General features: G+C 68.3%; 58 protein-coding genes. 18 read left to right on the top strand and 40 right to left on the bottom strand.

Going from position 1 to position 56,392, the window contains the following annotated elements; genetic code table 11:
- Positions 1–178: 178 nt before the first annotated feature.
- From G9373_RS01150 to G9373_RS01130, 5 genes are all read right to left on the bottom strand, one after another.
- A complete protein-coding gene (locus G9373_RS01150; RefSeq protein ID WP_005261399.1) occupies positions 179–637 on the bottom strand; it encodes an Hsp20/alpha crystallin family protein in 459 nt (152 codons plus the stop codon).
- 266 nt (positions 638–903) lie between these two features.
- Positions 904–1,200, bottom strand: a complete 297-nt coding sequence (locus G9373_RS01145; RefSeq protein WP_005261398.1) for a hypothetical protein — start codon at positions 1,198–1,200, stop codon at positions 904–906.
- A gap of 122 nt (positions 1,201–1,322) precedes the next feature.
- Positions 1,323–1,724 (bottom strand): hypothetical protein, encoded by a 402-nt coding sequence (locus tag G9373_RS01140; protein WP_005565344.1) that lies wholly within the window; start codon positions 1,722–1,724, stop codon positions 1,323–1,325.
- A gap of 136 nt (positions 1,725–1,860) precedes the next feature.
- Positions 1,861–3,591: an acyl-CoA dehydrogenase family protein gene (locus G9373_RS01135; protein WP_167113581.1), complete on the bottom strand. Its 1,731-nt coding sequence runs from the start codon at positions 3,589–3,591 to the stop codon at positions 1,861–1,863.
- A gap of 68 nt (positions 3,592–3,659) precedes the next feature.
- A complete protein-coding gene (locus G9373_RS01130) occupies positions 3,660–5,405 on the bottom strand; it encodes a proline--tRNA ligase (RefSeq protein WP_133986556.1) in 1,746 nt (581 codons plus the stop codon).
- A gap of 56 nt (positions 5,406–5,461) precedes the next feature.
- Here G9373_RS01130 and yaaA point away from each other — a divergent pair, with 56 nt between their 5' ends.
- Positions 5,462–6,205 carry a peroxide stress protein YaaA gene (gene yaaA / locus G9373_RS01125; RefSeq protein WP_005565339.1) on the top strand — a complete coding sequence of 248 codons (744 nt, stop codon included), beginning with the start codon at positions 5,462–5,464 and terminating at the stop codon, positions 6,203–6,205.
- Between the two features lie 50 nt (positions 6,206–6,255).
- Here the strand turns inward: yaaA and G9373_RS01120 are convergent, their stop codons facing one another.
- Genes G9373_RS01120 through G9373_RS01105 form a run of 4 tightly spaced genes read right to left on the bottom strand, consistent with a single transcriptional unit; the run spans position 6,256 to position 9,725 of the window.
- Positions 6,256–6,642: a universal stress protein gene (locus G9373_RS01120; protein WP_005259244.1), complete on the bottom strand. Its 387-nt coding sequence runs from the start codon at positions 6,640–6,642 to the stop codon at positions 6,256–6,258.
- Positions 6,639–8,198, bottom strand: coding sequence for a tripartite tricarboxylate transporter permease (locus tag G9373_RS01115; RefSeq protein ID WP_133986555.1), 1,560 nt, complete (start codon positions 8,196–8,198; stop codon positions 6,639–6,641). Before G9373_RS01115 ends, G9373_RS01120 begins: the two co-directional genes overlap by 4 nt.
- 1 nt (position 8,199) lies before the next feature.
- Positions 8,200–8,739, bottom strand: a complete 540-nt coding sequence (locus G9373_RS01110) for a tripartite tricarboxylate transporter TctB family protein (RefSeq protein WP_054248025.1) — start codon at positions 8,737–8,739, stop codon at positions 8,200–8,202.
- Complete coding sequence (locus G9373_RS01105) at positions 8,736–9,725, bottom strand: tripartite tricarboxylate transporter substrate binding protein (RefSeq protein WP_005259246.1); 990 nt, start codon at positions 9,723–9,725, stop codon at positions 8,736–8,738. The genes G9373_RS01110 and G9373_RS01105 overlap by 4 nt, the downstream gene beginning before the upstream one ends.
- 67 nt (positions 9,726–9,792) lie before the next feature.
- Between G9373_RS01105 and G9373_RS01100 the strand changes: the two genes are divergently transcribed.
- Together G9373_RS01100 and G9373_RS01095 are read left to right on the top strand one after the other, a co-directional pair.
- Positions 9,793–11,409, top strand: coding sequence for an ATP-binding protein (locus tag G9373_RS01100; RefSeq protein WP_052023961.1), 1,617 nt, complete (start codon positions 9,793–9,795; stop codon positions 11,407–11,409).
- A gap of 30 nt (positions 11,410–11,439) precedes the next feature.
- Positions 11,440–12,114, top strand: coding sequence for a response regulator (locus tag G9373_RS01095; RefSeq protein WP_005565335.1), 675 nt, complete (start codon positions 11,440–11,442; stop codon positions 12,112–12,114).
- Positions 12,115–12,123: 9 nt separating this feature from the next.
- Here the strand turns inward: G9373_RS01095 and G9373_RS01090 are convergent, their stop codons facing one another.
- From G9373_RS01090 to mqo, 10 genes are all read right to left on the bottom strand, one after another.
- A complete protein-coding gene (locus G9373_RS01090; RefSeq protein WP_054248022.1) occupies positions 12,124–12,891 on the bottom strand; it encodes a trypsin-like serine protease in 768 nt (255 codons plus the stop codon).
- A 60-nt stretch (positions 12,892–12,951) separates the two neighbouring features.
- The gene (locus tag G9373_RS01085) at positions 12,952–13,323 is read right to left on the bottom strand and encodes a glyoxalase superfamily protein (protein WP_054248021.1); all 372 of its coding nucleotides are present in this window, start codon (positions 13,321–13,323) and stop codon (positions 12,952–12,954) included.
- 56 nt (positions 13,324–13,379) lie between these two features.
- Positions 13,380–14,813 carry an MFS transporter gene (locus G9373_RS01080; RefSeq protein WP_133986852.1) on the bottom strand — a complete coding sequence of 478 codons (1,434 nt, stop codon included), beginning with the start codon at positions 14,811–14,813 and terminating at the stop codon, positions 13,380–13,382.
- 101 nt (positions 14,814–14,914) lie between these two features.
- On the bottom strand, positions 14,915–16,141 hold the full coding sequence (gene cobA / locus G9373_RS01075) for a uroporphyrinogen-III C-methyltransferase (RefSeq protein WP_133986554.1): 1,227 nt from the start codon (positions 16,139–16,141) through the stop codon (positions 14,915–14,917).
- Between the two features lie 47 nt (positions 16,142–16,188).
- Entirely contained in the window at positions 16,189–16,569 is a 381-nt protein-coding gene (locus G9373_RS01070; protein WP_054248019.1) for a cobalamin biosynthesis protein, read from the bottom strand.
- Entirely contained in the window at positions 16,562–17,962 is a 1,401-nt protein-coding gene (locus G9373_RS01065; protein WP_120659254.1) for a cobyrinate a,c-diamide synthase, read from the bottom strand. Before G9373_RS01065 ends, G9373_RS01070 begins: the two co-directional genes overlap by 8 nt.
- Positions 17,956–18,570 (bottom strand): cob(I)yrinic acid a,c-diamide adenosyltransferase, encoded by a 615-nt coding sequence (gene cobO, locus G9373_RS01060; protein ID WP_120659255.1) that lies wholly within the window; start codon positions 18,568–18,570, stop codon positions 17,956–17,958. The genes G9373_RS01065 and cobO overlap by 7 nt, the downstream gene beginning before the upstream one ends.
- Before the next feature lie 36 nt (positions 18,571–18,606).
- The gene (locus tag G9373_RS01055; RefSeq protein ID WP_120659256.1) at positions 18,607–20,520 is read right to left on the bottom strand and encodes a VWA domain-containing protein; all 1,914 of its coding nucleotides are present in this window, start codon (positions 20,518–20,520) and stop codon (positions 18,607–18,609) included.
- A 211-nt stretch (positions 20,521–20,731) separates the two neighbouring features.
- Complete coding sequence (locus G9373_RS01050; protein ID WP_005565587.1) at positions 20,732–21,280, bottom strand: GNAT family N-acetyltransferase; 549 nt, start codon at positions 21,278–21,280, stop codon at positions 20,732–20,734.
- 64 nt (positions 21,281–21,344) lie between these two features.
- Complete coding sequence (mqo, locus tag G9373_RS01045; RefSeq protein WP_037204597.1) at positions 21,345–22,889, bottom strand: malate dehydrogenase (quinone); 1,545 nt, start codon at positions 22,887–22,889, stop codon at positions 21,345–21,347.
- Positions 22,890–23,010: 121 nt separating this feature from the next.
- Here mqo and G9373_RS01040 point away from each other — a divergent pair, with 121 nt between their 5' ends.
- The 3 genes from G9373_RS01040 to G9373_RS01030 are packed head-to-tail and all read left to right on the top strand — an operon-like array spanning position 23,011 to position 25,729.
- Entirely contained in the window at positions 23,011–24,021 is a 1,011-nt protein-coding gene (locus G9373_RS01040) for an alpha/beta hydrolase (protein ID WP_054247404.1), read from the top strand.
- Positions 24,018–25,403, top strand: a complete 1,386-nt coding sequence (gene mtr, locus G9373_RS01035; RefSeq protein WP_005565589.1) for a mycothione reductase — start codon at positions 24,018–24,020, stop codon at positions 25,401–25,403. Before G9373_RS01040 ends, mtr begins: the two co-directional genes overlap by 4 nt.
- Positions 25,400–25,729, top strand: coding sequence for a YnfA family protein (locus tag G9373_RS01030; RefSeq protein ID WP_005565591.1), 330 nt, complete (start codon positions 25,400–25,402; stop codon positions 25,727–25,729). Before mtr ends, G9373_RS01030 begins: the two co-directional genes overlap by 4 nt.
- 30 nt (positions 25,730–25,759) lie before the next feature.
- Here G9373_RS01030 and G9373_RS01025 read toward each other — a convergent pair whose 3' ends face one another.
- Positions 25,760–26,326 (bottom strand): alpha/beta hydrolase, encoded by a 567-nt coding sequence (locus G9373_RS01025; RefSeq protein WP_005259286.1) that lies wholly within the window; start codon positions 26,324–26,326, stop codon positions 25,760–25,762.
- Between the two features lie 103 nt (positions 26,327–26,429).
- Between G9373_RS01025 and G9373_RS01020 the strand changes: the two genes are divergently transcribed.
- From G9373_RS01020 to G9373_RS01010, 3 genes are read left to right on the top strand one after another with little or no spacing between them, the layout of a single operon-like run.
- On the top strand, positions 26,430–26,792 hold the full coding sequence (locus G9373_RS01020; RefSeq protein WP_005259287.1) for a GntR family transcriptional regulator: 363 nt from the start codon (positions 26,430–26,432) through the stop codon (positions 26,790–26,792).
- On the top strand, positions 26,789–27,694 hold the full coding sequence (locus G9373_RS01015) for an ABC transporter ATP-binding protein (protein WP_005565593.1): 906 nt from the start codon (positions 26,789–26,791) through the stop codon (positions 27,692–27,694). The genes G9373_RS01020 and G9373_RS01015 overlap by 4 nt, the downstream gene beginning before the upstream one ends.
- The gene (locus tag G9373_RS01010) at positions 27,691–28,389 is read left to right on the top strand and encodes a hypothetical protein (RefSeq protein WP_005565594.1); all 699 of its coding nucleotides are present in this window, start codon (positions 27,691–27,693) and stop codon (positions 28,387–28,389) included. Before G9373_RS01015 ends, G9373_RS01010 begins: the two co-directional genes overlap by 4 nt.
- Here the strand turns inward: G9373_RS01010 and G9373_RS01005 are convergent.
- The 4 genes from G9373_RS01005 to G9373_RS00990 all read right to left on the bottom strand — a co-directional run bounded on the left by G9373_RS01005 (position 28,386) and on the right by G9373_RS00990 (position 32,101).
- Complete coding sequence (locus G9373_RS01005; protein ID WP_054247403.1) at positions 28,386–29,924, bottom strand: cobyric acid synthase; 1,539 nt, start codon at positions 29,922–29,924, stop codon at positions 28,386–28,388. The two genes, G9373_RS01010 and G9373_RS01005, sit on opposite strands and share 4 nt — an antisense overlap.
- Entirely contained in the window at positions 29,921–30,778 is an 858-nt protein-coding gene (map, locus tag G9373_RS01000; RefSeq protein WP_005259297.1) for a type I methionyl aminopeptidase, read from the bottom strand. Before map ends, G9373_RS01005 begins: the two co-directional genes overlap by 4 nt.
- Before the next feature lie 61 nt (positions 30,779–30,839).
- Entirely contained in the window at positions 30,840–31,547 is a 708-nt protein-coding gene (locus G9373_RS00995) for a GntR family transcriptional regulator (RefSeq protein ID WP_005571388.1), read from the bottom strand.
- The gene (locus G9373_RS00990; RefSeq protein WP_005571386.1) at positions 31,544–32,101 is read right to left on the bottom strand and encodes a hypothetical protein; all 558 of its coding nucleotides are present in this window, start codon (positions 32,099–32,101) and stop codon (positions 31,544–31,546) included. The genes G9373_RS00995 and G9373_RS00990 overlap by 4 nt, the downstream gene beginning before the upstream one ends.
- Positions 32,102–32,228: 127 nt before the next feature.
- Here G9373_RS00990 and G9373_RS00985 point away from each other — a divergent pair, with 127 nt between their 5' ends.
- From G9373_RS00985 to G9373_RS00970, 4 genes are read left to right on the top strand one after another with little or no spacing between them, the layout of a single operon-like run.
- Positions 32,229–33,266 (top strand): 2-aminoethylphosphonate ABC transporter substrate-binding protein, encoded by a 1,038-nt coding sequence (locus G9373_RS00985; protein ID WP_133986552.1) that lies wholly within the window; start codon positions 32,229–32,231, stop codon positions 33,264–33,266.
- 2 nt (positions 33,267–33,268) lie between these two features.
- Complete coding sequence (locus G9373_RS00980; protein WP_054247401.1) at positions 33,269–34,438, top strand: ABC transporter ATP-binding protein; 1,170 nt, start codon at positions 33,269–33,271, stop codon at positions 34,436–34,438.
- The gene (locus G9373_RS00975) at positions 34,435–35,337 is read left to right on the top strand and encodes a 2-aminoethylphosphonate ABC transporter permease subunit (RefSeq protein WP_133986551.1); all 903 of its coding nucleotides are present in this window, start codon (positions 34,435–34,437) and stop codon (positions 35,335–35,337) included. Before G9373_RS00980 ends, G9373_RS00975 begins: the two co-directional genes overlap by 4 nt.
- Positions 35,312–36,094 (top strand): ABC transporter permease subunit, encoded by a 783-nt coding sequence (locus G9373_RS00970; protein WP_167113578.1) that lies wholly within the window; start codon positions 35,312–35,314, stop codon positions 36,092–36,094. The genes G9373_RS00975 and G9373_RS00970 overlap by 26 nt, the downstream gene beginning before the upstream one ends.
- 60 nt (positions 36,095–36,154) lie before the next feature.
- Here G9373_RS00970 and G9373_RS00965 read toward each other — a convergent pair whose 3' ends face one another.
- Complete coding sequence (locus G9373_RS00965) at positions 36,155–37,777, bottom strand: AMP-binding protein (protein ID WP_054247399.1); 1,623 nt, start codon at positions 37,775–37,777, stop codon at positions 36,155–36,157.
- Positions 37,778–37,886: 109 nt separating this feature from the next.
- Here G9373_RS00965 and G9373_RS00960 point away from each other — a divergent pair, with 109 nt between their 5' ends.
- Together G9373_RS00960 and G9373_RS00955 are read left to right on the top strand one after the other, a co-directional pair.
- Positions 37,887–38,762, top strand: a complete 876-nt coding sequence (locus G9373_RS00960; protein WP_005259316.1) for a LuxR C-terminal-related transcriptional regulator — start codon at positions 37,887–37,889, stop codon at positions 38,760–38,762.
- Between the two features lie 54 nt (positions 38,763–38,816).
- A complete protein-coding gene (locus G9373_RS00955; protein WP_054247398.1) occupies positions 38,817–40,238 on the top strand; it encodes an APC family permease in 1,422 nt (473 codons plus the stop codon).
- A 16-nt stretch (positions 40,239–40,254) separates the two neighbouring features.
- Here the strand turns inward: G9373_RS00955 and G9373_RS00950 are convergent, their stop codons facing one another.
- From G9373_RS00950 to dxr, 8 genes are all read right to left on the bottom strand, one after another.
- Positions 40,255–40,683, bottom strand: coding sequence for a GyrI-like domain-containing protein (locus G9373_RS00950; RefSeq protein ID WP_133986550.1), 429 nt, complete (start codon positions 40,681–40,683; stop codon positions 40,255–40,257).
- Entirely contained in the window at positions 40,680–41,162 is a 483-nt protein-coding gene (locus G9373_RS00945) for a GyrI-like domain-containing protein (protein ID WP_005573725.1), read from the bottom strand. The genes G9373_RS00950 and G9373_RS00945 overlap by 4 nt, the downstream gene beginning before the upstream one ends.
- Before the next feature lies 1 nt (position 41,163).
- Positions 41,164–41,469: a hypothetical protein gene (locus G9373_RS00940; RefSeq protein WP_133986549.1), complete on the bottom strand. Its 306-nt coding sequence runs from the start codon at positions 41,467–41,469 to the stop codon at positions 41,164–41,166.
- A 158-nt stretch (positions 41,470–41,627) separates the two neighbouring features.
- Positions 41,628–43,442, bottom strand: a complete 1,815-nt coding sequence (locus G9373_RS00935; protein WP_206031414.1) for a penicillin-binding transpeptidase domain-containing protein — start codon at positions 43,440–43,442, stop codon at positions 41,628–41,630.
- 53 nt (positions 43,443–43,495) lie between these two features.
- Complete coding sequence (locus G9373_RS00930; protein ID WP_005573719.1) at positions 43,496–44,332, bottom strand: GNAT family N-acetyltransferase; 837 nt, start codon at positions 44,330–44,332, stop codon at positions 43,496–43,498.
- Positions 44,333–44,426: 94 nt separating this feature from the next.
- On the bottom strand, positions 44,427–45,584 hold the full coding sequence (ispG, locus tag G9373_RS00925; protein WP_005259330.1) for a flavodoxin-dependent (E)-4-hydroxy-3-methylbut-2-enyl-diphosphate synthase: 1,158 nt from the start codon (positions 45,582–45,584) through the stop codon (positions 44,427–44,429).
- Positions 45,585–45,625: 41 nt separating this feature from the next.
- Entirely contained in the window at positions 45,626–46,846 is a 1,221-nt protein-coding gene (locus G9373_RS00920; RefSeq protein ID WP_005259331.1) for a site-2 protease family protein, read from the bottom strand.
- A gap of 6 nt (positions 46,847–46,852) precedes the next feature.
- Positions 46,853–48,010: a 1-deoxy-D-xylulose-5-phosphate reductoisomerase gene (gene dxr / locus G9373_RS00915; protein WP_064080775.1), complete on the bottom strand. Its 1,158-nt coding sequence runs from the start codon at positions 48,008–48,010 to the stop codon at positions 46,853–46,855.
- A gap of 120 nt (positions 48,011–48,130) precedes the next feature.
- Between dxr and G9373_RS00910 the strand changes: the two genes are divergently transcribed.
- Positions 48,131–48,400, top strand: coding sequence for a DUF2631 domain-containing protein (locus G9373_RS00910; RefSeq protein ID WP_005259333.1), 270 nt, complete (start codon positions 48,131–48,133; stop codon positions 48,398–48,400).
- 75 nt (positions 48,401–48,475) lie between these two features.
- Here the strand turns inward: G9373_RS00910 and rlmN are convergent, their stop codons facing one another.
- On the bottom strand, positions 48,476–49,585 hold the full coding sequence (gene rlmN, locus G9373_RS00905; RefSeq protein WP_005240549.1) for a 23S rRNA (adenine(2503)-C(2))-methyltransferase RlmN: 1,110 nt from the start codon (positions 49,583–49,585) through the stop codon (positions 48,476–48,478).
- Positions 49,586–49,699: 114 nt separating this feature from the next.
- Here rlmN and G9373_RS00900 point away from each other — a divergent pair, with 114 nt between their 5' ends.
- Entirely contained in the window at positions 49,700–50,113 is a 414-nt protein-coding gene (locus G9373_RS00900) for a lipopolysaccharide assembly protein LapA domain-containing protein (RefSeq protein WP_167113575.1), read from the top strand.
- An 83-nt stretch (positions 50,114–50,196) separates the two neighbouring features.
- Positions 50,197–51,048 carry a CoA ester lyase gene (locus G9373_RS00895; RefSeq protein ID WP_005259336.1) on the top strand — a complete coding sequence of 284 codons (852 nt, stop codon included), beginning with the start codon at positions 50,197–50,199 and terminating at the stop codon, positions 51,046–51,048.
- Positions 51,049–51,057: 9 nt separating this feature from the next.
- Here the strand turns inward: G9373_RS00895 and G9373_RS00890 are convergent, their stop codons facing one another.
- The 6 genes from G9373_RS00890 to rpsB form a co-directional block, all read right to left on the bottom strand.
- On the bottom strand, positions 51,058–51,759 hold the full coding sequence (locus G9373_RS00890) for a class I SAM-dependent methyltransferase (RefSeq protein WP_120659259.1): 702 nt from the start codon (positions 51,757–51,759) through the stop codon (positions 51,058–51,060).
- A gap of 10 nt (positions 51,760–51,769) precedes the next feature.
- Positions 51,770–52,696: a phosphatidate cytidylyltransferase gene (locus G9373_RS00885; RefSeq protein WP_082359794.1), complete on the bottom strand. Its 927-nt coding sequence runs from the start codon at positions 52,694–52,696 to the stop codon at positions 51,770–51,772.
- Between the two features lie 28 nt (positions 52,697–52,724).
- Positions 52,725–53,282 carry a ribosome recycling factor gene (frr, locus tag G9373_RS00880; RefSeq protein ID WP_005240537.1) on the bottom strand — a complete coding sequence of 186 codons (558 nt, stop codon included), beginning with the start codon at positions 53,280–53,282 and terminating at the stop codon, positions 52,725–52,727.
- Positions 53,283–53,363: 81 nt separating this feature from the next.
- A complete protein-coding gene (gene pyrH, locus G9373_RS00875) occupies positions 53,364–54,092 on the bottom strand; it encodes a UMP kinase (protein WP_005240535.1) in 729 nt (242 codons plus the stop codon).
- Positions 54,093–54,266: 174 nt separating this feature from the next.
- A complete protein-coding gene (gene tsf, locus G9373_RS00870; RefSeq protein WP_133986548.1) occupies positions 54,267–55,094 on the bottom strand; it encodes a translation elongation factor Ts in 828 nt (275 codons plus the stop codon).
- Between the two features lie 112 nt (positions 55,095–55,206).
- Positions 55,207–56,091 (bottom strand): 30S ribosomal protein S2, encoded by an 885-nt coding sequence (rpsB, locus tag G9373_RS00865; protein ID WP_005259344.1) that lies wholly within the window; start codon positions 56,089–56,091, stop codon positions 55,207–55,209.
- Positions 56,092–56,392: the final 301 nt, after the last annotated feature.

Here is a 56,392-nt window from a genome sequence, read left to right as displayed (position 1 = left end):
GTTACGTTCTTGCTTGTCCTCTACTGTGCCGCGCACGGTCCGACCCGACCAGGACCCCCAGTGGTGGCCGGTGCACCCGGAGGTGTTGTGCTTTCCACCCCTGGGGTGGGTGGACGCGGGCACGCCGAAGCCCCCTCGGCGAGGGGGCTTCCGCACAGCAGATGTTCCCGCCGCAGCGTCAGGTCGTCTCGCTCGCGGGACCCGCCTCGATCGTGCGATGCTCACCGGTTCCGAGGCTGGAGACCTCGATCCGCCGCGGCTTCGCCCGTTCGGCGAGCGGGATTGTCACGCTCAGGACACCGTTCTCGTAGGACGCCGAAATGCGGTCGGGGTCGACGCCGTCGCCGAGCGACAGCTGGCGCCGGAACGTTCCGCTGAACCGCTCGGAGGCGATCCATTGCACGTTCTCCTCGGACGGCGCGCTGCGATGAGCCGTCAAGGTGAGCGTGCCGTTGTCGACACTGACGTCGACGGAACCGGGATCGACGCCCGGCAGGTCGGCGTGCAGGACGTAGTGGTCGTCGACCTTGTACAGATCCATCGGCATGAATCGTGGTACCCGCGCGGTTCCGGATTCCGTGCCGAGGAGACTCTTGGTCATGGATTCGAGGTCATTGAAAGGATCGAAGCGAAGCACAGCAACACACCTCCTGCATCACTCGAGGCGCCCGCCACCCCGACGGGAGCCAGATTCACTGTGCATCGCTAATTTAGCACTCGACACCCGAGAGTGCCAGTTCGGGAGGACCCTGGAATCTTCGCCTTGTGAGGTCCGGTTCCGGGGTCCTCGCCGCGACGTACCGACCGGTCCGGGCCGCTCGCGACTGGAGGGTATTCTCTACTGCCACTTCAGAATGCGGTGCACGGACCGGCGCGACCAGGCACCCTGGGGTGCGAATCCCGTCACCCCCAGGGTTGCCCCTGGCCGCCGCCGAAGTCGTAGCCGCCGACGCTCGCTCCGTCCGGACCGGCGTTGATGCCGTCGATCGCGATCACGGTGCCGACAGCCGCTCCGCCGATCGTCACGGTGCCGCCCTGAGGGTTCTGTCCGGGCGCGAGGTTGCTCACGGACGGGTCGTCGGCGGGGGCGTCGGGTGCCGCCGACGCGATGCCGGCGCCTGCGGCGAGGACGAAGAATGCGGCGGCGACGGTGGCACCCGTGCGCGTCAGAGCAGTGGTGAAGTCGAAGGACATCGACATGAAAGAACCTTTCACAGTGTGTGGTGCCGGGGAGGCGGCGTGGGCAGTACTGACGCCGAGGGGCCGGCACCCGCGGGTGGCGGCCCCTCGAACTTCAGGAAGATCGCGCAGTCACGACGCGGTCAGATGCAGAAGATGAACGAGCAGTTTTCGGTGCTGTCCCCGGCGCCCGCGCCGCCGGCGCCACCCGCACCACCGGTGGCAGGACCACCGTTTCCACCGTTGCCGCCGTTGGCGTTGCCGCCGTTGGCGTTGCCGCCGTTGCCGACGTTCGTGTTGACCGTTGCACCGTCTCCGACCGCTGCGCCACCGATGATGACGCCGCCGGAGTTGTCGACGTTGCCATTTGCGGAGCCGCCGTTGGCGCTACCGCCTGCGCCGCCGGCGCCGCCCTCCGAACTACCCGGAGCCCCGGCACCGCCGGCTCCACCAGCGGGGTCGGCCGAGGCGATTCCTGCTCCGGCAGTGAGGGCGAAGCCCGCGATGGCGAGAGCGGAAAGGGTGCGCTTGAGGGTGTGTGTCATGTGTGGATCTTTCTGTGGGGGTGGGGTTTTGCTTGCCACATAAGAATGCGCCGATCGGACCCACCCGACCAGGTACCCCAGGGGGCGCAACCGGCACCCCGAGGGATGACGCCACCCCACCCCCGTAGAGCCGTGTCTACGGCCGCATTTCGTAGGCGCCGTCGTAGTTCTCCACCTGCGCCCACACCCGCGAGAACCGCTCCGCGTCGACCACCGGGCGGCGTATCGCGCCGAGCGCCCACTTCTGCTGCGCCTCGGTGGCAGACGATTTGCCGTGCAGCGCAACGGCATAACCGGAGAAATCGCGGATCTGGAAATCGAAGATCTGGTCGATCAGATCGCGGTCGACGCCGGTGATCGCGGCCTGCTCGAGAATCAGGTGCCCGTAGACCACGAGCGAGAACAAGTGCCCGAGGTCGAGCAGGAAGTCGAGATCCTTCTGCTGGGCCGCGTCGGGCGGGGCGGTGGTGAGCAGTTCCCTCAGCGCGGTCGCCTGCTCGTGGAAGCGAGCCACGTTGGGGACGTCCGAGTGCGCCTCGTAGGTCTTCGTCCAGTCGTGGAACTGAATCTTGCCGGCACCGCGGGTCGGGCCCTGGGCCCAGAAGAACGCATCGTCGGCGGCGTCGAGCCGGGTGCCGATCTCCGGGTACTCCGCCGGGTTGAGCAGGTAGTTCGGCATGAACTTGAGGATCAGGCCGACGTTGACGTGCACGGTGCCCTCGAGCTTCGGCAGAGTGCCGATCAGCTGGGCGGCCTCGCGGAAGTAGGTGTTCTTCTCGTAGCCCTTCGCCGCGATCACGTCGTGCAGCAGCGCGATCACCTTCTCCCCTTCGGAGGTGACCTTCGCCTTCGTCATCGGGTTGAACAGCAGGTACCGGCGATCGTCGAGACTCGCGCTGCGGAAGTAGTCGACCGAGCGTGCGCTGAACAGCTTCATCGCGATCAGCCGGCTGTAGGCGTCGACGAAGTTTCCGCGCACGTGCGCGAAGTCGGTGACGGGGCTTCCGTACAGAATCCTGTTGTGCGCGTGGGTGATCGACTCGTAGAACGCGTGCTCGGAGATCCCGATGGATCCTGTGCACAGGTTGAACTTGCCGACGTTGACCGTGTTGAGCGCGGCCTCGAACGCGGCCACCCCCGTGTGGAGAATGTCCTCTTCCCGCACCGGGTAGTCCTCGAGCCGGAACGTGCTGACGTACATCTGGCCGTGCACCACATTGCCCTGCAGGTGGTAGGCCGGGTGGCGGCTGTCCGCGACGAAGAAGACGTACCCGTCGCTGCCCTCCACATCGGTGCGCCTGCCGAACACCGACACCATGCCCGCGACGTTGCCGTTGCCGATGTAGTACTTGTCGCCGCTCGCGGTGAACGCCAGATCCGGGTCGTTGTCGGCGGGGGTCAGCAGCATGTCCGTCGAGTAGACGTCCGCGCCGTGCTCTTTCTCCGACAGACCGAACGCCAGCACCCCGCCGTCGTCGAGGAGCGTCGCTGCCCGTTCCTTCGCGGCGCGGTTCCCGCTCATCCAGATGGGGCCGAGACCCAGGATGGTCACCTGCCACGCGTACCAGTACGCGAGACCGTAGAAACCGAAGATCTCACTGAGGGCGGCGTTGCGTGCGGCATCCCAGCGCTTGTCCGGATCGCCGCCCGCCAGGTCGGCGGGGGTGAGGAACTTCGCGAACAGCTTCTCCCGTTTCACGAACTCCAGGAAGTCGTCGGGCCACACGGCCTCGAGATCGTCCTCGAGCAGCCGCTTCTTGCCCCGCGACTCGAACCACTCGATCAGCGCTCGCAGCAGTCTGCGCGTCTCCGGATCGAAATGCTCGGGATCGTAGGAGGTCGGATCGAACAGCAGGGAATTCGTCACAGCAGGCCTTTCGTCCGGACGTGTCAGGCCAAGCTAACAGTCCGGACGAAAGGCGTGGGGCGGTTTGATCAGCCCCTGACGGTCTCGACGATCTCGCTCAGCGCGGACTCGGCGGCCACCTCGCGGCTCTCGCCGGTGAAGCGGTCGCGGACCTCCACCTTGCCCTCGCCCCAGCCGCGGCCGACGACCACGACGAGCGGGACACCGAGCAGTTCGGAGTCCTTGAACTTCACGCCGGGCGACGCCTTGCGATCGTCGAGGATCACCTCGAGACCGGCCTTGTCGAGTTCGGCGGCGAGTCCCTCGGCGCCTTCCCGGGCGGTCTCGTCCTTGTTGGCGATCACCACGTGCACGTCGGCGGGCGACACCTCGGCCGGCCAGCGGAGGCCCTTCTCGTCGTGGTGCTGTTCCGCGATCACGGCGACGAGGCGGGAGACGCCCACGCCGTAGGACCCCATGGTCGGGCGGACGGGCTTGCCGTTCTCGCCGAGCACGTCCACGGAGAACACGTCGGTGTACTTGCGGCCGAGCTGGAAGACGTGACCGATCTCGATGCCCCGCGCCGCGACGAGCGCACCGGCGCCGTCGGGGGACGGGTCGCCGTCGCGGACCTCGGCGGCCTCGATGGTGCCGTCCGGGGTGAAGTCGCGGCCCGCGACGAGCCCCACCACGTGCTTGCCCTTCTCGTCGGCTCCGGTGATCCAGCTGGTGCCGTCCACGATTCGGGGGTCGACGAGGTAGCGAACTCCGTTGGCCTGCAGCGCCTTCGGTCCGACGTATCCCTTGATCAGGAAGGGGTTGGCCGCGAAGTCGGCCTCGGTGAGCAGTTCGAACTCCGCGGGCTCGAGAGAGGCGCCGAGACGCTTGTCGTCCACCTCACGGTCGCCGGGAACGCCGATGCCGAGCAGTTCCCACTTGCCACCGGGCTGCCGGGTCTTGACGAGGATGTTCTTCAGCGTGTCCGCGGCGGTGACGGTCCTGCCCAGGTCGGCGCCGTTGGCCCAGTCGACGAGCGTCGCGATCGTGGGGGTGTCCGGGGTGTCGTACACCGTCGCGGCGGGCAGTCCGTCGAACGGCACCGGCTCGGGAGCCAGCGTCTTCACGGCCTCGACGTTGGCGGCGTAACCCGACTCGAGGCAGCGGACGTAGGTGTCCTCACCGATCTCGCTCTCCGCGAGGAACTCCTCCGATGCGCTGCCGCCCATCGCACCGGACGTCGCCGACACGATCACGTACTTGACGCCGAGCCGGCTGAAGATCCGCTCGTAGGCGTCGCGATGCGCCCGGTACGACTCGGTGAGTCCCTCGTCGGTGAGGTCGAAGGAGTACGAGTCCTTCATGACGAACTCGCGGCCGCGGAGAATGCCTGCCCGCGGGCGCTCCTCGTCGCGGTACTTGGTCTGCACCTGGTACAGGGTGACCGGGAAATCCTTGTACGAGTTGTACTCCCCCTTGACGGTGAGCGCGAACAGTTCCTCGTGGGTGGGGCCGAGCAGGTAGTCGCCGCCCTTGCGGTCCTTCAGCCGGAACAGTCCGTCGCCGTACTCGGTCCAGCGGTTGGACGCCTCGTACGGTTCGCGCGGCAGGAGCGCGGGCAGGGAGATCTCCTGGGCACCGATGCCGTTCATCTCTTCCCGCACCACCCGCTCGACCTCACGCAGCACGCGCAGACCCAGCGGCAACCACGAGTAGACGCCGGGCGCGATGCGACGCACATAACCGGCGCGGACCAGCAGCTTGTGGCTGGGGACCTCGGCGTCGGCGGGGTCGTCGCGCAGAGTGCGGAGGAACAGGTGGGACAGGCGGGTAATCACGGGATACCAGAATAGTCGGCTGGGACGGGGCCGGGCGCGTCGGTAGGGTTTCGTGCGTGCTGGTGCTACTTCCTCCCTCCGAAACCAAGTCCGACGGCGGCGCCGACGCGCCCCTCGACCTGGCCGAGCTGTCGATGCCGCAGCTCACCGAAACCCGCGAAGTGCTGGTCCAGGCGCTGGTCGCGCTGGCGGCGGACGGGGAGGCGTCGCAGCTCGCGCTCGGCCTCGGCCCCACCCAGGCCGACGAGATCGAGCGCAACGCCAAACTATGGGTCTCCCCCACCCGGCCCGCACTCGAGCGCTACACCGGTGTGCTGTTCGACGCGCTCGACGCGAAGTCGTTCACCAAGGCGCAGAAGTCCAAGGCGCTGTCGCGGCTGGCAATGGGGTCGGCGCTGTTCGGTGCGGTGCGGGCGGGTGACCTGATCCCCGCCTACCGATTGTCGGGCGGATCGAAGCTCCCGGGGCTGGGCACTCTCCGGGCGTTGTGGAAGCCGGAACTGAGCCGGGCGATCGCCGCGGAAGCGGACGGCCTCGTCGTCGACCTGCGGTCGGGGACGTACCAGCAACTCGGACCGATCCCCGAGGCCGTGATCGCCACCGTCCTCACCGAGAAGCCGGACGGCACCCGCACCGTCGTCAGTCATTTCAACAAACACCACAAGGGTCTGCTGGCGCGCGCGCTCACCGTCTCCCGCGCCGAACCTCAGGACGTGCGCGGGGTGGCGCGGGTGGCGTCGAAGGCGGGCCTGCGCGTCGAGGTGGCGTCGGACCGCGAGCTGATCATCCTCACCGACTGACCTGTGAGTACTTATTAACCGCCGGCGGTTAATAAGTACTCACAGGGGCTTTATTCGGGCTTGACTGCCAGGACCGGTTTGCGGCAGGACAGCAGCAGGCGCTGGGCGGTGCTGCCCATCAGGAGCTTCCCGACCGGGGTGCGGTCGCGGATGCCGATCACGAGCAGTTCCGCGCTTGGCGCCGTCATGGCCTCGAGAATCACGTCGACGGTCTCGTCTCCCACGATCTGCCGGACCTCGTGGTCGACCCCGCTCGCGGCCAGCTTGCCTTCGAGTTCCTCCAGGTGGGCGTTGTCGGCGAACGACTGGTCGGCGAGGGAGTCGCCCTTCGACGTGTTGATCACGAGCAGCGACGTACCGCGCAGCTGCGCCTCCGCGACGCCGTGTTCGAGGGCCGCCGCTCCGAACTGGTCGGGGGTGTATCCGACGACGATCATGCGTGTGCCTTCTCTCTGGTGTCGGTGGAGTCGCCACCGGCCGGTCCGTCGGGGAAATCGGGCGCCGCGACGGGGTAGTGCGCGCGGACGACCTTGGCGACGAGGGGTGCGATGAGGAGCACTGCGATCACGATATAGACGATGATCGCGACGGGCTCGGTGAACAGGCTGCCCCAGTCACCGCCACCGAGCTGCAGGCTCTGCCGCAGTTGGCGTTCGATGCGCGGTCCGAGGATGACGCCGATGATGAGCGGCAGCACCGGCAGCCCGAACCTCCGCATCATCAGACCCATCAGTCCGAACGTCAGCAGCAGCGCGAGGTCGAGCCACTGGAGGTTGACGGCGAACGCGCCCAGCGCGGCGAAGAACAGGATGCCCGCGTAGAGGTAGGGGCGCGGCGTGCGGAGCAGCTTCGCCCACAGCGGTGCGAGCGGAAGGTTGAGCACCAGGAGCAGGAAGTTGCCGATGAACAGGCTCGCGATCAGCGTCCAGATCAGCAGCGGTTCCTTCTCGAACAGTGTCGGTCCCGGCTGGATTCCGTACGACACGAATGCCGTCAGCATGACCGCGGCCGTGGCGTTGGTCGGCAGGCCCAGCGACAGCATCGGCACGAGTGTGCCCGCCGCGGACGCGTTGTTGGCGGCCTCGGGACCGGCGACACCTTCGATGGCGCCCTTGCCGAATTCGTGCTTGTGCTTCGACAGCTTCTTCTCGGTGATGTAGGAGAGGAAGGTGGGCAGTTCGGCACCGCCTGCGGGAAGTGCGCCGAACGGGAACCCGTAGGCGGTGCCCCGCAACCACGGCTTCCACGAACGCTTCCAGTCGCTCTTGCCCATCCACGGCCTGCCGACGGGAATGACCTCGGCCGGCTTGCGGCGGAGGTGAGCGGCCACCCAGAGGGCCTCACCGAGTGCGAACACGGCGACCGCGACGACGACGATGTCGATCCCGTCGGACAGCTGCGGGATGCCGAACGTGGCACGCGGCTGGCCGGTGAGGAAGTCGATGCCGACCAACCCGATCGCGAGACCGAGCAGCAGGGAGATGCATCCGCGGAGCTTCGAGGTTCCGAGGACGGCCGTGACGGCCACGAGGGCGAGCAGCATGATCGCGAGGTAGGACGGGGCTCCGAGGGTGACCGCGAAACTCGACACCATGGGCGCGAACAGCACCAGGAGCATCGTGCCGATCGACCCGGCGACGAACGACCCGATCGCGGCGGTCGCCAGGGCCTGCGCGGCCCTGCCGGCTTTCGCCATCTTGTTGCCCTCGATCGCCGTGATCACCGACGACGACTCCCCCGGCGTGTTCAGCAGGATCGACGTCGTCGACCCGCCGTACATGCCGCCGTAGTAGATGCCGGCGAACATGATGAACGCTGCGCTCGGGCTGACGTTGTAGGTGACGGGAAGCAGGAGTGCCACGGTCATGGCCGGTCCGATGCCCGGGAGGACGCCGACCGCCGTGCCGAGAAGGACGCCGATGCACGCGTAGAGCAGATTCATGGGGGTGGCTGCTTGCTCGAACCCCTGCAGCAGCCAGTTCAGATTGTCCATGTCAGAGAATTCCGTCCAGAATGCCTGCGGGCAGCGGTATTCCGAGCCCGACGTAGAACGCGTAGAAGCTGCCGAATCCGAGCACGGCCCCGATGGCGATGTTCCGCACCCAGTGCCGGCTGCCCAGAATGGTTGCGGCCCCGGCGAACAGGATGGTGCCGATGATCGCCCAGCCCAGGAAGTCGACGAGCGCGATGGTCACCACGAACAACCCGACGAGCAGGCCCACCGTCTTCCAGTCGCCCGGGGATTCCGGATCGACGTCTTCGCCGCTGTCGGCTTCCCCGGTGGAGCCCCTCATGATCGCGACGGCGAGCAGCACGGCGAAGACCAGCAGTCCCCCACCGATGACGAGCGGGAACAGTCGCGGACCCACCGGGTCGACCTTCGCGAAGCCGTCGCTGAGCGACAGTGCGTCGACGATGAGGAACACCCCGATCACGGCCATCACCGCGCAGACGATGAACTGTGCGTAGTCCCTCCGCTTCGGCGCCGGCGCCGTGTCCGCGGAAACGGCGGACGGTTCTGCGGGCGCGGTCATGTCAGCCCCAATTCGGCCAGGGTGGACGAGACCCGCTCGTCCTGGTCCCGGAGGAACTGCTCGAACTCCGGTCCCGTCGTGAAGGCGTCACTCCAACCGTTCTTCACCAGGGCCTCCTTCCATTCCGGTGTGTCGTGCAACTTTTCGAGCGCCTCGACCATGTCGGCCTTGGCACCGTCGGACAGTCCGGGCGGCGCCAGGATTCCCCGCCAGTTGGTGAAGGTGAGGTCCACCCCGGCCTCCGTAAGTGTCGGCGCGTCGATACCCTCGACCCGCTCGTTCCCCGACACCGCGAGGACCCGGACCTGGCCTGCCTCGATCTGGTCGACGTACTCGCCGAGTCCCGACGTGCCCGCGGTGATCTTCTGGCCGAGAAGGGCCGTCAGCAGGTCGCCACCGCCGTCGTAGGACACGTAGTTCACCGCGTTCGGGTCCACTCCGACCGCGCGCGCCGTCTCCATCGGGAACAGGTGGTCCGGCCCGCCGGGCGAGGACCCGCCGCCGATGGTGATCGACGCCGGGTCGGCGCGCCATGCGGCCACGAAGTCGTCGATGGTCTGCAACGGTGAATCCGCGGGCACGAGGATGCCCTCCTGCTCCTCGACCACCTTGGCCAGCGCGGTCGCCTCGGACACGCGCGCGGTGGATCCGTTGGTGTAGCCGGCACCGACGACACCCAGGCCCATCATCATCATGAGGTCGTCGTTGCCGGCCTCGTTCATCAGCCTGGCCATCGCGACCGTTCCACCTGCGCCGATCACGTTGAAGACCTCGACGCGGCCGGTGATGCCCTCGTCTTCCATGATCTTCACCGCGGTGCGCGCCGTGAGGTCGTAGCCGCCGCCCGGACTGTTCGGAACCATCATCCGCACCCTGTGCAGGCCCTCGTCCTCGCCGCGGGTGACCCCGCAGCCGGCCACGAGGAGGCCTACGAGCGCGAGCAGGAGCAGCGCGCGTACCCTGCTCCCGCTACCTGTTCTCGACATCGTTCCTCATTTCGCCATGAATGTGATCTTCCGCAATACTGAACCTCAGGGGTGATGCACGTCACCTATGCGAACGAAACGGAACTTAAGTTCATTGTGGTCACCACTTCATCCCCGCGTGCGTAGCCTCGCGGGCCAGGTCCTGCTCCTCCAGCTCGTCGTCGTCGGCGTCGTGCTGCTCGCGGTAGCCGCCGTGTCGGTGCACCAGTCGACCGTGGAGTTCCGTGACCTCCAGGGGCAGCGCATGATCGCGGTCGCCGAGAACGTGGCGTCGACGCCGGTGGTGCGCGACCAGCTGTCGGACCGCTCGGTCGAGCGCGTGCTGGCGCCCGAGGTCGATCGCGCCGTCAACCTGTCGGGCGCCACACTCGCCGAGATCGTCGCGCCGAACGGGGCGGTGACCGTGTCGTCCGATCCGACGCGGCTCGGGGTGCCCGCGGAACTCGGCGCCAGCGATGTGATGACCGGGCGGGCCTGGTCGGGCGACGTCGACGTCGACGGACGCCGCGCCATCGTCGGACACGTCCCGATCCTGTCCGCCACCGGGGACGTCCTCGCGGTCGTCTCGGTCAGCGACGACTACCCGTCGGTCTGGGATCTGCTCAGCAGCGCCGGGGCGCGCCTGCTCCTGTATCTCGGAATCGGTGCCGGTCTCGGGCTTCTCGGCTCGTGGCTGCTGTCCCGCCGGATCAAGACCCACACCCGTGGACTCGAAATCGCCGAGATCGCAAGCCTTGCCGACCATCGCGAGGCCCTGTTGCACAGCATTCGCGAGGGTGTGGTCGCGGTGAACCCCGACGGGGTGATCACCGTGCTCAACGACAGCGCCCAGGAACTTCTCGACCTCCCCGACGACGCCGTCGGCCGACACGTCGACGACGTCGCGCTCGACCCCGCCGTCCGGCAGTACCTCCTCAACGGGGAGGACGGCCGCGACGTGGTGCTGTCGACGTCGTCGCGCATGCTCGCGCTGAGCCGGCGAGCAGCCACCAGCCAGGGGCACAAGATCGGCACCGTCACCACGATGCGCGACAGCACCGAACTGGCGTCCATGCAGAGCCAGCTGTCGTCGCACAAGAGTGTCACCGACACCCTGCGCGCGCAGACGCACGAGTTCGCCAACCAGCTGCACACGATCTCGGGTCTGACGCAGCTCGGCGACTACGACGCCGTCACCGAATTCGTCGGCACCCTCACCCGCCGTCGAGCGGAGATCAGTGACGCTGTCACACAACGCATCTCGGATCCGGCCGTCGCCGCGCTGCTGATCGCGAAGACGTCGCTCGCCGCCGAGACCGGGGTGTCGCTGACATTGGAACCCGACTCGCACCTGCACGCCCTCGACCCCGAGCTCGCCACCGACGTGATCACCGTCCTCGGCAACCTCATCGACAACGCCGTCGACGTGTCCGAGGGCGGCCGGGACGCGCGGATCTCGATCCGGATCACCGACGACGACGGCATTCTCATCGAGGTCGCCGATTCCGGCCCCGGCGTTCCCGAGACGATGCGGGAGGAGATCTTCTCGCGCGGTGTCACGTCGAAGCCGGGCACACCCGGTGGCCGCGGAATCGGGCTCGCCCTGGTCCGTCTCGTCAGCTCCCAGCACGGCGGCTCCGCGGCCGTCTCGGACGCACCCGGCACCGGTGGTGCCTTGTTCACCGTCCACGTTCCGCGTAGCTAGACTCTCCGATCATGACGGGACGGCGTGGCGATGTATGAGGTCCTGGTCGTCGACGACGACTTCATGGTCGCGGAGATCCACCGCCGATTCGTCGACAAGACACCGGGGTTCACCACCGTCGGGGTGGCGCGTACCGCCGCCGAGGCCCTCGAATCGGTGCGCACCGCACACCCCGACCTCGTGCTCCTCGACGTGTACCTGCCGGACATGTCCGGCCTCGACGTCCTGCAACAACTGCGCGCGGAGGGCAACGCGGTCGGCGTCATCATGATCACCGCCGCCCGGGAGATCGACACCGTCAGCCGCGCGCTACACGGCGGCGCCTCCGATTATCTGGTCAAACCGTTCGACTACACGCAGCTGCAGGAAAAACTCGAGAACTTCCGCCGCCGCGCCCGCGCCCTCGAATCACAGTCCGGCGCAGACCAATCCCTGATCGACTCCCTGTTCGGGGGCAAGGGCAAGAATCCGGAACCGAGCCGGCTCCCCAAGGGGCTCAGCGCCGAAACCGGTCGCCTGGTGCTCGACATCCTGCGGTCGAAGGGCGAGCTGTCGTCGACCGAATGCGCCGAACTCGCCGGACTGTCCCGGGTCAGCGTGCGCCGTTACCTCGAGCACTACCTGTCCGAGGGTCTACTGGAGGTCCGGCTCGAATACGGGGGCGCGGGCAGGCCTGTCCGCCGGTACCGGCCTGCCCCACGCTGACACGGTCGGTCAGGATCGGGTGCAGGCGCCGGCGAGGGCGAACGGTGTCGAGTCGCCGGCACCGCGACGCTCCGCGCGGTCCAGCAGGGCGATCGTTCCGGAACCGAACGTCGGCGAGTAGGACACCGAGTCGGTGCACCCGCCGTGGTCGAGGCCGCCGACGAGGGCGACGACCCGCGAACCCGTGATCCACGGGCCGCCGCTCGTTCCCTCGCCCAGCCCGTCGCAGACCACCGTGGGGTAGCTGTCCGTCGACGTGGTCGCGGCGGTGCACGACACCGGACCGTCACCGAGGGTCGGATAGCCGGTCACGGCCACGGTTGTCGCGGGTTCGGGCGCGGACGCCAACTCGAATCCCCCACCGACCACCGATTCGACGGACGCCGGCACAGTGGTTCCGCTCGGGGCCACCCGGAGAACGGCGTAGTCGTGCTGCGGGTCCTGCGACTCCAGCCAAGCGGGGTCGACGTAGATCTGGGACACCGTCCACAGTCCGAACGGGGACACGCCACGATCGAATCCGGGTGCGAACGACAGCGCACCCCCGGACCCTGCGATGCAGTGAGCGGCAGTGAGCACGAGGTCGCCGTCCGCGCTGTCCAGAACCGATCCGGTGCAGACGTGGAGCGGTGTGCCGGCCAGGAACAGCGGGCCGACGCGAGGATCCGGTGCGTCGGGCGCAGGCGCGGCGGCGGCCGAACCCCCGGCTACGCAGGAAGCCAGGAGCAGGACCACCGCGGCTGCCCCCGTGACGGACGAGCGGGAGGGCGTGACCACAGGATCATCATGCTCCGCTCGTCGCGCTCGGGTAGGCCGATTTCTGCTACCGGCCGCCGGTCAGCTGCGTGGCGGAAGCTGCTGCAGCGCCCACTCGTTGCCGTCGGGATCGGCGAAGTACACGAAGCGCCCCCACGCCAGGTCCTGCACCTCGCTGACGGGAACGCCGCGGGCCGACAGCTCGGCGTGGGCGGCATCGGCGTCGTCGATGACGATCTGCAACCCGTGCACCGAGCCGGGCGGGGTGTCGACCAGGCCCTCACCGACGGCGATCGAGCACGCCGACCCGGGCGGTGTGAGCTGGACGAAACGCATGTTCTCGTTCACGCGGTGGTCGTGATCGACGACGAAGCCGACCTGGTCGGCGTAAAACGTCTTGGCCCGGTCCACGTCGGACACCGGCAGGATGATCAGCTCGATTTTGTAATCCATGACCGGATGCTATAGACGGCGTCCGGCAACCGGGCCGAAACCGGGCCGGACCGCGTTCACGCCTGTTGCGCGGCCTTCTCGGCGGCCTGCGCCTGCGCGACCTGTCGCGGGGTGAAGCGGATGAACATCGCGGCCAGTCCCGCGATGAGGGCGCAGCCTGCGCTGCCGACGAGGGCGAAGGTGTACCCGTTGCCGAGCGCCTCGAGTTGCGTCGGATTCATGTCGGCGACCTTGCCGGAGATGCCGCCGAGGGACAGCGTGCGTGAGGTGGCCATCGCCCCGATGACGGCCAGGGCGAGGGGTCCGCCGAGGGTTTGCGCCACCTGGGCGATGGCGGCGAGCGGACCGATCTCCGTCTCCGACACTCCGGCGATGGCGCACAGCGGGAGCGGGACGACGGCAAGTCCGACACCGAATCCGATCCCGATGACCGGCACGAACAGGTTGCCGAGGTAGGTGGCGGAACTGTCGAGGGTCGAGCCGTAGAGCAGCCCGACCACCATGATCGCCGCGCCGGCGACCACGAGCCACCGGGGCTGGATCCGCACGGCGAGCTTGGACGCCACCGCGGCCGCGCCGCCGAGGCCGAACGCGAACGGGATGAACGCGAGGCCCGCCTCGAGGGGGCTGTAACCGAGAATGTCCTGGACGAACAACGCGACGAAGGCGGCGACGGTGAACATGACGGCACCGGCGAAGAAGATCGCGACGAGCGTCGCCACCCGATTCTTGTCGCGGAACAGGGAGAACGGCAGCAGCGGGTTGTCGGCGGTCCGTTCGACGTACAGGAACGCGCAGAACAGCAGCAGTCCGGCGACGAGCGCCCCGATCACGTAGGGACTCCCCCAGCCGAGTTCCGGACCCTCGGTCAGCGCGAATACGACGCCCGTCGCCGCGACCGTGGCGAGAACCGCCCCGGGAACGTCGAGGGCCAGGCGCTCGCCCGCGGTCTCCTTCAATGCCACGAACGCGCACCCCACGATGACGACACCGATGGGCACGTTGATGAGGAAGATCAGTCGCCACGACACCTCGGTGAGCGCGCCGCCGATGATCAAGCCCGCGATCGATCCGATGCCCGTCATGGCCGCGAAGATCGCGATGGCCTGATTACGCGCAGGTCCGGCCGCGAACGTGGTCGCGACCAGGGCCAGCGCCGTCGGGGACGCCACCGCGGCGCCGACACCCTGCAGGAACCGGGCGGCGATCAGCATGAACTCGCCCACCGCGAGACCGCACAGCAGCGAGGCGACGGTGAACAGGGCGACACCGCCGACGAACATCTTCTTCCGGCCGAACGCGTCGCCGAGCCGTCCGCCGAGGAGCATGAGGCCACCGAACGCCAGCGCGTAGGACGTCAGCACCCAGTTGCGGCCGCTGTCGCTGAGACCGAGATCGGCTTGCAGCGGCGCGAGCGCCAGGTTGGCGACGGTGCCGTCGAGGACCACCATCATCTGCAGCCCGCTCAGCACGATGATCGCAAGCCCCATCACACGGGTGGCGGCGGGCGGATTCACCGTGGCTCTCGCCGCAGACTTGTTCGACGCGGATGCGCCTTCGGGCACTCGGGATTCAGACACGAGGGTTCACGTTACCCAGCGTCCACAGAAAACCCGGCCACGGGCCCGATGACCACGATGGCGGGCGGCCGGATCTGTTCTTCCTTCACCCGGGCGGCGACGGTCTGGAGATCGGCGCGCACGGTGCGTTGCGTGCGCAGCGTGCCCTCCTGGATGACCGTGACCGGGGTGTCCACCGGACGTCCGCCCTCCATCAGGACCGTCGCGAACGCCTCGATGCGCTCGACGGCCATCAGCAGCACGATCGTGCCCTTCAACCGGGCCAGCGCCGACCAGTCGACGAGGGAATCCGGGTGGTCGGGGGCGACGTGACCGCTGACGACGACGAACTCGTGGGTGACGCCCCGGTGAGTGACCGGGATGCCGGCGGCCGACGGCACCGAGATGGCACTGGTGATTCCGGGGACGACCGTGACGGGCACGCCCGCCGCGGTGCACGCCTCGAGTTCCTCGTAGCCGCGCCCGAACACGTACGGGTCTCCGCCCTTGAGCCGCACCACGAACTTGCCGGCCCTCGCGCCCTCGATGAGGGCGGCGTTGATCGCCTCCTGCGCCATCGCACGGCCGTAGGGAATCTTCGCGGCGTCGATGACCTCGACGTCGGAGCCCAGTTCGGCGAGCAGTTCCGGCGGGGCGAGGCGGTCGGCGACCACCACGTCGGCCCGGGCCAGCAGTCGGCGGCCGCGCACGGTGATGAGATCGGGGTCGCCCGGACCGCCGCCCACCAGTGCGACACCGGCCGCCGGTGACTCGGCGGTGTCTGCGACCACACCGGATTGCAGGCCCTCGACGAGGGCGGTGCGCACTGCGGCGGACCGCCGGTGGTCGCCGCCGGCCAGCACGCCGATGCTCATCCCGTCGTAGCTCGCGCTCGCTGGAGTGACGGCGGTGCCGAAGCGGGCGTTGTCGGCGCGGACGCAGAACACACGATTCCGCTCCGCCTCGGCGACGATCGCCGCGTTGGTGTCCGGTTCGTCCGTGCACGCAATGGCGTACCAGGCGTCGGCGAGGTCGCCGTCCCGGTATCCGCGAAGTTCCACTGTGATCTGTCCCGCCGTGGCCATCCCCTCGACCGCCGGCGTGACCGCGCGGCTGATCAGGTGCACCCGCGCCCCCGATGCGATCAGGAGCCCGAGCCTGCGCTGTGCCACTGTTCCGCCACCGACCACGACCACACGACGATCGGCCAAATTGAGTCCGACCAGGTAGTTGGTCTCGTCTCCGGTGGCAGCAGTCACGCGCTCTCCCCGTTTCTCCAGAAAATCCTGCACGTCTCGTCTCGAACCTACGAAACTTTACGGGCTGCCGCGACGACGACGCCATTCGCGGACCACTTGGTCATGATCAGGGGCCCTCCGCCCGCGCCGAGCACCGCCGCCGCTTCCGCGACGCTCGGCGATCCCGTCGCCGAGTGCACCCGGTCCGACGGGTTCGCCACATCGACGGCGGCCAGTTCCCCCACGGCGAATCCGCGGACGGGGACACCCAAGGCCGCTGCCGCATCGCGGACAGCCGGATCCGCGGCCTTGCGGTCGAGGGTGCACAGGCAGTCCAGTGTCGCGTCCGGACCCAGGTTCGTGGACGTCAGCACGTGCCGGACGGCGGCCAGGACGTCCGCGCTGCCCGCTGCCGCACGGAACCCGACGCCGACGCTGACGTCACCCATGCGCGGCGAAGGTCCGGGCCGCGGCCACGAAACGGGTGATCGCCTCCGGGTGACCCGCGGGGTGCGTGTGCAGGTACGAGGCGTGCACGCCGCCGCGCACGAAACCCTCGCGCGCAGGGTCGCCGTCCCAGGGTCGCCAGCCCCAGGCCGGTGCGAAGCCGTCCGCCTCGGCCGCGGCGAGCGACGTGCGATGGAACTCGTGGCCGACCACCCGCTCACCTGCCGCGAAGAGTGTGGAGTCCGTGACCGCCACCGCCTCGCGGTACCCGAGCGTGAGACGGGACCCGAACGAGGCGTCGACCCCGACCACGGAGGCCATCGCGTGCCCGTCGAGGCTTCGGGCGAGGTAGAGCAGACCGGCGCACTCCGCATGGATCGGCGCCCCCGCTGTCGCGAGTGCGCGTATCTGTGTCAGGAGCGCGGAGTTCTCCGCGAGGGCGACGGCGTGCTCCTCGGGGAAACCACCGGGCAGCACCACGCCGCTCGTGCCGGACGGCAACGCATCGTGCAGGGGGTCGAACGTGATCACGTCGGCACCGGCGGCACCCAGGAGTTCGCGGTGTTCGGCGTACCCGAACGTGAACGCCCGGCCCCCGGCGATCGCCACGGTCGGGCGCGGGCCGGACGGAATCGGCCCGACCTCGGCGGCGGGGTCCCACACCGGCCCGTCGACCGCCGAGGCCGCGAGTGCGCGGATGGCGGGCAGGTCGAGGTGGCGGGCGGCCAATCGGGTCATCGCGTCGACGGCGTCGACCGCGTCGGCTCCGTGCTCCGCCGCCGGGATCAGCCCGAGGTGCCGGGACGGGACCTCCAGTTCGGCCATCCGCGGCACGGCGCCGAGCACGGGAAGTCCGACGCGCTCGCATGCCTGCCGCAGTACCTGTTCGTGCCGCGGACTTCCCACCCGGTTGAGGATCACCCCGCCGATGCGGACCCCGGTGTCGTAGGTGGAGAAGCCGTGCAGGACCGCGGCCAGGCTCTGACTGTGCCCGCGGGCGTCGACCACGAGCACGACCGGGGCGCCGAGCAGAGCCGCCACCTGGGCCGTCGATCCCTCGGCCGACGGCTCCTGCGACGCGGCGTCGATCTTGCCGTCGAACAGGCCCATGACGCCCTCGACGACCGCGAGGTCGCATCCCGAACTGCCGTGCCGGTACAGCGGGGCGATCCGCTGCGCGCCCACCATGACCGGGTCGAGATTGCGTCCCGGCCGTCCGGCCGCGAGCCCGTGGTATCCGGGGTCGATGTAGTCGGGGCCGACCTTGAACGGTGCCACCGCGCAGCCCGACTCACGCAGCGCTCCCACCAGACCGGTTGCGACGGTGGTCTTTCCGCTACCCGATGCGGGGGCTGCGATGACCACCGCGGGCGCCGCGGAGAGCGTGGTCACCACTCGATGCCCCGCTGGCCCTTCCGGCCGGCGTCCATCGGATGCTTGATCTTGGTCATCTCCGTCACCAGATCCGCGGCGTCGATCAGTGCCTGCGGGGCGTCGCGGCCCGTGATCACCACGTGCTGGTTGCCGGGGCGGTTCTGCAGGACCTCGACCACCTCGTCGACATCCACCCACCCCCACTTCAGGGGATACGTGAACTCGTCCAGCACGTAGAACCGGTGTTCCTCGGCTCCCAGCCGGCGGGCGATCTCGCGCCATCCCTCGGCGGCCGCGGCGGCGTGGTCTTCCTCGCTGCCGTGCTTGCGCGTCCACGACCAGCCTTCGCCCATCTTGTGCCACTGCACCGCCCCACCGACGCCGGTGTCCTCGTGCAGCTTGCCGAGGGCGCGGAAGGCTGCTTCCTCCCCCACCTTCCACTTGGCGCTCTTCACGAACTGGAACACGCCGACATCGAATCCCTGATTCCAGGCACGCAGCGCCATACCGAACGCGGCCGTCGACTTCCCCTTGCCCGGTCCGGTGTGGACCGCGAGCACGGGAGCGTTGCGTCGTTGACGTGTGGTGAGGCCGTCGTTCGGAACGTTCTCGGGAACACCCTTGGGCATGTGTCTTCTCTCTCCCCTACCGAATCCGCGTCCGGATCACGCTGCGGCGCGGACGACGCCCGCGACCTGCTGCGCGGACAATTCACCGAGGCGGACGTAGCCGCCCCGCAGCCGGCGGGCCAGCTCCGCGGCCAGCCCGAGCCGGACCATGCCTGTCTCGCAGTCGACGACCACCGACGCGACCGAGCTGTCGGCGAGCAGCCCCGCGGCCACCTTGGCCCGGTGCAGTGCGTCCTTGCCGCCCGTCGCCCGCCCGTCCGTCAGTGCGACGACGAGCGCGCGACGCTGCGGATCGCGGAGACGTTCCCGCAACACGACCTCACGCGCACGCAGAAATCCTTCTGCCAGTGGGGATTTGCCGCCAGTCTTCATTCCGCGGAGGCGGCGGACGGCGATGTCCACCGACGACGTGGGCGGCAGGACCAGTTCCGCGGCGCGTCCGCGAACCGTGATCACCGCCACCTTGTCGCGGCGCTGGTAGGCGTCGCGCAGCAGTGAGACGACGGCACCGGTGACAGCCGACAATCGGTCACGGGCCGCCATCGACCCGGAAGCGTCCACGACGAACACCACGAGGTTGCCCTCGCGGCCCTCGCGAATCGCCCCGCGCAGATCGGCGGAGTCGAGGATCATCCGACCAGCGCTCCGGCCGCGGGCCACCTGCCGCTCGGCGGCGGCGAAGAGCGTGCCCACCAGGTGGAGTCCGTGCCCCTGTTCGGCGGTCGAGCGCACCGCGCGACCGCGGGAGGAGCGCGAACGGGAACGCCGGCCCGGCGCGCCCTCGCCGACTCCGGGTACCTCGAGGAGTTTGGTGGTGAACTGGGTGCCGGTCGGCCCGGCCGGGCGTTCGGGGGGTGCCGGAGCCCCGCCTCCGGGCCCGTCGGGATCGTCGGGCCCCTCGGGGTCGGTGTCCCCGCCGTCCGGTCCGGGCGGGGTCCCGGGCGGAGGTCCCGGCTCCTGCTCCGGCGGTTCCTCGGCACCGGACCTGGCGTCGTCGTCGGCCTGACGGAGAGCGTCGTCGAGCTGCTGTTCATCGAGGCCGGGTTCGTCGAACGGATCCCGGCGGCGGCGGTGTGGCAAGGTCAACTCGGCCGCGACCCGCACGTCCTCCGCCGTGACGGCGCCGGCGCCCCGCCATGCTGCGTGCGCGGTCGCGGTCCGGGCGAGGACGAGATCGGCGCGCATGCCGTCCACGTCGAACGACGCACAGAGAGAAGAGATTCGGCGCAACTCGACGTCGTCGAGCTCGACGGAGTCGAGCCGGTCGCGGGCCTCGAGAATGGCGGCGGCCAAGGCGGCGTCCTGCTCGGCGTAGCGCTCGGCGAACCGTGCGGGGTCACGCTCGAAGTCCAGTCGACGCCGGACCACCTCCATGCGCACGTCCACCTCCCGCGACGCAGCGACGTCGACGGCCAGCCCGAACCGGTCGAGGAGCTGCGGCCGGAGCTCGCCCTCCTCAGGATTCATCGTGCCGACCAGCACGAACCGCGCGGCGTGCGAGTGCGAGATGCCGTCACGCTCGATGTGGACGCGGCCCATCGCCGCCGCGTCGAGGAGCACGTCGACCAGATGGTCGTGCAGAAGATTGACCTCGTCGACATAGAGAACACCCTGATGGGCGGCCGACAGCAGTCCGGGTTGGAACGCGCGCTCACCGTCGCGCAGGACCTTCTCGAGGTCGAGGGAACCGACGACGCGGTCTTCCGTGGCTCCGACCGGCAGTTCGATCAGTCGCGCCGGGCGGGTCCCGTGCTCGTCGTGCACCGCCGGCAGCAGCGCGGTGAGAGCGCGGACCACCGTCGATTTGGCCGTCCCCTTCTCACCGCGGACGAGGACGCCGCCGATACCGGGATGGACCGCGCAGAGGATGAGGGCCAGCCGCAACCGGTCCTGACCGACCACCGCGCTGAACGGGAATCCCCACGAAAAGTCGGGTCGAACCTGGTCCACTTCACGATCCGTACGCACGCTGCATCCCTTCACGTCCCGGTTTCCTCGCCGAGAGCTTTGGCCGGTACGAACGCCGCGGCAATCTGGCTGGGAGACCGGATCGGCAACCAGGGTGGTGGCAGCCGGTCAGAGATCCGTCACAGTGGCGGGACCGCGCCTGATTCGAACAGGACTTCCCCGCGGACATTCACCTGACGACCCTAGTCGGGGCCTACTGCCCGGCGTTCGACGGGGCCGCCTCCGCCACCTCGTACGCGACACCGCCGCCGACACCATGGGCGGCACCGCCGCCGACACCATGGGCGGCACCGCCGCCGCGCCGCATGGGGACGTGCGGGATGCCGTCCTCGACGAACTCCTCGCCGTCCGGCTTGAAACCGTGCTTGGCGTACATGTCCACCAGATACGTCTGCGCGTTGATGCGGCACGGCGCGTCGCCGACCTCGGCGAGCGCGGCGCGCAGCAGACGCGTCGTGTGTCCCTGACCGCGCGCCGGCCGCGACGTGCACAGCCGACCGATGCGGAACGACGTGGTGCCGTCGGCGTGCTCCTCGAGGAGCCGGAGGGTGCAGACCACCTGACCGTCCTGTTCCAGCCAGAAGTGGCGGGTCTCGACCAGCAGATCACGGCCGTCGAGTTCCGGGTACGGGCACGCCTGCTCGACGACGAAGACCTCTACGCGGAGCTTGAGCAACTCGTAGAGCGTCTTGTTGTCGAGATCGAGTGCCCACGAACGCTTGAGTGCTGCAGTTGCCGTCATGACAGGCAACTATCGCACAGCACCGGCAAGTGTGCGCGCCCGTGGACCCGGGCCGGGCGGTGCATCAGACCGCGACCGACGCGTCCTCCACCTTGCTGGTGTCGAGCTGGAGCACCTTCGACGTCCAGTCCCACACCTGCGAGAACAGTGCCGTGTCGTCGGAGAGCTTGATGCCCAGCGACGGAACCATTTCCTGGAGCTTCGGTTTCCACGACTCGTACTGGGTCGGGAAGCAGCGCTGCAGCACGTCGAGCATGGCGGGCACCGCGGTGGACGCACCCGGCGACGCGCCGAGCAGTCCGGCGATGCTGCCGTCGGCGGCGTTGACGACCGCGGTGCCGAACTCGAGGACACCGCCCTTGCCCTTGGCTCGACGGATGACCTGGACGCGCTGGCCCGCGGTGATCAGCTCCCAGTCCTTGCCGAGCGCCTTCGGGACGAACTCCCGCAGGGTCTCGATCCGGCCGGCCTCGGACATCGCGAGCTCACTGATCAGGTACTTGACGAGACCGAGTTCGCTGACGCCGACCCCGAGCATCGACAGCAGGTTGTTCGGCTTGACCGAACTGGGCAGATCGGTGACGCGGCCCTGCTTGAGGAACTTGGGCGACCAGCCGGCGTAGGGGCCGAACAGCAGTCCGGGCTTGTTGCCGATCACGCGAGTGTCGAGGTGCGGAACCGACATCGGCGGCGCGCCGACGGCGGCCTTGCCGTAGACCTTGGCGCGGTGCTGGTCGATGAGCTCCGGGTTGGTGCAGCGCAGGAACGCGCCGCTCACGGGGAACCCGCCGAAGCCCTTGGCCTCCTCGATGCCGGACTTCTGCAGCAGGTGCAGCGCACCGCCACCGGCGCCGACGAACACGAACTTGGCGCGCACGACCTTCTTCACACCGTTGCGGCGGTTGGTGACCTTGACCACCCAGGTGCCGTCGGACTGCTTGGTGAGGTCGGTGACCTCGTGCCCGAAGTGGACGACGCCGCCGGACGCGCCGACGTAACCGAGAAGCTGCTTTGTCAGGGCGCCGAAGTCGACGTCGGTGCCGTCCTGGGTCCAGTTGAGAGCGACGGGATCGCTGAAGTCGCGGCCCTTCGCCATCAACGGCAGGCGACGGGTGAACTCGTCGGGGGCGTCGATGTACTCCATACCCGCGAACAGGGGGTGACCGGCGAGGGCGTCGTAGCGGGCCCGCAGGTACTTCGCGTTGGCCTCGCCGTGCACGAAGCTCACGTGCGGGATGGGGTTGATGAACTCCTTGGGCTGCGTCAGCACACCGCTCTCGACGCCGTGCGCCCAGAACTGCCGCGACACCTGGAACTGCTCGTTCACGTTGACGGCCTTCGTGATGTCCACGGTGCCGTCGGCGTTCTGCGGGGTGTAATTGAGCTCACACAGCGCGGAGTGGCCGGTGCCCGCGTTGTTCCACGGGTCGCTGCTCTCGGCGGCTACTGCGTCGAGCCGCTCGAATGTGGTGATCGACCAATCGGGCTGCACCTGACGCAGGATCGCCCCCAGCGTCGCGCTCATGATGCCCGCGCCCACCAGCACTACATCCGTTTTCGTCTCTACCGCATTCTGATCTGACACTGGAGTATCGACTTCCTTGTCCATAGCCGTACGCGCATACGCCTGCCGTGTTCGCCGGATAGGTTACCCGCGCGTATGAGCGAGAATCACCTGCCCCAATTGTGCGCCTCCCCGCGCCCCCGAATCGCACATTAGATTGTGATCTGTGACTACATGGGCTCCCGACGTTCTCGGCGACGGTTATCAACAGCTGACCATCCCTCTCGGCACCGACCCCGACGGCGAGGGCGAGGTGAAGGCGACGCTGATCCGCTACCAGCCCGCGCAGGAGACGAGGAAGACCGGCCGCGCCGTGCTGTACGTCCACGGATTCACCGACTACTTCTTCCAGAAGCACCTGGCCGAGCACTTCGCCGAACAGGGTTACGCGTTCTTCGCACTCGATCTGCGCAAGTGCGGGCGCTCGCTCGAACCGGGCCAGACGCCGCACTTCGTCTCCGATCTGACACTCTACGACGCCGAACTGAACGAGGCGTTGCGCCAGGTCCGGGAACAGACCGGTGACGGCGAGGTCCTGCTGGTCGCGCATTCGACGGGCGGTCTGGTTCTGCCGCTGTGGCTGCACCGCCTGCAGCGCAAGCCGGGCGGCACCGCCGCACTCGGCATCAGCGGGGTCATCCTCAATAGCCCGTGGTTCGACCTGCAGGGTCCGTCGTACCTGCGGAACGTGGGGACGGTGGCCGTCGATGCGCTCGGGCGCGTCAAACGTAAGTCGATCATCCCGAAGACCGGGCTCGACACATACGGCGTGAGCCTGCACGTGGAGGGCAACGGCATCTGGAACTACAACCTCGACTGGAAGCCGCTGAGCGGTTTCCCGGTCACGTTCGGGTGGCTGCGCGCGGTACGCCGCGGCCATGCCCAACTGCACCGGGGTCTCGACATCGGGGTTCCCGCCCTGGTCCTCCGATCCAAGGCGTCGTATTTCGCGCCGCGGTACGACCCCAGGGTCGACACGGCCGACGCCGTCCTCGACGTCCGGCAGATCGCCCGCTGGGCGGGGTGCCTCGGCGACCGCACCACGATCGTGCCCATCGCGGGCGCCCGGCACGACGTGTTCCTGTCCGCCGACCAGCCCCGGGCGGAGGCGTTCGCCGAAGTGGACCTCTGGCTCGACTGGTTGCACGGCCACAACGCCGCGGAGGCCAACCGATGACACATTTCGATCTGGCGATCATCGGTTCGGGGTCCGGCAACTCGCTGCCCGACGATCGGTTCGCGGACAAGACGGTCGCGATCCTGGAGGAGGGCACGTTCGGCGGGACGTGCCTGAACGTGGGTTGCATCCCGACGAAGATGTTCGTCTACGCCGCGGAGGTGGCCCGCACGGTCGGCAATTCCGCGAAGTACGGCGTCGACGCGGAGCTCGAGGGGGTGCGCTGGCCGGACATCGTCAAACGGGTCTTCGGCCGCATCGACCCGATCTCGGCCGGCGGGGAGCGCTACCGCGCCGAGGACAGCCCGAACACCACGCTGTTCCGCGGGCACGCGACGTTCGTGGGCCCACGAACCCTCGACACCGGAACCGGGGAGGTCGTCACCGCCGATCAGGTGGTGATCGCGGCCGGATCCCGCCCGATCATCCCCGACGTGGTCCGGGAATCCGGCGTGCGGTACTACACGAACGACGACATCATGCGGTTGCCGGAGCTGCCCGAGCGCATGGTGATCATCGGTGCGGGATACATCGCCGCCGAGTTCGCACACGTGTTCTCCGCGCTGGGCACCCGGGTGTCGCTGATCGCGCGTAGCTCTCACCTGCTGCGGCACCTCGACGAGGACGTCTCCCGCCGGTTCACGGATCTCGCCCAGAAGAAATGGGACGTGCACCGCGGCAGCGCCGTCGCAGCCGTGCGCAGCGACGGTGACGGCGTCGCGGTCGAACTCGAGGACGGCACCGTCGTCTCGGGTGACGTTCTCCTGGTGGCGACCGGGCGGCAGTCGAACGGGGACGCCATCGGGGCCGCCGCCGGTGGCATCGACCTCGACGACGAGGGACGCGTCGTGGTCGACGATTACCAACGGACCAGTGCCGAAGGCGTGTTCGCGCTCGGTGACGTCTCCTCGCCGTACCAGCTCAAGCACGTCGCCAATCACGAGGCGCGAGTCGTTCAGCACAATCTCCTGCAGGACGCGTGGAAGGACACGTCGGGTCTGCGCGCCGCGGACCACCGGTTCGTTCCCGCCGCCGTGTTCACCGACCCGCAGATCGCGCACGTCGGGCTGACCGAGGCCGAGGCCAGGGAGGCGGGCCGGGACATCACGGTGAAGGTGCAGGCGTACGGCGACGTCGCCTACGGGTGGGCGATGGAGGACGACGAGGGCCTGTGCAAGGTGATCGCCGAACGCGGCACCGGGCGGCTGCTCGGTGCGCACGTGATCGGCGCCCAGGCGTCCACGGTGATCCAGCCGCTGATCCAGGCAATGAGCTTCGGGCTGACGGCGCAGCAGATGGCGCGGGGGCAGTACTGGATCCACCCGGCGCTGCCCGAGGTCGTCGAGAACGCTCTCCTCGGCCTCGACCTACCGGCCGAGTGACGGTCGCCAAGTCCGTCGCGCTGTTCGCAGTCGCGGCGCTGTTCGAGATCGGCGGCGCCTGGCTGGTGTGGCAGGGCGTCCGCGAGCACCGGGGCCGGATCTGGATCGGCGCCGGTGTCGCGGCGCTCGGGGCATACGGGTTCGTCGCGACGATGCAGCCGGACGCCCACTTCGGCCGCATCCTCGCCGCGTACGGCGGGGTGTTCGTCGCGGGCTCGCTGATCTGGGGCATGGTGGCCGACGGTTTCCGCCCGGACCGCTGGGACGTCTCGGGCGCCCTGATCTGCCTGCTGGGCATGGCCGTCATCATGTACGCCCCACGCTGAGCACGGTCGTGCTCGGCGTGGGGCCGGGATCTACCAGGGGCTGGTGCGGAGAACGATCTCGGTGGCCAGCTCGGCCGCCGCGGCCGCCGGGACGTTGGTGACGTCGTCGAGTTGAACGACGCGGAAGTCGGAGTAGACGAAGCGTCCGCTCGCGTCCGCCTCGGCACGCCGGTCGGGGCTGCCGATCATCACTGTCGTGGGGAGTTCGACGGGCGGGCAGTCGGATCCGCGAACCGCACCGGCGCCGTCGGGTGCGGCCGGATGCCCCCGGTCGGCGACCACGAGGCTGGCGAAGCGTCCGAACTGGCGAGCCGCCAGCGACCACGCCAGTTCGGCTCCTTCCCGGCTGCCGACGAGGTTGACCCACCCGACCTTCAGTTCGTCGAGCAGCGCCATGATCGTCGTCTCGTCGAGACCGGTGATGTCCTCGGGCACGATCGTGCGCAGATCGGAATTGTGCAGGCGCTCGCAGACGCCGTCGTAGACATCCGGTCCGTCGCCGGCCCCCGGTAGCAGGAGAACGGTGTGTTTGCTCTCCGGTCCGTCGATGCGGACCGTGCAGGTTCCATTTCCCACCGCCACGTGCGTCAGTTCCATGGGCTAAAAACTACGCGATCGGCGACGTCTTGCGCTCGGACCTCCCCGGTTCTATGGTTCATTACATGAGTAATGAACCGATCAACCGGCGGGTCGGGCGTCGATGATCGACAACGGCAGACCGCTGTTCCAGCAGATCGCAGAGCTCATCGAGAACTCGATCATCGACGGAACCCTTCCCGAGGAAGGCCAGGTGCCGTCGACCAACGAGCTCGCCGCCTTTCACCGGATCAACCCGGCGACCGCAGCCAAGGGACTGAATCAGCTCGTCGCCGACGGGATCCTCTACAAGAAGAGGGGAATCGGAATGTTCGTCACCTCCGGCGCCCGGAACGCGCTGCGCTTCCGGCGACGCGAGCGGTTCGCGCGCCAGTTCATCGATCCGCTCGTCACCGAGGCGGACAAACTCGGCGTCAGCATCGCCGAACTCAAGACCATGCTCGACCAACGGGAGGGAGCACGATGATCGGCACAGCGTTCGACACGAAGACGGTCGCCTCGGCGCGGGGCCTCGGCAAGAGATTCGGCGACTTCGTCGCACTCGACGGGATCGACTTCTCCCTGCAGGAGAACAAGATCTACGGCCTCCTCGGCCGAAACGGGGCCGGCAAGACCACGCTCATGCAGATCCTCACCGGGCAGGAGTTCCAGACTTCGGGTGTGGTCGAGATCTTCGGTCAGGCCCCGCACGAGAATTCCCGGGTACTCACCGACGTCTGCTTCGTCAAGGAGAGCCAGAAGTACCCGGACGACTTCAGGGTCGGGCACGTCCTCGCGACCGCACGGCACCTACTCCCCCACTGGAACGAGGAACTCGCACAGACACTGCTGGAGGATTTCGATCTTCCGTTGTGCCGCAAGGTGAAGAAGTTGTCGCGGGGCATGACGTCCGCGCTCGGTGTGACGGTCGGTCTGGCCTCCCGCGCACCGCTCACCCTGTTCGACGAGCCGTATCTCGGCCTCGACGCGGTGGCACGGCACCTCTTCTACGACCGGCTTCTCGCCGACTACGCCGAACACCCGCGCACGGTCGTGCTCTCCACACACCTCATCGACGAGGTCAGCGACCTGATCGAACACGTGATCCTGATCGACAAGGGACGGATCGTCCTCGACGAGGACACCGACGCGCTTCGGGAAGGCGCCGTCGTCGTCTCCGGCCTGGCCTCGCTCGTCGCCGACTTCACCTCGAACAAGACTGTCCTGCACCGTGAATCGCTGGGGAATCACGAACGGGCGACCGTGCAGGCCAGCCTGTCGGACTCCGAACGGGACCGGGCGGTGGACGACGGCCTGCATTTCGAGCCGCTCAGCCTTCAACAACTCGTGGTCCGCAGCACCACGGCCACCAAGGAGGAGGCACGATGACAACCCGGGTCCTGACCGTCTCCCGCATCCACACCGTCGCCTGGCCCCTGCTCGTCGCGTGGCCACTGGGCGTGCTGGTCGCGTCGTTCACGATCGCGGCGGCCATCTTCGCGATGGTCGGCGACACCGGCAGCGATACCAACTTCACCGGCGGCGTCTTCTCCCTGTTCGGGATCGCCCTCGCGTTCTACCTGCAGGCCATGACACAGACGTTCCCGTTCGCACTGGGGATGAGCGTCACCCGGCGCGACTATTTCGCGGCCACCCTGATCGTCGCCGCCGTCCAGGTTCTCGTGTTCGGGGTGATGCTCTACGGACTGTCGCTGATCGAGGAGGCCACCGGCGGCTGGGGTGTGGGGATGCGGATGTTCGCGATACCCAACTATTTCACGTCCGACCCGGCGATTCAGCTGGGCGCCGACTTCGCCTTCCTGTCGCTGACCGCGGCGGCGGGGATGTTCCTGGGCGCACTGCATCACCGGTGGCGGGTGGTGGGGCTCTTCACGCTCGGCGTCGGCACTCTCCTCGCCGCGGGCGCCGCCGCGTTCGTGATCACGTGGCAGCAGTGGTGGCCGGACATCGGCCACTGGTTTGCGGACGTGCCCCGGTCGGTGCCGCTGGTGTGGCTTCCGGCACTGGCCGCGGCGGCAGGGATAGTCGCGGCGTGGGCGCTCGTCCGCCGCGCGACGGCCTAGCGCACCAGGGTCGACGCGATGGCCGGGAGACCTTCCGGGGCGCCCGCGCCGAGGAGGTCCGCGAGGGCGCGGAGATCGAGATTCTGCTCCACCAGGTCCGCCAGCAGATCGAGTTGAGCCGCCCGGATCGCGGCGACATCCGTGTCCGGCGCGGTGACGAAACCGGTTCTCCCCGCGTGTTCGGCCACGTCGTCCAGCAGAAGCCGGCGGAAGCGGTCGGTCTCGAGCAGTCCGTGCCAGTGCGTGCCGTAGACGGCGCCGCGGATACTGCCTTCCGCGGCGCCGCTGCCCGCGTGGAGCAGCGGCTGGTCGCCGTTGCGCCGCACCTGGCCGTGATGAATCTCATACCCGGACACCGGAACTCCGTGGGCGTCGCCGCGCACCTGCGCGAGCACCTTGTCCGGGGCGAACTCGACCTCGAGGTCGAGCAGTCCGAGGCCCGGCACCGCGCCCCGGCCGGATTCGACGTCGTCGACGATCACGGAACCGAGCATCTGGTAACCGCCACACACGCCGAGCACCGGACCGCCGCGTTTCGCGTGCACGGCGATCGCATCCGCGATGCCGTTGCGGCGCAACCACTCCAGATCCGACACGGTCGACTTGCTTCCGGGCAGGACGATCAGGTCGGCGTCCTCGAGCCGCGACGGGTCGGTGACCCAGCGCACCGACACCCCGGGTTCGCACGCGAGCGCCTCGACGTCCGTCGAATTGGAGATGCGGGGCAGGCGGATCGCGGCCACCCGCAGCCAGTCGTCGCCGATCGGTGGTGCCGGACGTCCGACCGGGGCGTCCCCCACCACACCGAGCGAATCCTCCGCGTCGAGCCACAGGTCCTCGGCGAAGGGAATCACCCCGAGCGTCGGACGTCCCGTCATGGCCGTCAACTGCTCGAGGCCCGGCCCCAGCAACGACACGTCGCCGCGGAACTTGTTGATCACGAATCCCGCGATCAACGCCTGGTCTTCCGGTGCGAGTACGGCCACGGTGCCGAACAGGTGGGCGAGCACTCCACCGCGGTCGATGTCGCCGACGACGACCACCGGCAGGTCGGCGGCCCGGGCTAGCCCCATGTTCGCGAGGTCCGTCGCTCGCAGGTTGATCTCGGCGGGTGAGCCCGCTCCCTCGCAGATCACCACGTCGTACTCGGCGCGCAGCGACGCCAGTTCCTCGGCCACCACCGCGCGCAGGTGCTGCCGGTGCTCGATGTAGTCGCGGGCTCCGACGGACGTCACCGCGCGGCCGCGCACCACCAGTTGCGACGTGCGGTCGCTACCCGGTTTCAGCAGCACGGGGTTGAAGCGGACGCTCGGCTCCAGTCCGCAGGCCGCGGCCTGCAGGGCCTGCGCCCGGCCGATCTCGCCGCCGTCCAGCGTGACGACGGAGTTGTTCGACATGTTCTGCGCCTTGAACGGCGCCACTCGGACACCTCGCCGCGCGAGCATCCGGCACAGTCCCGCGACGAGCACACTCTTGCCCGCGTCGGACGTGGTGCCGGCGACGAGCAGGGCGCCCTTCCACCGGCCCTCGCTCAAGGCAGGGTGAGGATCTCGTTGCCGGTCTCGGTGACCACGATGGTGTGCTCGAACTGAGCCGTCCACTTGCGATCCTTGGTGACGACGGTCCAGTCGTCGTCCCAGATCTCCCAGCCGATGTCGCCGAGGTTGATCATCGGTTCGATCGTGAACACCATGCCGGGTTCGATGACCGTGTCCACGGAGGGCTCGTCGTAGTGGAGGATGACGAGTCCGTTGTGGAAGGTGGTGCCGATGCCGTGCCCGGTGAAGTCGCGGACCACGCCGTAGCCGAAGCGGTGCGCGTACGACTCGATGACGCGGCCGATGACGTTGAGCGCGCGGCCCGGCTTGACGGCCTTGATGGCGCGCATCGTCGCCTCGTGGGTCCGCTCCACCAGCAACCGGTTCTCCTCGGCAACGTCCCCGGCGAGGAACGTGGCGTTGGTGTCTCCGTGCACGCCGCCGATGTAGGCGGTGACGTCGATGTTGACGATGTCGCCGTCCTGGATCACCGTCGAGTCGGGGATGCCGTGGCAGATCACCTCGTTCAGCGACGTGCAGCACGACTTGGGGAAACTCTTGTAGCCGAGCGTCGACGGATAGGCGCCGTGATCGATCATGTACTCGTGCGCGATGCGGTCGAGCTCGTCGGTGGTGACACCCGGCGCCACCGCCTTACCGGCCTCCTGCAGGGCCTGGGCGGCGATCTTGCTCGCCACCCGCATGGCCTCGATGGTCTCCGGGGTCTGAACCCACGGCTCGTTGCCTTCCTTCGCCGTGGGCTTCCACGCGTACTCGGGACGCTCGATCCCCGCCGGTACGGCGAGGACGGGAGACACGGTTCCGGGGCTCAGTGCTGTGCGGACAGACATGGGTACCAGGTTAGCCCCGTGCACGGCCCGGGCGCCTCCGGACCCGTCGGGCGCGTCGACGTCACTCCCGCAGTGTGGTGAGGAAGGCGATCCGGTCGCCGCGGTAGAGGGAACGCACCCGTTCGATCGGCACGCCGTCGGTGTCGAGCGAGACGCGATGGAGCCGCAGCATCGGCATCGCGGTGGTCGAGTCGAGCAGCGCGGCCTCCCGCGGGGAGGCCAGCACGGTCTCGATCCGCTCGGTCGCCGACGCGAACACCACGCCGGTCTCGCGGATCGCCGCGTACAGCGAGGTACCCGGATCGAATCGGCGCGCCATCGCCCCGAACCGGTCGGCGGGCAGATGGGTGCTTTCGAGCCCGATCTTCTCGTCGTCCGCGAGCAGGACGCGTTCGAGGTGGATCACCGGCGCTCCGAACGCGAGACCGAGCCCCTCGGCGAGATCCGCGTCGGCGCCGAGTTCCTCGAACGTCACCAGTTCGCGTCCGGGCACCCGGCCCTGGCTGACCGCACCCTCGGTGTAGGACCGCAACGACAGCGGTTGCACGAGCTTCGGGCTGGCGACGACGGTGCCGCGGCCGCGACGCTCGACGCGACCCTCGACCAGCAGTTCGTGGATGGCCTGCCGCACCGTCTCGCGGGACACCGTGAACCGGACGGCCAGTTCCCGCTCCGCAGGGATCGCGTCCCCCACCTCGAGTTCGGCGAGGATCGACTCGAGTTCGGTGCGGACCCGGTAGTACTTGGGGACGTTCGGCGTTTCCGTCATGGCGTGGGCAACACCGCGAGCCGCACCCTGCGCGCGACGGCGATCACGTCGTGGACGCTCGGGGCCTGCGCCCCGGGAATTTTCGCGGCGTCGTCGTAACGCCGGAGCCGGACGGCGTCGGGCCAGTAGGAATGCTTGGTGAACTCGGCGTCGACGGCGGCACCGCCCTGCTTTTCCAGCGTGGCCACCGATTGGTCGGACAGCGTTGCCGCGTAACCAGATTCGGTGGACACCAGATAGCGCTTGGCCGCGACGTGCGCCCCGGCGAGCCACCCGACACGTTCCCCGAATCGCGGCGTGAGCCAGTCACGTGCCTCGCGATCGTGCGCGCAGTCGTCGGGAAACCCGAGCGCGGGACTGCGGGCGATGTCGTGCAGTGCGGCGGCGAGGATCAACTCGTCGTCGGCGCCGTCGTCCATTGCCCGCCCCGCGGACTGGAGGGCGTGGTCGAGTTCGTCGATCGCCTCGCCGTCGTAGACGCCGCGCAGCGACCACAGCGCCCCGACAGTATCGATCAGCACGGACTCTCCGGACGCGCTGCCGTCGTCGTTCATGCGGCCGAGCGTACCCGAAAAATGGTCTATACCAATTGTTCACCTGCCGTTCTCCACGCGGTGGCCCAATGGTCTAGACCAAACGGCAAGCTCCTTTTCACAGTCCCCTCATCGTTAGGAACACCCCATGCGTCTTCGTCCCCGGATCGTCGCGGCCGCGCTGGCCGCGGCCCTCCTCACCCTCGGAACCGCCTGCGGCGGAACCGGCACCGCCGCCGATTCGGGCACCGACACGGTCACCGTGTACAGCGCCGACGGGTTATCCGGTTGGTACCAGTCGCGTTTCGACGCCTTCACCGCACAGACCGGAATCGCGGTGAACCTCGTCGAGGCCGGATCCGGCGAAGTCGTCTCCCGTCTCGAGAAGGAACAGTCGAACCCACAGGCCGACGTCGTCGTCACGCTGCCGCCGTTCATCCAGAAGGCCGACTCCCAGGGACTCCTCGTTCCGAGCGGTGTCGACACCTCCGCGGTTCCCGCGGCGGAGAAGGACGCCGCCGGTCACTACGTTCCCGTCGTCGAGAACTACCTGTCCTTCATCGCCAACCCGGCGGCCTCACCTGCTCCCCGGACCTGGGACGACCTGCTGTCCGACCAGTTCGAGGGCAAGATCCAATACTCCAGCCCCGGCCAGGCCGGTGACGGCACCGCGGTGCTACTGCTCCTCCAGCATCTGAGGGGCAAGGAGGGCGCGCTCGACTATCTCGCGAAGCTGCAGGCCAACAACGTGGGACCGTCGTCCTCGACCGGCAAGCTGCAGCCGAAGGTCAGCAACGGCGAACTGCTCGTGGCCAACGGTGACGTGCAGATGAACCTCACGTCGATCGCCGACGACGGCTCGAAATTCGCGCTCTTCTTCCCCGCTGCCGCCGACGGCACCCGCACCACCGTCGCCCTGCCGTACGTGATGGGTCTGGCGAAGGGGGCGCCCCGCAGCGAGCAAGGCAGGCAGCTGATGGAGTTCCTGCTCTCCGAGGAGTCGCAGAAGACGGTCGCCGACGAGGCGCTCGGCATGCCGGTCCGCGAGGACGTGCGCGCCGCGGCGGGCGAGAGCGCCCCGGCACGGGCACTGCAGGGGGTCCAGGTGTGGTCGCCGAACTGGAACGACATACTCACCGAACTCGATTCGGACGTCGCCGCGTACCAGAAGGCCACCGGGAGCTGATCGTGTCGGGACTTCCAGCCAGGCGGGCACACCCGTCGCACACCACCGCGGTCCGCGGAGCCACCGACTTCTCCGCGCCGGCCATCACGTTCGACCGCGTCACCGTGGGCTACGGCCGCGGCAAGGGCGTCACCCACGCCCTGATCGACTTCAACCTGCGCGTCGGCCGCGGTGAGACGGTGGCCCTGCTCGGCCCGAGCGGTTCCGGGAAGTCGACCGCGCTCGCGGCGCTCGCGGGATTCGTTCGCCCCACTTCGGGTTCCGTGCGGCTCGGATCCCGCGACGTCACCGACCTACCGCCCGCGAAACGGGGAATCGGCGTCGTCGTGCAGTCCTATGCGCTGTTCCCGCACATGCGGGTGGCCGACAACGTCGCGTTCGGCCTCCGCTGCCAACGGGTGCCACGCGCGGAGATCGGCGCGCGGGTGGCCGAGGCCCTCGACATGGTCGGCATGGCCGCCTACGGCAAACGCCTGCCCCGCGAATTGTCGGGCGGACAGCAGCAGCGGATCGCGATCGCGCGGGCCCTCGCGATCCGGCCCGCAGTCCTGCTGCTCGACGAACCACTCGCCGCGCTGGACGCACAACTACGCGAGAGCATGCTCGGTGAGCTCTCGCGACTGCGTGCGGCCCTGCCCGACACCGCGATGCTCTACGTCACGCACGATCAGAGCGAGGCGCTGGCGCTGGCCGACCGGATCGCCGTCATGCGGAACTCCCGGCTCGCCGACATCGACACCGCCGAGAACCTCTGGAAGCGGCCACCGAGCAGTTTCACCGCGGAATTCCTCGGCGGTGCCAACCTGCTGCCGTGCACCGTCACCCGGGTGATCGGGACGTCGGCGCTCGTGTCGATCGGAGGGGTGCCCGTCACTGCCACCGCCCCTCAACCCGACATCGGGCACGTGGAATGGGAGTCGGACCTGCCCGCGTTCCTGTGTGTCCGCCCGCATGCGGTGACGCTGACGGCGCCCGGCGCGCGGGGTTCGTTCTCGGCACGGATCGTCTCGACGGTGTGGCGGGGATCGACCACGCGGATCACGCTCGCCGTCGACGACTTCGAGGGAGTGCAGGTGGACGCGGACGTGCCCGGGCACGACCAGCGCCCTCCGGGCACCGTCGTCGGCGTGCAGTTCCCGTCCGACGGCAGCGTCCTGGTGCCGGCGACATGACCGCGACACTCGAGCGTCCGCCCGCCGCGGCCCCACCCCGCCCCGAGCCGGTCCGGTGGCGGGGCATCGCGTGGACGCTCCCACCCCTGCTACTCGTGCTCGGATTCGCCGCCTACCCGATGGCCCGGGTACTCACCGAATCCCTCGACTCCGAAACCGGTTCGGGTCTGGACAACTGGTCCGGCGTCCTCGGGTCGGAACTGTTCCGCACCGCGCTGTGGCGGACGGTGCAGATCGCCGCCCTCTCCACCGTCGGCTGCCTGATCCTCGGCACGTTCCTGGCGCTCGTGCTGGCGTTCGTCCCGTTCACGGGATCGAAGGTCGTGGGACGGCTGATCGACGCGGTGCTGTCGCTGCCCTCGTTCCTGATCACGCTGGCGTTCACGTTCCTCTACGGCACGGCCGGGGCAGTGAACGCGCTGATCGCGCGGATCACCGGCGACACCGACGGACCGCTGAACTTCCTCGGCACCCCACTCGGGGTGATCGCCGCGGAGATCACGTTCTTCACGCCGTTCGTCGTCCGCCCCCTGCTCGCCGCGTTCACCCAGATCCCCCGCGAACAACTCGACGTCGCCGCCAGTCTCGGGGCGTCGCCGCTGCGGGTACTCCGGACCGTGGTGATGCCCGAGGCATGGCCCGCACTGCTGGCGGGTGGATCGCTGGTGCTGCTGCTCACCCTCAACGAGTTCGGCATCGTCCTGTTCACGGGCGCCAAGGACGTGGTGACGCTGCCCGTCCTGATCTACACGCGCGGCATCGTCACGTTCGACCTGCCGGGCGCCGCCGTGATCGCCACCATCCAGGTGGCGCTGTCGCTGACCCTGTACTGCACGTACCGATTCGTGTTCGCCAAGCTGACGGGAGGCAGCCGTGCTGCTGTGGACGACAAGATCTAGGGCGCTGACCCTGAGCCTGTTCGCCCTGGTGGTGACCGTCGTGTTCGCGGCACCGATCGTCACCGTGATCGCTGCCGCGCTGGCCGGATCCTGGACGGGCCCACTGCCCTCGAACCTCGGCGGCCGGAACTTCGCGGCGGCGCTGTCCGACGAGAATCTCGCCAGCCTCACCGTCAGCCTGCAGACGGCGTTCGTCGCGGGCGCGCTGGCGCTGGCGGTCGGGACGTGGGCGGCACTCGCTGCGCGGGAGGCGCCGACGTGGTTGCGCCGCACCACCGACGCCGTCTTTCACCTGCCGATCGCGATCCCGTCCGTGGCGATCGGTCTGGGCCTGCTGATCACGTTCAACTCGCGACCGCTCCTGCTCGGCGGAACCAAGTGGATCGTGATCCTGGCACACACGATCCTCGTGCTGGCCTTCACGTTCAGTGCCGTGTCGGCGGCACTGGACCGGCTCGACCCGGCCTACCGGCAGGCGGCCGAATCCCTCGGCGCCGGTCCCACCCGCGTCCTGCTGCGGATCACACTGCCACTCCTGCTTCCAGCGCTCGGCGCCGCCGCGGGCCTGTCGATCGCGCTGTCGATGGGCGAACTGGGCGCCACCGTGATGGTGTACCCGGCAACATGGAAGACGTTGCCGGTGAGCATCTTCGGGCTCACCGACCGCGGTCAGGTGTTCCTCGCCGCCGACACCACCCTGCTGCTGGCGGTCACCCTCCTCGCCCTGCTGGTCGTCGGCCGCCTCCGCAGGCGCTGACGCACCCGTGCGCCTTTCTGGTAGCTGGAGCTACCGGAAAGGCGCACGGGCCCGGAGGGCCTACTTCTGGCGGAGCAGGTAGCGCTGCACCTTGCCGCTGGGGGTCTTCGGCAGGTTGGGGACGAAGTGCACGGTGCGCGGGTAGGCGTGCGCCGCGAACTTCTTCTTCACCAGCGTCTGCAGCTCGACCTCCAGTTCGTCGGTCCCGTCGACGCCGTCGCGCAGGACCACGAACGCCTCGAGCACCTCACCCCGCAACTCGTCGGGCATCCCGACGACCGCAGCCTCGACGACCTCGTCGTGCATCACGAGCACACTCTCGACGTCGAAGGGCCCGATCCGGTAGCCGGCCATGATGATCACGTCGTCGTCGCGGGCGGAGAAGAAGTAGAAGCCGTCCTCGTCGGTCTGCCCGGCATCGCCCGTGAGGTACCAGCGACCGTCGGCGGTGAACCGCTGCGCGGTCTTCTCCGGGGCGTCGACGTAGCCGGTGAACCACATCAGCGGGCTGCCCAGGGTGTCGATCGCCACCCGGCCGGGGGTCCGCGGCGGGGCGATCGCGTCGGAGTCGTCCTCGAGCACGGCGCACGCCCACCCCGGCAGCGGTTTGCCCATGGACCCGTCGCGCACCTCTTCCCGCAGTCCGTCGGCCCAGGAGTTGGCGATGAACATGCCGTGCTCGGTCTGGCCGTAGTGGTCGCGCACGAACACGTTCAGGTTGGCCTCGGCCCACGAGATCACATCGGGAGTGAGCGGTTCACCCGCCGACGACGCGCGTCGCAGTGTCACCGTCTCGGGGATCGGCGTGGGGTCGGCCCGCAGGCTGCGGTAGACCGTCGGCGCGGCGGCGAAGTTGGTGACGCCGAAGCGTTCCATCACCTGCCAGGTGAGGGGCGCGGAGAATCCGGCGTGCAGCAGGATGCTGCGGGTGCCCGCGGCGAGGGGTCCGAGCAGGGCGTAGTAGAGGCCGTAGGCCCAGCCGGGGTCGGCGGCGTTCCAGAACACGTCGTCCTTGCGGACGTCGAGGCCGAACTCCTGGTAGGCGTGGAAGGACGCGAGGGCCCGCAGCCGGACGGGCACCCCCTTCGGTGTGCCGGTCGTGCCGCTGGTGAACAACTGGACGAGGGGTCCGTCACCGCCGACCGTGACGGCCGCCCCCTTCGCATCCGCGGCGTCGTGCGACTCCACGAGCGTCGCGAAGTCGAGCGCGTCGGCGCCGGCCCCGCCCACGACGACGACCTGCCAGGACGCGTCCGCGGGGATGTCCTCCCCGGGAGTCAGCTTGTCCAGCTGGTTGGCGTCGGAGACCACGACCTTCGCCCCGCTCGCACCCAGCCGGAACGCGATCGCGGGCGGCGCGAACGCGGTGAACAGGGGAACGTGGACGGCACCCCGCCGCCAGATGCCGAGCAGCGCGACGACCAGTTCGGCGGACTTGCCCATCAGCGTCGCGACGTGGTCACCGGGCTCGACGCCGAGGTCCGCGAGTGCGGCGGCGAATCGCGTCGACTGCTCGCGCAGGTAGCCGTAGGTGAGGTCCGTCGACGACAGATCCGATTCGACGACGGTGAATGCCACGTCGTCGGCGGGGTGTCGATCACACAGCAGTTCCGCGGCGGACGCCGTCGGCGTGTCGTACTGGTCCAGCAGCTCACGCACGCGTGCGGTGGGATCGGTGGTCATGCGGTACTCCTTGTGCTCTCATGGCCCGTGACAGATGGTCGGGCCGTCGCCCGAACTCACTACGGTTATGATCTAGCTCACAGACCGCTGTGACTACCCCCGGAAAGGGGTGACCGACTTGGTTGCTCGTGCACCGTCGCTGCTGCGCCCTCGGGACGGGGACGCACTTCGGGGTGAGCTGCGCTCCATCGCAGCTCACGGCGTCGCGCCGGTCCTGTTCGGCGGCGAGGTCCAGGACGGCACACTGCACCTCAGCGAGTTCGTCGGCACTCGCACCAACAACCTCAAGGGCCTCGCGATCCCCTCGCGTTCCGGTCTCGGTGGCCGCGTGGTCGCCCAGCGCACACCGGTGGCGGTCAACGACTACGGCCGCTCCTCGACCATTACCCACCACTACGACCGGCCCGTCCTCAGTGAGGGACTCCGGTCCATCCTCGCGGTGCCGGTCATGGTGCGGGGCAGCTCGCGCGCCGTGCTCTACGCCGCCATCCGCGACTGCGCACCGATCGGCGACCGCACCGCCGACATCGTCGTCGCGGCATCCCGGCGCCTCGGCACCGAGATCGCCATCCGGGACGAGGTGGATCGCCGCCTCGAGATGATGAAGACGCTCGACGTGGGCGGTGCCGGCGGCGCCACCACCGAGGAGCTCCGCGACATCCACGCGGAGCTGCGGAGTGTGGCACAGACCGTCGCCGACACCTCGTTGCAGGCCCGTCTCCGCGGGCTGTCGCAGCGACTGGCGGGCATTCTGCGTCCGGACGCCGACGGCGGCGACGAGGACCCCGGCGTCCACCTCACCCCACGTGAGATCGACGTCCTGTCCCACGTGGCCCTGGGATGCACCAACAGCGAAGCAGCACAGCGCCTCTCGGTGGGACCCGAGACGGTCAAGAGTTACCTGCGCAGTGCCATGAGCAAGCTCGACGCACGGTCGCGGCACGAGGCGGTGGTCACCGCGCGCAGGCTCGGGCTGCTCCCCTAGCGAACACAGTCTTCTCGAACGAGGGACGCAGGCGGTAGCGAAAGGCGGTGGATCATGGGATCGACAGCGGACGCCACGAGTTCGAATGCACCAGATTCGAATTCGCCCGAACAGCCGAGCCTCAAGCGGGTGATGGGCCCAGGGCTGCTCCTGCTGTTCATCGTCGGAGACATCCTCGGCACCGGTATCTACGCGCTCACCGGAAAGGTGGCCAATCAGGTCGGGGGCGCGGTGTGGCTGCCGTTCCTGGTGGCGTTCGTCGTCGCGATCATCACCGCATTCAGCTATCTGGAGCTGGTCACCAAGTTCCCGAAGGCCGCGGGCGCCGCGCTGTACACGCACAAGGCGTTCGGGGTGCACTTCCTCACGTACATGGTGGCGTTCGCGGTGATGTGCTCGGGAATCACGTCCGCATCGACGGCGTCGCGGGCGTTCGCCGCCAATTTCGTGGAGGCATTCGACCTCGACTTCTCCACCGGGATCGGCATCACCCTGCTCGGTCTCGGCTTCATGACGCTGGTGGGTCTCGTCAACTTCCGCGGGGTCAGCGAGAGCGTCAAGACCAACGTCGTACTCACCTGCGTCGAGCTGTCCGGTCTCCTGATCATCATCATGATCGGGCTGTGGGCCCTCGGCGTCGGCGACGGCGACTTCTCCCGGGTGGCAACGTTCGACACCGGCGACCGATCCGCACTCGGCGCGGTCGTCGCGGGAACCGCCCTGGCGTTCTTCGCGATGGTCGGGTTCGAGGACTCGGTCAACATGGCCGAGGAATGCAAGGAACCGAGCCGCATCTTCCCCAAGGTCCTACTGACCGGCCTGATCATCACCGGCTGCATCTACGTGTTCGTGTCGATCACCGCGATCGCCCTCGTACCCGTGAGCGAGCTCGGCGAGGGTGACACTCCGCTGCTGAAGGTCGTTCAGGCCGGAGCGCCCGGGTTCCCGATCGGAATCTTCGCGTTCATCACCATGTTCGCCGTCGCCAACACGGCACTGATCAACATGCTGATGGCGAGCCGGTTGCTGTACGGCATGAGCCGCGAGGGCGTCCTGCCTCCCCCGCTCGGCAAGGTTCACGCCACGCGGCGCACACCGTACGTTGCCATCGTCTTCACCACGATCCTCGCGTTCGGCCTCATCACGTTCGTCGGTGAGGTCCCCGAACTCGGCGGCACCACCGCGCTGCTGCTGCTGGGCGTGTTCACCATCGTCAACATCACCGTGCTCGTCTTGCGCAAACAGCCGGTGGAGCACAAGCATTTCCGGGTGCCGACCATCTTTCCGATCATCGGCGCCCTCACGTGTGGCTTCCTCGTCACTCCTTTCGCCGACCGTCCCGCGGTGCAGTACCAGATCGCGGGCGTTCTCCTCGGAATCGGTGTCGTGCTGTGGGCCGGGACCGTCCTCGTGAACAAGAGGCTCGGCAAGGGCGGGCCCCGGATCGACCCCGAGAAACTCGCCGAGCACGAGTGACCCGCCCGGTCGCCGCTCAGTGCAGTGAGAGGAACAGATCGACCGACCCGTCCGGATGATGCACCTCGAGGTCCTCGGTGAAAGCACGTTCGATCCGGCCGCGCGCCGCCGCGTAGTCGGCGACGCTCCACGTCTCGGCGAGCGCATCCGGTTCCGATTCGTCCTCGCAACAGAATCGGGCGAAATAGCCAGCACGTACGCCGACCAGGACGTCGCCGGGCTCCATCTTGTCGGGCGAATCGCACGGATATCCGACGACCACCGTGAACGTGCGCGGCGGCGGGGACGCCGCGTAGATGACGAAGATCTCGGAGATCCCCCGATCCCTGATCCGTTCCACCGTGTAGTCGACGAGTTCCCGGCCCGGCCCGGGACGCCCGGGTTTGCCTTCGGGAATGGTCAGGCCCACAAACGATTCGGCCTGCCGCTTGACGATCTCGATCATCGCTTCTCACCCATCGCACTCGACGGCGCCCCGGACTCGTCCACGCGGATCGGAATGTACAGGTCCACGGCGTAGGCGTGGGGATACGCTTCGAGGTCACCGGTGTACGTCCGCTCGATGTCGCCGTTCGTCTCCGCCTCGCTGACCTGCGCCCACAGCCGCAGCATCACGTCGGGAAACATTCCCCGCGAGGAGAACTTGGCGTACGTGCCGGGCGGGATCCGCGAAATGACGTGACCCCGCGTGGCGTCGTCCACCGTCGCACACTCGTACCCGACGATCTGGGTGTAATACGACTCGACGTCGGGAGCGAAGTCGATGTAGGTGGAGGCGAGCGGCCCCCCGACCTCGTGGTGGAGCACTCTCGTCCATGCGCGGTCCAGGCGAGGGTCGCTCAGCTTCCCCAACGCGCGCTGGGGGCTTCGCACGGGCAGACCGGCCACCAGGGTCTCGCCGCGCTCGATAATCTCGAAGCCCATGTCAGACCGCATCCTCGAGAACATGTGCGTCGCGAACGCCGACGCAGGGCACCCCTCGAGCCCGCGCCAGCTGCATCGCCATCGCATCGGACGGCGAGCAGAGTCCGTCCAGGACGTCCTCGGTCACGATCGCGCAGACGACGTCACCCTCACAATCGCTGATCGATTCGATTCCGCGGTCGGAAGCCCACTGCCGCAACGCAACCCACCGCGTCAGCTCGGTGCCGGCGCCCGGGCGCCCGACGAACAACACCCTCCGGGTACCGTTCGCTGTCTCCAGGCCGTTCACTTCTGCACTGATGGTCATGGTCCGACTTCCTGTCCACGTTGGCTTTTCGATCCCGACTGTGCGGGTTCTTCCGTCTGCAACCAACTATGGACCGCACCGGCGGCAGCGTCTGTCCACCGATCAGCCCCTGACCAGGATGAATTCCGCGTCCCCCGATCGGTGGACAGCGGCCCGCGTCAGTACCCCTCGGGCAGCGCGGCGAACATGTCGCGGGTGACGGCGACGGCGTTGTCGGAACTGCCGCCGCGCACCACCAGCGTCGCGAACGCGAGATCGCCGCGGTAGCCGACGAACCAGGCGTGCGAACCGCCCTCGACCTCGGCCTCACCCGTCTTGCCGTACACCTCGCCCTGGTCTTCGATCCGCTCCGCGGTACCGCTCGTCACCACGAGACGCATCATTCCGCGCAGCCCGTCGACCATCTCCGGGCTGATCTGCGGATGCTCGCCGTCGATCGTGGTTTCCCGTCCGGCGATCAACCGCGGCACGGGCGTCGAACCGTGTGCGATGGTCGCGGCGGCCAACGCCATCCCGAACGGGCTCACCACCACCTTGCCCTGACCGAATCCGTCCTCGGTTCGCTGCACCAGATCCTCGGCAGGCGGCACCGACCCCGAGTCGGTCGGCAGGCCCACCACTTCGTAGTCGGGGCCGATTCCGTACTGCGACGCAGCGACCGACAGTGCGTCGGGACGCATCTCGCTGGCAAGTTTCGCGAACGACGTATTGCAGGAGCGGGCGAACGCCGTGGCCATCGGCACGGTGCCGAGCGCGAATTCGTTGTAGTTCGGAACGCTGCGCTCACCGATCTCGATGCGTCCCGGACACGGCACCATCGTGTCGGGTGTCGCGATCCCCGACGAGATCGCGGCGCCCGCGGTGATGATCTTGAACGTCGAACCGGGCGGATACAGGCCGGTGAGCGCGACCGGACCGTCCCTGTCCGCGGCCTTGTTCTGCGCGACGGCCAGGACGTCGCCGGTCGACGGCTGGATGACGACCATCATCGTCTGGTCGGTGCGAGCATTGACGGCGTTCTGCGCGGCGATCTGGATGGGACGGTCGAGGCTGATCGAGAACGACGGGGAAGTCTGCGGCGCCGTCTCGGTGAGCACGTCCGTGTCCACACCGTTCTGGTTCACCGTCACCACACTCCAGCCGGCCTTGCCGTCGACCTCGTCGATCACGGTCTTCTTCACCTGACCGACCAGATCGGGTGCGAAGTTCCGGTCGGTGGCCACGAGATCCGCCTCGTCGGACACACTCACACCGGGAATGGCGCCGAGCACGCCGGCGACCTGTTCGTAGTCGTCCGACCGCAGCCTCGTGACGAGGTAGTCGCCCTTGACCGCCGTCGCCGATTCGGCGATCGACTGCGCAGTGAGCGTGTTGTCGAACGTGGCGAGCGCCGACGCGAGGGACTGGGCACTGCCGATCACGTTGCCCGACTGCGCCGCATCGAACTTCACGCGGTACACCACGCCGGGGACGAGGACGTCCGACCCCGAATGCTCGTTGACCCGCGCCCGCGGGGCGGCCGTGGAACGCAGCGACATAGTCTGCCGGTCCCCCAGCCGGGGGTGGACGTTGGTGGAACTCCAGCGCACGGCCCAGTCGCCGCCGCGCCGCCCCATCTGAAGTTCACCCGAATACGTCCACACCCGGTCCTTCGGCAGATGCCACTCGTACGTGTACCCGACGGTGGCCGTGTCACCGCTGACGTGAACGTCCGTCGTCCGGGCGTCGAGAGACTCGGCCTGCAGCGACGTCCACGCGGACTCGAGGGCCTGGCGGGCAACGTCGGGACGATCCGACAGATCGGCGGCCTCCTCCGAATCCTGCTCGGCGAAGGCCGTCAGAAACGCCTGCGCGGCCGGTTCCGGACCTTCCGGTCTCGGCGTGCACGCCGTGAGACCCACCGTCAGCACAGCGGCGCCGCACAGGGCGATCGACTGGACGACGCGTAAGCGAGAATATGGCCGCAGGTTCATCGCCGCCCATGCTATGTCGGCGGACACCGCCGACCCGGTAAGCGGACAGCGAGTCAGTCCAGAAGAATTGTGGCGAACGTCGCGACCTGGCTGAAGCCGACGCGCGCGTACGCGCTGCGGGCCACCGTGTTGAAACTGTTGACGTAGAGGCTGGCGATGCGGCCCTCCGCGATGACGGCCTCCGCGACCGTCGCGGTACCCGCCGCCCCGAACCCGTGCCCGCGATACATCGGATGCACCCACACACCCTGGATCTGCCCCACCCGCGAGGACACCGAGCCGACCTCGGCCTTGAACACCACCTGACCGTCGTCGAATCTGGCCCACGCCCGGCCGGCGGCGATCAGGTTGGCGACGCGGCGCCGGTACCCTCGTCCGCCGTCGTTGGCGCGCGGATCGATGCCGACCTCTTCGATGAACATCGCGACCGCGGCAGGCAGGTACTGCTCGAGTTCGTGCATCCGCACCTGCCGGACCAGGGGGTCCGGGCGGCACTGCGGGGTACTCGCCAGCGCCAGCAGCGGCTGGTCGGGCCGGACCTCGCGGGCAGGCCCCCAATCCATCTCGAGCATCTCCCACAGCGGCAGCGTCAGTTCGGCCCGGCCGACCAGCGACGAACACATGCGCGGGGTGCGACAGGCGCGGTCGGCGAACGCCCGCATGTCGTCGATGCTGCCGCGCAGCGGCACGAAATTCGCGCCCGAGAAGCACAACGACTCAAGCGGCCCGCCCCGACTCCACAACTCTCCGTGGATCATCCGGGGATCGATGCCGCCCTCTTCTACGCGAGCGGCAACCATGCAGGCGGCGACAGGATCGGCGTCGAGAACGCGAAGCACGTGTGCTGCGTCCCGACTGCTCAACTGTTTGGCACCGAGGAGCTTGAGCATCTACCCAACCTTGTCAGCTAGTGGACCTGCCCACCAGATTGCCATGAACTCGCCGGAAACGGGAGACGTTTCGTCGCCCGCTGCCTGCGCCGACTCAGCTGACCGTCACGACGGGTGATCCGGACGTCGCATCACCCTCCATCTCCTCGGCGATCCGCATGGCTTCCTCGATGAGGGTTTCGACGATCTGCGCCTCCGGCACGGTCTTGATGACCTTGCCCTTGACGAAGATCTGCCCCTTGCCGTTGCCGGACGCGACACCCAGGTCGGCCTCGCGGGCCTCACCGGGACCGTTGACGACGCACCCCATGACGGCCACGCGCAGCGGGATCTCCATGCCCTCGAGACCGGCGGTGACCTCGTCGGCGAGCGTGTACACGTCTACCTGGGCGCGCCCGCACGACGGGCAGGACACGATCTCGAGCTTCCGGGGTCGCAGGTTCAGCGACTGCAGGATCTGCGTGCCGACCTTGATCTCCTCGGCGGGCGGGGCGGACAGCGACACCCGGATGGTGTCGCCGATGCCGTCCGCCAGCAGCGCACCGAACGCCACCGCCGACTTGATCGTGCCCTGAAACGCCGGACCGGCCTCGGTCACCCCGAGGTGCAGCGGGTAGTTGCACTGCGCCGCCAGCTGCCGGTAGGCCTCGACCATGATCACCGGGTCGTTGTGCTTCACCGAGATCTTGATGTCGCCGAACCCGTGTTCCTCGAACAGTCCCGCCTCCCACAGCGCGGACTCGACGAGCGCCTCCGGCGTGGCCTTGCCGTACTTCTGCATCAGCCGCGGGTCGAGGGAACCGGCGTTGACGCCGATGCGGATCGGGATGCCTGCGTCGCCCGCGGCCTTCGCGACCTCCTTGACGCGTCCGTCGAACTCCTTGATGTTGCCGGGGTTCACACGGACGGCCGCGCAGCCGGCCTCGATGGCAGCGAAGATGTACCGGGGCTGGAAATGGATGTCGGCGATGACCGGGATCTGACTCTTCTTCGCGATGGTCGCGAGCGCGTCGGCGTCCTCCTGCCGCGGGCAGGCGACACGGACGATGTCGCAGCCCGACGCCGTGAGTTCGGCGATCTGCTGCAGGGTGGCGTTGACGTCGTGGGTCTTGGTGGTGCACATCGACTGCACGGATACCGGGAAGTCGCTGCCGACTCCGACAGTTCCGACCTGGAGCTGGCGAGTCTTGCGGCGGGGTGCGAGAACGGCGGCCGGGCCTTCGGGCATACCCAATCCGACAGGGCTGGTCACGTGGGTGCCTTCTTTCGTAGCTTCAAGTCCGAGTTTAGCGATCACTGGAAGAGCTTGATCGGGTTGACGATGTCGGCGGTCAGGGTGAGGAGCATGTATGCGCCGCCTATGACGATCACCACATAGGTGACGGGCAGAAGTTTCATGTAGTCGACGGGCCCCCCGCTGGGAAGGCCGCGCCTGCTGCGGAACCAGTCCCGGACCCGCTCGTACACGGTGACCGCCATGTGCCCGCCGTCGAGCGGCAGCAGCGGCAGGAGGTTGAACATCCCGAGGAAGAAATTCAGGCTCGCGAGCAGCAGCACGAACGCTTCCCAGATGCCCTGTTCGGCGATCTGACCGCCGATGACGCTGGCGCCGTACACGGAGATCGGAGTCTCCGGGTCGCGTTCGCCGCCCGTCACCGCGTGCCACAGGTCGACGGCCTTGCTCGGCATCTGCACCAGCCGCTCGGCGGTCATCACGAACATGTCGCCGGTGAACTCGAACGAGGCGGGCACCGCCGAAAGGGCCGAGTGCTCGACGACGCTCGGGGTCGCGCCGATGCCGATCGCGCCGACCGTCGCCTCGTGAGGTTCGCTCTCCCCCTCCTCCTGCACCCAGCGCTGCACCTGCTGGACCGGGACGACGATCGTCTGCTCTTCGCCGTCCCGCTCGATGGTGAAGTCCACCGGACCGGACAGCGAACGCGTGGCGGCGGCCACGTCGGCGAACGAGGGCGTGTCCTTGCCGTCGACCGCGGTGATGACGTCGCCGGTCCTGATGCCCGCCTGCTCGGCGGGGCCCGGTCCGGTGCACTCGGACAGGGCGTAGTCGGGGCCGGGACCCTGGGTCGGCGCCGCGCACCCGACCGAGCCGACGACCGCGTCGGTGGACCGGTTGAGGTCGGGCAGCCCCCACCCGACGGCGAGGACGTAGACCAGCACGAGCCCGAGGACGAAGTTCATGCCGATGCCGCCGGACATCACCGCGAGGCGCTTCCAGGTCGGCTTCTTGTACATGGCCCGGTCTTCTTCGTCCGGTTCGAGTTCGTCCAGCGCCGTCATCCCGGCGATGTCGCAGAACCCGCCGAGCGGAAGCGCCTTGAGCCCGTACTCGGTCTCACCGCGGCGGAAGGAGAAGATCTTGGGTCCGAAACCGATGAAATACCGGCGGACCTTCATGCCGGTGGCCTGCGCCACCCACATGTGCCCCGCTTCGTGAAGTGCGATCGACAGCGCGATCCCGAGGGCGAAGAGAACAACGCCCACTGCGAACACCATGCAGTTCTAGCCTTCCTGCTTCACGAGCTGACGTGCTCGCTCACGTGCCCAGCCGTCGGCGGCCAGTACGTCTTCCACGGTAGCCGGTGGCGCCGACCACTCGTCCGCCTCGGACAGCACGGAGGCGACGGTGCGGACGATGCGCGGGAACCGGATGATCCCGTCCAAGAATGCCTGAGCCGCGACCTCGTTCGCAGCGTTGTAGACCGCGGTGAGGCATCCCCCACCCTTGCCCGCCTCGCGGGCGAGGTCGACGGCAGGGAAAACCTGCGAGTCGAGTGGCTCGAATTCCCAGGTGGACGCCGTGCTGAAGTCGCAGGCTGCGGCGGCGCCGGCCACCCGGTGCGGCCAGCCGAGCGCCAGGGCGATCGGGAGTTTCATGTCGGGTGGGCTGGCCTGCGCCAGCGTCGACCCGTCGGTGAACGTGACCATCGAGTGCACGATGGACTGCGGGTGAACGGTGACGTCGATCCGGTCGTAGTCGACGCCGAACAACAGGTGGGTCTCGATCAGTTCGAGGCCCTTGTTGACGAGTGTCGCGGAGTTCAGCGTGTTCATCGGCCCCATCGACCACGTGGGGTGGGCACCGGCCTGCTCGGGTGTGACCGATTCGAGCCGATCGGCCGTCCAGCCGCGGAACGGTCCGCCCGAGGCGGTGAGAACCAGCCGATCCACTTCGTCCGCGCTGCCGCCCCGCAGGCACTGGGCCAGCGCGGAGTGCTCGGAGTCGACCGGCACGATCTGTCCCGGGGCCGCCGCTGCGGTGACGAGGGGGCCGCCGGCGACGAGCGACTCCTTGTTGGCCAGGGCGAGCCGCGCACCGGACTCGAGCGCGGCCAGGGTCGGCTCCAGTCCCAGCGAACCGACGAGCGCGTTGAGCACGACGTCCGCTTCCGTGGTCCGCACGAGTTCGGTGACGGCGTCCGGTCCACTCAGCACGCCGGGCCGATCCAGCGATGCGGCCGCCCGCGGATCCGCGACTGCGACGGAGGACACACCCGTCTCACGAATCTGCCGGTTCAGCAGTTCGACGTTTCCGCCGCCGGCCGCGAGTCCCACCACCGTGAACTTGTCCGGATTGGCGGCCACCACCTCCAACGCCTGGGTACCGATCGAACCTGTGCTGCCGAGCAGCAGGACGCGAGTGGGCCTGTTTTCATCCACCCACCCATTGTTCCTGATGAAATGCGGACGGTCCGCCACGGATGGCCCCGCTACATACGACGGGCAGTCGTATGTCACGATATGTCGAGTAGCGCAACCGAATCTGCAGGAGGATCGATCGTGGCCGGTACCCAGTTGGAGCCCTCGTCCAGCGACCCCATCGTGGCCGCACACATCGACACCGCGGAGGTCCCGTCGGCGGCATGGGGCTGGAGCGGTGAGGCGCCGAAGACGTTCCGGTTCTTCGGATGGTTCTTCGCCGTGTTCCTGCTGCTCATGATCATCGGCAACCACACCGGCCTGGTCGAGGACCTGTGGCTGATCGGCTGCGCGGCCCTGATGGTCCTGATCCTCGTTCGCGACATCGTCCTGCGGCGCAAGCCCCGGTAACACGAACCACGAGCGAACCCCTCGCCCCGATCACTCGGGCGAGGGGTTCGTCGTTTCTGCCTGTTCGGCAGACGCTCAGTTCTCGGCGGCGAGCTGCCCGCAGGCGGCCGCGATCTCCTGGCCGCGGGTGTCCCGCACGGTGCAGGACACACCCTGCGCCAGCACGCGCCGGACGAATTCCTTCTCCACCGGCTTCGGGCTCGCGTCCCACTCACTGCCCGGTGTGGGGTTCAGCGGAATGAGATTCACGTGCACCAACGGTCCGAGCGCCTTGCGCAGCTTCTTGCCCAGCAGGTCGGCGCGCCACGGCTGATCGTTCACGTCCCGGATCAACGCGTACTCGATCGAGACGCGCCGGCCGGACTTGTCCGCGTAGTAGCGGGCGGCGTCGAGGACCTCCGCCACCGACCAGCGGTTGTTCACGGGCACGAGGGTGTCGCGCAGTTCGTCGTCCGGGGTGTGCAGAGACACGGCCAACGTCACGCTGAGGTCCTCGTCGGCGAGCTTGCGGATCGCGGGCGCCAGACCCACCGTCGACACCGTCACGGAGCGTTGCGACAACCCGAGACCGTCGGGGGCGGGTGACGTGATGCGACGGACGGCGGCGACCACTCGCTTGTAGTTGGCGAGCGGCTCCCCCATCCCCATGAAGACGACGTTCGACAACCGGCCCGGACCGCCGTGGACGTCACCGTCGCGGAGTGCGGCCGCGGCCGCACGCACCTGGTCGACGATCTCGGCGGTCGACAGGTTGCGTTGCAGCCCGCCCTGACCGGTCGCGCAGAACGGGCACGCCATTCCGCATCCCGCCTGACTGGAGATGCACAGCGTCGCGCGGTCGGGGTAGCGCATGAGGACGCTTTCGAGCAGCGTCCCGTCGTTCGCCTTCCAGAGCGTCTTGCGGGTGTCTCCGCCGTCGCAGGCCAGGTGCTTGACGGGGGTGAGCAGCGTCGGGAACAGGGCCGCGCCCACCTGCTCACGCACGGCGGCGGGGAGATCGGTCATCTTCTCCGGATCCGCCTCGAGCCGCGCGTAGTACTGCCGGGCCAGCTGGTCGGCCCGGAACCCGGGCAGACCCAGCTCCTTGACGGCCTCCCGCCGCTCGGCGGAGTCGAGGTCCGCGAGATGCTTGGGCGGCATCCCACGCCGGGGCGCGGTGAAAACGAGGGGAAGCGAGACAGCCATAGTTTCTCCATTGTCCCATTGATTCGGGGGTCGTTGTCGTGCGGATGCCTGATCGACGTCGTTTCGCCGCCCGATGCGCATGCGGAACCCGCCGAGGTGGGTGAAGATCAACTTATGTCGACAACACCGGACGACCCCTCGAACTTCCCTCCGGACGTTCCGGCACACCATGGTCCGAGCACCGGTCCGGTGCCCACCGACCCGCCGCACTCCCACACGACACCGGCCGGCGCCGAGCATCCCGACGTCGCACGCCGCAAGGGCATCAAGCACACCCGGGTGGGCGCCACGTGGACCGGTCTGGTGATCGGAATCGTCGTTCTGGTACTGCTTCTCGTGTTCATCCTGCAGAACCTCGACAGCGTGACCCTCGAAATGTTCGCCTGGGAATTCACCCTCCCGCTGGGCGTCACACTGTTGTTCGCGGCGATCGCAGGCGCGGTGATCATGGCCCTCGCGGGCGGGGTCCGCATCATCCAGATCCGTCGGGCAGCGAACCGGCAGCGGCGCCTGAACAGTAATTTCTAACTGAACATTAGTTACGCAAGTGGATTGCGCAGACACTGAGCGAGCAGAATTACTGTCGTGGATATCACCGGAACGGCACGACTGTGAAGGCCGACATGGAGACGACTGTGGCACCGCGTATCGCGGCTGAACAAGCACGATCCTGGCTGCTGGTTCCCGCCGGCAAACCCGAGGGTTTCGAGGCGGCCCATGCCAGCGCCGCCGACGCCGTGATCCTCGACCTCGAGGACGCCGTCACCCCCGACCGCAAACCCCGGGCGCGCGCCGACGTCGTCGCCTGGCTCGGCGAGAACCGCCGCGCGTGGGTGCGGATCAACGACGCCACCACCCCCTACTGGGCGGACGATCTGGCAGCCCTGAACGGTGTTCCCGGGCTCGAGGGCGTCATGCTCGCCAAGACCGAGAGTGGAATGCAGGTCGACGCCACCGCCGAGCGGCTCCCCGAGGGCACGAAGGTGCTCGCCCTCGTCGAATCCGCGATGGGACTCGAGGCGGCACCCGAGATCGCCCGGACGGAGGCCACGTTCCGGCTCGCGTTCGGCAGCGGCGACTTCCGTCGCGACACCGGGATGGACGATTCGCCGCTGGCGATGGCCTATCCCCGCTCCCGGCTGACGGTCGCCAGCCGGGCCGCCCGGATCGCACCGCCGATCGACGGCCCCACCCTCGGCACGGACGTCGACGCCCTGGTCCGCGCGTCGGCGCTGACCCTCTCGATGGGCATGACCGGGAAGCTGTGCATGACCATCGCGCAGACGGCCCCGGTCAACGACGCACTGAGCCCGTCCCCGGCCGAAGCCGAATGGGCGCGCGACGTGATCGCGGACCTCGGCGAGGACGGCTCCCGGGTGCGGGACGGCAGTGACCTACCCAAGCTGGCGAAGGCCAAGAAGATCAACGCACTCGCACAGCTCTTCCACATCGCACCGCGGTAACGACACCGGTCAGAGCATCTCCAGCCCGGCGGGCTTTCGGCGGACGTGCACGCGGTAGCGCACGTCGAGAGCCACGCCGGGTGTCTGCGCGAACGCCTTCGATGCCGTCTTCTTGGTGAACTCGATACCGAGGACTCCGCGCAGCGCTTCCCGGTCCGGGAATCGCCATCGCGTCTCCACGCGCATGAGGCCGAACCCCTGCGCCGCGAAGAAGGCCTCGACGGTCGCCGGGTTGTACTGCGGCAGGTCGGCCCGCATCCACTCGCCGTAGGGATGGGCCGTGGCATCGAGATCGACCACCACGAGCGCGCCGCCCGGACGCAGCACCCGCATCGCCTCGCAGATTCCGCGGCCACAGCCGGGACCGAAGAAATAGGCGGTCCGCGCATGCACGACGTCCACGCTCGCGTCGCCGAGGGGTATGCCCTCGGCCGAGCCGTCGATCACGCGGACGTTCGGCAGGTGCCCCACGCGGGTGCGGGCACGTTCCAGCAGCGGCGAGTGCGGTTCGATTCCGTAGACCCTGGCCGCTGACTCGGCGAAGACCGGGAGGTGGAAGCCGGAGCCGCAGCCCACGTCGGCGACGATGCCGCCCGTCCAGTCCACGGCCCCGCGCAGGTGCCGGAAGATCGCCCCGTCCACGTCCTGGGCGCGATTCTCGACCTCGTACCACTCCGGCCAGTGCCAGATGTTCGGGCTGGGAATGGTCACGGCAGGGCGGTCAGACGAGGACCGTGAGCACCAGCCACGTCACGAACGCCGACGGCAGCAGGGAATCGAGACGGTCCATGATGCCGCCGTGCCCGGGAAGCAGGGTGCCCATGTCCTTGATGCGAAGCTCTCGCTTGACCTGGGATTCGATGAGATCGCCGAGCGTGGCGGTGACCACCAGGACGACACCGAGGAGCACGCCGATCATCGAGTTCTCGTCGAGGATCAGGGTGACCGTGAGCAGGCTGCCGATGACACAGAACAGCAGCGAACCGAAGAACCCTTCCCACGACTTCTTGGGGCTGATCGCCGGCACCATCGGATGCTTGCCGAACAGCACACCCGCCGCGTAGCCGCCCACGTCGGAGCAGACCACGCCGATCATCAGGCACAGCACCCGCCCGGCGCCGTCGGCCTGCAACACCATCAGCACGGCGAACGACGCCAGCAGCGGGATCCAGGAGGCGACGAACACGGTGATCGCGGTGTCCCGGAGGAAATTCTGCGGTGTCGCCTTCAGCCCGTGGTCGAACAGCCGCCAGACCATGCAGACCAGCACGGTCCCCGCAAAGGCGCTGAGCACCCCGACCGGGCCGAACGGCCACCCGAGCCACAGAATCGCCTGACCGCCCGCGAGCAGTGGGATCCGGGGGGCGCTGATCCCGGTCTCCCGCAGGCGCTTGGTGACCTCCCAGGTGGCGACCGCCATCGCGACGGCCACCACGCCGATCCACACCAGCGGCACGTAGACGAGGATCAGGATCAGCGCGACGCCGAGACCGACGCCCACGCCGATCGCGGCGGGGAGGTTACGCCCGGCCTTCGACTTCGCGGCCGGGGCCGCCTCCGGCGCAGGCGCACCCTCGGAGACCGGTTCCGAGGGGTCGCCCTCGGAGATGGGTCCCCCTGGGGTCCCGTGTTCTGCTGGCACGGTCACTGTCCCCGATCCACTCCTCGTCTCGTGACTAAACTTCCAGTAACTCGGCTTCCTTGTGCTTCACCAGTTCGTCGACCTGCGCGACGTACCGGGCGGTCGTCTTGTCGAGTTCCTTCTCGGCCCGACCGACCTCGTCCTCGCCCGCCTCGCCGTCCTTCTGGATCCGGGACAGCTCGTCCATCGCCTTGCGGCGCACGTTCCGCACGGACACCTTCGCGTCCTCGCCCTTGGACTTGGCCTGCTTGACCAGTTCGCGGCGGCGTTCCTCGGTGAGCTGGGGGACGGAGATGCGGATCAGGTTTCCGTCGTTGGACGGGTTCACGCCCAGGTCGGAGTTCCGGATCGCCGTCTCGATGGCGCCGAGCTGCGAGGCCTCGTACGGCTTGACGACGACCAGTCGCGCTTCCGGCACGTTGATGCTGGCGAGCTGCGTGATCGGGGTGAACGCGCCGTAGTAGTCGATTCCGATGCGATTGAACATGCCAGGATTCGCGCGGCCCGTGCGGATCGATCCGAGATCGTCCTTGGCCACCGTGACAGCCTTCTCCATCTTCTCCTCGGCTTCGAAGAGAGCTTCATCAATCACGGCTGTTCCTCCATGTCGTTCTGCATCGATTCGTCACTGCCTCTGTTTCGAGAAAACCCTGTGTCGAGCGTGTCACTCGCGTCATGACTTGACGAGCGTTCCGATCTTCTCACCGGATACTGCCCGAGCGATATTCCCCTCGGTCAGCAGATTGAACACCATGATCGGCATCTCGTTGTCCATACAGAGGCTGAAGGCCGTCGCGTCGGCCACCTTGAGTCCCTGTTCGATGACCTCACGGTGCGTGATCTGCGTGTACATCGTCGCGGTCGGGTCGAGGTTCGGGTCCGCGGTGAACACGCCGTCGACGGCCTTGGCCATCAGGACGACCTCGGCGCCGATCTCGAGTGCGCGCTGCGCCGCGGTCGTGTCGGTCGAGAAGTAGGGCATGCCCATGCCGGCGCCGAAGATCACGACGCGGCCCTTCTCGAGGTGACGCTGAGCGCGCAGCGGAATGTAGGGCTCCGCCACCTGTCCCATGGTGATCGCCGTCTGCACGCGGCTGTCGATGCCCTCTTTCTCCAGGAAGTCCTGCAGAGCAAGGCAATTCATCACGGTGCCGAGCATGCCCATGTAGTCGGAACGCGCGCGGTCCAAACCTCGCTGCTGCAGTTCCGCACCACGGAAGAAGTTGCCGCCGCCGATGACCACCGCCACCTGCACCCCGGACCGCACGACCTCGGCGATCTGTTCCGCGACCTTGGTCACCACGTCGGGGTCGAGGCCGACCTTGCCACCACCGAACATTTCTCCGCCGAGTTTGAGAAGGACTCGATGGAATCCCGTACGTTCGTTGGCTGGTTCGGACATTGCTCTCCTCAGTTCCACAGCACTCGTCGATTTCGACAGCGGCCGAGCGCACCCACGCGCCAACTCGACCCATTCAGACGGCCATCTTCATCCTGCCTCATCAGGACGGTGGCGGTATACGTAGGCCCCGCCGGGCGAGCGCACTCGTCCGACGGGGCCATACGACTCACACGACTAGCTCGAAGCACCGACCTCGAAGCGAACGAAGCGCTTGATGGTGACGCCGGCCTCGTCGAGGATCGCCTTCACGGACTTCTTGGAGTCCTGCACCGAGGACTGCTCGGTCAGCACGACGTCCTTGAAGTAACCGTTGACGCGGCCTTCGATGATCTTCGGCAGAGCCTGCTCCGGCTTGCCCTCGGCGCGAGCTGTTTCCTCGGCGATGTGCCGCTCGTTGGCGACGATGTCCTCGGGGACCTCGTCACGCGTGACGTACTTGGCCTTGAGCGCCGCGACCTGCATGGCGGCACCGCGAGCGGCCTCCGCAGCAGCGTCGCCCTCACCGGTGTACTCGACGAGGACGCCGACGGCGGGCGGCAGGTCGGCGCTGCGCTTGTGCAGGTAGACCGCGACCGGTGCGTCGAACGAGGCGATCTTGCTCAGGACGAGCTTCTCGCCGATCTTCGCGGACTGCTCCTGGATGACGGTGTCGACCGTCTTGCCGTCGAGTTCGAGCGCCTTGAGCGCGTCGACGTCGGCGGGCTTCGCTGCCGCGGCGACCGTGACGATCGACTCGGCGAGCTTCAGGAAGTCCTCGTTCTTCGCGACGAAGTCCGTCTCGCAGTCGAGCTCGAGCAGGACGCCGTCCTTGGAAACGACCAGGCCCTCGGCCGTGGTGCGCTCGGCACGCTTGCCCACGTCCTTGGCGCCCTTGATGCGCAGCTGCTCCACAGCCTTGTCGAAGTCACCCTCGGCCTCAGCGAGAGCGTTCTTGCAGGCCATCATTCCGGAGCCGGTGAGCTCGCGGAGCCGCTTGACGTCAGCGGCGGTGTAGTTCGCCATGGTGAGCGAGCCTCCTCATATGTCTGTCGGGACGTAAGTCAGGGTAGTACTCGGACCAGACCGTGAAACGGCCCTGACCAAAAGATCTCTGGTCAGGGCCGTGTGCATCGGATCAGGCCTCGGTGGAGGGTGCCTCTGCTGCGGGGGCCTCGGCAGCCGGAGCCGCCTGTGCCTCAGCTGCGGGAGCGGCCTCTGCGGCGGGCGCAGCCTCAGCGGCGGGCGCTGCCTGCGAGAGCAGTTCCTGCTCCCACTCGGCGAGGGGTTCGCCGGCGCCGGCCTCGGGCTTCGCGTCCTTGTCGGCGCTCAGTCCGGCACGGGCCTGCACGCCCTCGGCCACTGCGGAAGCAACAACCTTGGTCAGCAGGGCGGCGCTGCGGATGGCGTCGTCGTTGCCCGGGATCGGGTAGTCGACGAGGTCGGGGTCGCAGTTGGTGTCCAGGATCGCGATGACCGGGATGTTCAGCTTGCGAGCCTCGGCGACGGCCAGGTGCTCCTTGTTGGTGTCGACGACCCACACCGCGGAGGGGACCTTGGCCATGTCGCGGATACCACCGAGAGTGCGGTCCAGCTTGGTCATCTCACGCGTGAGCATGAGGATTTCCTTCTTGGTGCGACCCTCGAAGCCACCGGTCTGCTCCATGGCCTCGAGCTCCTTGAGGCGGAGAAGACGCTTGTGGACGGTGGTGAAGTTGGTGAGCATGCCGCCGAGCCAACGCTGGTTGACGTAGGGCATCCCGACGCGAGTGGCCTCGGCCGCGATGGACTCCTGGGCCTGCTTCTTGGTGCCGACGAAGAGGACGGTGCCGCCGTGGGCAACGGTCTCCTTGACGAACTCGTACGCCTTGTCGATGTACGTCAGCGTCTGCTGCAAGTCGATGATGTAGATGCCGTTGCGGTCGGTGAAGATGAAACGCTTCATCTTCGGGTTCCAACGACGGGTCTGGTGACCGAAGTGCGTGCCGCTGTCGAGCAGCTGCTTCATTGTTACGACAGCCATGGCTGTGTATCTCTCTTTCATTGCCGGTTGATGCAGAGCGTCTCGAGACGCTCCACCCTGGCGCCCGCAGACCATCGGACTCACACCGAGATGCGAGACCAGCCGATGGCCGATAACCTGCGCGGGCGCGCGAAGTCGGACTGTGGGAGCACAGACCGCTCGATCAGTGTACGGCCTCCACGCCGAACGCCCTAACCGCCCCTGCCACAACGCGGCCGCGCGTGCAAGGGTTTTGCGGGATCTGTGGACAAAGCGCATTCGATCCACATCCTCGTCCACTGCCCGTTCATCGACCCGGACG

The sequence above is a fragment of the Rhodococcus sp. A14 genome (genome assembly GCF_011603105.1).
Classification (GTDB): domain Bacteria; phylum Actinomycetota; class Actinomycetes; order Mycobacteriales; family Mycobacteriaceae; genus Rhodococcus_F; species Rhodococcus_F opacus.
The sequence above is the reverse complement of the archived record's forward strand: the minus strand, read 5'-3'. Positions and strand labels throughout refer to the sequence as shown.

Bases quoted from the DNA above. Each gene is read 5' to 3' on its own strand.
- G9373_RS01145 (WP_005261398.1), bottom strand. From the start codon at position 1,200: ATGTCGATGTCCTTCGACTTCACCACTGCTCTGACGCGCACGGGTGCC.
- G9373_RS01140 (WP_005565344.1), bottom strand. From the start codon at position 1,724: ATGACACACACCCTCAAGCGCACCCTTTCCGCTCTCGCCATCGCGGGC.
- G9373_RS01120 (WP_005259244.1), bottom strand. From the start codon at position 6,642: ATGATCGTCGTCGGATACACCCCCGACCAGTTCGGAGCGGCGGCCCTC.
- G9373_RS01115 (WP_133986555.1), bottom strand. From the start codon at position 8,198: ATGGACAATCTGAACTGGCTGCTGCAGGGGTTCGAGCAAGCAGCCACC.
- G9373_RS01110 (WP_054248025.1), bottom strand. From the start codon at position 8,739: ATGACCGCGCCCGCAGAACCGTCCGCCGTTTCCGCGGACACGGCGCCG.
- G9373_RS01105 (WP_005259246.1), bottom strand. From the start codon at position 9,725: ATGTCGAGAACAGGTAGCGGGAGCAGGGTACGCGCGCTGCTCCTGCTC.
- G9373_RS01100 (WP_052023961.1), top strand. From the start codon at position 9,793: ATGCGAACGAAACGGAACTTAAGTTCATTGTGGTCACCACTTCATCCC.
- G9373_RS01095 (WP_005565335.1), top strand. From the start codon at position 11,440: ATGTATGAGGTCCTGGTCGTCGACGACGACTTCATGGTCGCGGAGATC.
- G9373_RS01085 (WP_054248021.1), bottom strand. From the start codon at position 13,323: ATGGATTACAAAATCGAGCTGATCATCCTGCCGGTGTCCGACGTGGAC.
- G9373_RS01080 (WP_133986852.1), bottom strand. From the start codon at position 14,813: ATGGGGCTTGCGATCATCGTGCTGAGCGGGCTGCAGATGATGGTGGTC.
- G9373_RS01070 (WP_054248019.1), bottom strand. From the start codon at position 16,569: ATGGGTGACGTCAGCGTCGGCGTCGGGTTCCGTGCGGCAGCGGGCAGC.
- cobO (WP_120659255.1), bottom strand. From the start codon at position 18,570: ATGCCCAAGGGTGTTCCCGAGAACGTTCCGAACGACGGCCTCACCACA.
- G9373_RS01050 (WP_005565587.1), bottom strand. From the start codon at position 21,280: ATGACGGCAACTGCAGCACTCAAGCGTTCGTGGGCACTCGATCTCGAC.
- mqo (WP_037204597.1), bottom strand. From the start codon at position 22,889: ATGGACAAGGAAGTCGATACTCCAGTGTCAGATCAGAATGCGGTAGAG.
- mtr (WP_005565589.1), top strand. From the start codon at position 24,018: ATGACACATTTCGATCTGGCGATCATCGGTTCGGGGTCCGGCAACTCG.
- G9373_RS01025 (WP_005259286.1), bottom strand. From the start codon at position 26,326: ATGGAACTGACGCACGTGGCGGTGGGAAATGGAACCTGCACGGTCCGC.
- G9373_RS01020 (WP_005259287.1), top strand. From the start codon at position 26,430: ATGATCGACAACGGCAGACCGCTGTTCCAGCAGATCGCAGAGCTCATC.
- G9373_RS01015 (WP_005565593.1), top strand. From the start codon at position 26,789: ATGATCGGCACAGCGTTCGACACGAAGACGGTCGCCTCGGCGCGGGGC.
- G9373_RS01010 (WP_005565594.1), top strand. From the start codon at position 27,691: ATGACAACCCGGGTCCTGACCGTCTCCCGCATCCACACCGTCGCCTGG.
- map (WP_005259297.1), bottom strand. From the start codon at position 30,778: ATGTCTGTCCGCACAGCACTGAGCCCCGGAACCGTGTCTCCCGTCCTC.
- G9373_RS00995 (WP_005571388.1), bottom strand. From the start codon at position 31,547: ATGACGGAAACGCCGAACGTCCCCAAGTACTACCGGGTCCGCACCGAA.
- G9373_RS00990 (WP_005571386.1), bottom strand. From the start codon at position 32,101: ATGAACGACGACGGCAGCGCGTCCGGAGAGTCCGTGCTGATCGATACT.
- G9373_RS00985 (WP_133986552.1), top strand. From the start codon at position 32,229: ATGCGTCTTCGTCCCCGGATCGTCGCGGCCGCGCTGGCCGCGGCCCTC.
- G9373_RS00975 (WP_133986551.1), top strand. From the start codon at position 34,435: ATGACCGCGACACTCGAGCGTCCGCCCGCCGCGGCCCCACCCCGCCCC.
- G9373_RS00965 (WP_054247399.1), bottom strand. From the start codon at position 37,777: ATGACCACCGATCCCACCGCACGCGTGCGTGAGCTGCTGGACCAGTAC.
- G9373_RS00955 (WP_054247398.1), top strand. From the start codon at position 38,817: ATGGGATCGACAGCGGACGCCACGAGTTCGAATGCACCAGATTCGAAT.
- G9373_RS00950 (WP_133986550.1), bottom strand. From the start codon at position 40,683: ATGATCGAGATCGTCAAGCGGCAGGCCGAATCGTTTGTGGGCCTGACC.
- G9373_RS00945 (WP_005573725.1), bottom strand. From the start codon at position 41,162: ATGGGCTTCGAGATTATCGAGCGCGGCGAGACCCTGGTGGCCGGTCTG.
- G9373_RS00940 (WP_133986549.1), bottom strand. From the start codon at position 41,469: ATGACCATCAGTGCAGAAGTGAACGGCCTGGAGACAGCGAACGGTACC.
- G9373_RS00935 (WP_206031414.1), bottom strand. From the start codon at position 43,442: ATGAACCTGCGGCCATATTCTCGCTTACGCGTCGTCCAGTCGATCGCC.
- G9373_RS00930 (WP_005573719.1), bottom strand. From the start codon at position 44,332: ATGCTCAAGCTCCTCGGTGCCAAACAGTTGAGCAGTCGGGACGCAGCA.
- G9373_RS00920 (WP_005259331.1), bottom strand. From the start codon at position 46,846: ATGGTGTTCGCAGTGGGCGTTGTTCTCTTCGCCCTCGGGATCGCGCTG.
- rlmN (WP_005240549.1), bottom strand. From the start codon at position 49,585: ATGGCTGTCTCGCTTCCCCTCGTTTTCACCGCGCCCCGGCGTGGGATG.
- G9373_RS00900 (WP_167113575.1), top strand. From the start codon at position 49,700: ATGTCGACAACACCGGACGACCCCTCGAACTTCCCTCCGGACGTTCCG.
- pyrH (WP_005240535.1), bottom strand. From the start codon at position 54,092: ATGTCCGAACCAGCCAACGAACGTACGGGATTCCATCGAGTCCTTCTC.
- tsf (WP_133986548.1), bottom strand. From the start codon at position 55,094: ATGGCGAACTACACCGCCGCTGACGTCAAGCGGCTCCGCGAGCTCACC.
- rpsB (WP_005259344.1), bottom strand. From the start codon at position 56,091: ATGGCTGTCGTAACAATGAAGCAGCTGCTCGACAGCGGCACGCACTTC.